Here is a 47,805-nt window from a genome sequence, read left to right on the forward strand (position 1 = left end):
GCCGGATTATTCATCAAAAAGGCGGTGAATTACACTGCCAAACTGAATCGACCCTCTGTCTGGAGACCTTTGATGATCAAGTCCCGTGCTGCCGTAGCCTTCGAAGCCAAGAAACCCCTGGAAATCGTCGAAGTCGACGTGGCCATGCCCAAGGCCGGTGAAGTGCTGCTGCGCGTGGTCGCCAGCGGTGTCTGCCACACCGACGCCTACACCCTGTCGGGCGCCGACCCGGAGGGCATCTTCCCGTCGATCCTCGGCCACGAAGGTGGCGCGATCGTCGAGGCGGTAGGCGAGGGCGTCACCTCGGTCGCCGTCGGTGACCACGTCATCCCGCTGTACACCCCGGAATGCGGCAAGTGCAAGTTCTGCCTCTCGGGCAAGACCAACCTGTGCCAGGCCATCCGCGCCACCCAGGGCAAGGGCCTGATGCCGGACGGCACCACGCGCTTCTCCTACAAAGGCCAGCAACTGTTCCACTACATGGGTACCTCGACCTTCTCCGAGTACACCGTGCTGCCGGAAATCTCCGTGGCCAAGATCCAGAAAGAAGCGCCGCTGGAAAAGGTCTGTCTGCTGGGTTGTGGCGTCACCACCGGTATCGGCGCGGTGCTCAACACCGCCAAGGTCAAGCCGGGTGACACCGTGGCCATCTTCGGCCTGGGCGGCATCGGCCTGTCGGCAGTGATCGGTGCGGTCAAGGCCAAGGCGTCGCGTATCATTGCCATCGACATCAACCCGGCCAAGTTCGAAATCGCCCGCCAGCTGGGTGCCACCGACTGCATCAACCCGAAAGACTACGACCGCCCGATCCAGGAAGTGATCGTCGACCTCACCGACGGCGGCGTGGACTTCTCCTTCGAGTGCATCGGCAACGTGCAGCTGATGCGTGCTGCGCTGGAATGCTGCCACAAGGGCTGGGGCGAGTCGGTGATCATCGGCGTGGCCGGTGCCGGTCAGGAAATCGCCACTCGTCCGTTCCAGCTGGTCACCGGCCGCGTATGGCGTGGTTCGGCGTTCGGTGGCGTACGTGGCCGCAGCGAGCTGCCAAGCTACGTGGAAATGTCCGAGAAGGGCGAGATCCCGCTGGATACCTTCATCACCCACACCATGGGCCTGGAAGACATCAACAAGGCCTTCGACCTGATGCACGAAGGCAAGAGCATTCGCAGCGTGATCCACTTCTGAGGTTTGCCATGAGCCTGGATAACATCTCCTGCCAGAAGAGCTTCGGCGGCTGGCACAAGCGTTACCGGCATCACTCCAAGGTGCTGGGCTGCGACATGGTGTTCGCCGTCTACCTGCCGCCGCAGGCCGAACAGGGCGAGAAGCTGCCGGTGCTGTACTGGCTCAGCGGCCTCACCTGCACCGACGAGAACTTCATGCAGAAGGCCGGCGCCCAGCGCTTGGCCGCGGAGCTTGGGTTGATCATCGTCGCCCCCGACACCAGCCCGCGTGGCGAGCAGGTGCCGGGCGACCCGGACGGTGCCTGGGACTTCGGCCTGGGTGCCGGCTTCTACCTCAATGCCACTCAGCAGCCCTGGGCCCAGCACTACCGCATGCACGACTATGTGGTGGAGGAGTTGCCCGCGTTGATCGAGGCGCACTTCCCGGCTTCGGGCGAGCGCAGCATCAGTGGCCACTCCATGGGTGGGCATGGCGCGCTGGTGTGCGCCTTGCGCAACCCGGGGCGCTACCGCTCGGTGTCGGCGTTCTCGCCGATCAGCAACCCGATGGATTGCCCGTGGGGCGAGAAAGCCTTCAGCCGCTACCTGGGTGAAGACCGTGCACGCTGGCGCGAGTGGGATGCCAGCGTGCTGCTGGCCGAGACCCCGGCCGGCGAATGCCCGCCGTTGCTGGTGGACCAGGGCGACCGCGACGACTTCCTCGAGAAGCAGCTCAAGCCTGAAGCCCTGGAGCAGGCGGCACGCAAAGGTGGGCATGAACTGAACTTGCGCCTGCAGCCTGGCTATGACCACAGCTACTACTTCATCGCCAGCTTCATCGAGGAGCACCTGCGTCATCATGCGGTGGCCTTGGGGCGGATGTAAGGCGTAGCTGTGGTGCTTGCTTCATCGCTGGCAAGCCAGCTCCCACCTCGACCGCATGGGCCTCGGGCCTGTGCCGTACCTGTGGGAGCTGGCTTGCCGGCGATGGGCTGCGAAGCAGCCCCAATGCCTCAAAAGCAGGTAGAATCACGCCCTGACTCATTCAGGGCGTTTTTCTATGCGTATTGGCCACGGCTACGATGTGCACCGTTTCTGCGACGGTGATTTCATTACCCTGGGCGGGGTGCGTATCCCCCACAAATACGGCCTCCTGGCCCACTCCGATGGCGACGTGCTGCTGCACGCCCTGAGCGATGCCTTGCTTGGCGCGGCGGCGCTGGGTGACATCGGCAAACACTTCCCCGACACCGATCCGCAGTTCAAGGGCGCCGACAGCCGGGTGTTGCTGCGCCATGTGGTCGGCATCGTCCAGGCCAAGGGCTGGAAGGTCGGCAACATCGACGCCACCATCGTCGCCCAGGCGCCGAAGATGGCCCCGCACATCGAGACCATGCGCAAGCTGATCGCCGAAGACCTGCAGGTCGAACTCGACCAGGTCAACGTCAAGGCTACCACCACCGAGAAGCTCGGCTTCACCGGCCGCGAGGAGGGCATCGCCGTGCATTCGGTAGCCCTGCTGCTGCCAGCATGACCGAACTGGAACTGTTGGGCCCGCGCGCATCGGGCGAACCACTGGGTACCGCTGTCCTCAAGGCGGTGGCCGAGGATTTCCAGGTCGACGAAGTGCTGGACATCCCCCTCTCGGGCCAGGGCGAACACCTGTGGCTGTGGGTCGAGAAGCGTGACCTGAACACCGAAGAGGCGGCCCGCCGCCTGGCCCGTGCCGCTGGGGTGCCGGTGCGCACGATCAGCTACGCCGGTCTCAAGGACCGCCAGGCCCTGACCCGCCAGTGGTTCAGCCTGCACCTGCCAGGCAAGGCCGACCCGGACCTGTCGCGTGCCGAGGATGCCAGCCTGCGTGTGCTCAAGCAGGTTCGCCACCAGCGCAAGCTGCAGCGCGGTGCGCATTCGGCCAACGGCTTCACGCTGCGCCTGACTGCCCTGGCTGCCGATCACCAGGCGGTGGATGCGCGCCTGGAACAGCTCAAGCAACACGGTGTGCCGAATTATTTCGGCACCCAGCGCTTCGGCCACGGTGGCGGCAACGTTCACGACGCTCTCGATTGGGCCGCACGCAAGGCCCTGCCTGAACAGCGCAACGTGCGTTCGCGGTTGCTCTCGGCCGGACGCAGCTACCTGTTCAACCAGGTGCTGGCAGCCCGTGTTGCCGACGGCAGCTGGGCGCGTGCGCAGGTGGGCGACCTGTTGGCGTTCACCACGAGTCGTAGCTTCTTTCCTGCTGGGGAGTCGGAATGTTCCGATCCTCGGCTGGCGATCCTTGACCTGCATCCGACCGGCCCGCTGTGGGGGGCAGGCGATTCGCCGGCAACGGGGAGTACTGCGCAACAAGAGGATGCGATCGCCGCACGGCAGCCGGCACTTTGCCAGTGGCTGGCCTTGGCGGGCATGGATCACGAACGACGCATTCTGCGGCTCCCTATTGGCGGTCTTACGTGGCATTATCCGGAGCCTGATATCCTGCAACTGGAATTCGTCCTTCCGGCCGGATGCTTCGCCACCGTGGTGGTGCGCGAAGTCGTGGATCTGGTGTCGGCGGGGCAGACGGACAGCTCATGCGTATTCTGATTTCGAACGACGACGGTGTTACCGCACCCGGCATCGCCGCGCTGCACGCTGCGCTGGCGGATTACGCCGAGTGCGTGGTTATTGCCCCGGATCAAGACAAGAGCGGCGCCAGCAGTTCGCTGACGCTGGACCGGCCACTGCATCCGCAGACCTTGGCCAATGGCTTCATCAGCCTCAACGGCACGCCGACCGACTGCGTGCACCTGGGGCTCAATGGGCTGTTGCCACAGGCGCCGGACATGGTCGTGTCGGGGATCAACCTCGGTGCCAACCTGGGCGACGACGTGCTCTATTCGGGCACGGTCGCGGCCGCGTTGGAAGGTCGTTTCCTTGGCGGTACCTCGCTGGCGTTTTCGCTGTTGTCGCGCCAGCCGGACAACCTGCCAACCGCGGCCCATATCGCCCGCCGCCTGGTCGAGGCGCAGTCGCGCCTGGCCTTGCCGCCGCGCACCGTGCTCAACGTCAACATCCCCAACCTGCCGCTGGAGCACATTCGTGGCATCCAGCTCACCCGCCTCGGTCACCGGGCGCGGGCGGCGGCGCCGACCAAGGTGGTCAACCCGCGCGGCAAGGAAGGCTACTGGATCGCCGTGGCCGGGGATGCCGAGGACGGTGGCCCGGGTACCGACTTCCACGCGGTGATGCAAGGCTATGTATCGATCACTCCGCTGCAGCTCGACCGCACCTTCAGTGATGCCTTCGAGCAGCTCGACGGTTGGCTGGAGGGCCTGCTCTGATGCGCGAGGACGATATGCTGCGGCGTGGCATCGGCATGACCTCCCAGCGTACCCGGGAGCGGCTGATCCAGCGCCTGTGCGAGGAGGGCGTTTCGAACACCAAGGTGCTCGACGTGATCCGTCGTACCCCGCGCCACCTGTTCGTCGACGAGGCGCTGGCGCATCGCGCCTACGAAGACACCGCGCTGCCGATCGGCCACAACCAGACCATCTCGCAACCGTTCATGGTTGCCCACATGAGCGAGCTGCTGCTCGAGGCCGGGCCGCTGGACAAGGTGCTGGAGATCGGTACCGGCTCGGGCTACCAGACGGCAATCCTGGCTCAGTTGGTCGAGCGTGTGTTCTCGGTGGAACGCATCAAGGTGTTGCAGGACCGGGCCAAGGAGCGCCTGGTGGAACTGAACCTGCGCAACGTGGTGTTCCGCTGGGGCGACGGTTGCGAAGGCTGGCCGGCGCTGGCGCCGTACAACGGCATCATCGTCACCGCCGTGGCGCCGGAAGTGCCGCAGGCATTGCTCGACCAGCTGGCGCCCGGTGGCCGTATGGTGATCCCGGTGGGGCCAGCCGGCGAAACCCAGCAGCTGATGCTGATCGTGCGCGAGGAGCATGGATTCTCCCGCCGCGTGCTGGGGGCAGTGCGCTTCGTACCGCTGCTCAACGGCCCGCTGGCCTGAACACTGCTGGTTCGAGCCGCGCGATATTTTTGCGCCAGCACCGAATTCTTGCAGCAACGCCCTGTCTATCTGGCGGGGTGAAGCGCTAGCGCACAGCGTGTGCCATGGCTTTGCAGCAGTCTTTCACCAACCCTGCCAATGCGGGCGGGCTTGGTTATAATTGCAATAATATTGCATTTCTTGTCTTCATATCGTTTTCGGCACCATGAGGGGAGCGCGGGTGGGTCACACAGTCATTCGGCAGCGCAAGGACGGGTCGGGTTTCACGCTTCTGGTGATTGCACTGGCCATGGGCACGCTACTGGTGGGTTGCTCGAGCACCAGCAGCAACAGCGCGCGGGTGGTCGACCGCAATAACACCGTGCCCAAGCGCCCGGCGGTAACCACCGGGCAGTACATCGTCAAGCCTGGCGATACGCTGTTCTCCATCGCCTTCCGTTATGGCTGGGACTACAAGGAACTGGCTGCGCGCAACGGCATCGCGGCGCCTTACACCATTCGCCCGGGGCAAGCGATTCGTTTCAGCAGCGGCTCTACGGGCAGCACCACGGTGGTGTCCAGCCCGTCGTCGTCGAGCAAGACCACGGTCATCCGGCGGCCTGTGGGAAGTACCAGCACACCGCCTGCCAGCACCAGCAAACCGGCCACGCCGGCAGCCTCCAGCAGCGCCCCGGTGGTCGCCACGGTGCCTGCCGCGGAGCGCGCGGTAGGCGGCTGGACCTGGCCTGCCAATGGCGTGCTGATTGGAAAATTCGCTTCAAACGGTAGTTTGAATAAAGGCATTGATATCGCCGGTGATTTGGGACAGCCTGTTTTTGCTGCGTCTGATGGTGCAGTGGTGTATGCCGGGAGTGGCTTGAGGGGCTACGGCGAACTGATCATCATCAAGCACAGCGATACCTACGTCAGTGCCTACGGCCATAACCGCAGGCTGTTGGTTCGGGAGGGGCAGCAGGTCAAGGCAGGGCAGTCGATTGCTGAAATGGGGTCCACGGGCACAGATCGGGTGAAGCTGCATTTCGAGATTCGCCGCCAGGGCAAACCCGTCGATCCGCTCCAGTTCCTGCCACGTCGTTGACCGTTGTACCCGGCCTGTTCCTGTGATGTAGAGGGGACAGGCTCCAGCGCTGCCAGGGAGATAGGTGCCGCTCGAGTCTGAGTTCGAACTCAGCAAAGGACTATAACAATGGCTCTCAGTAAAGAAGTGCCGGAGTTTGACATCGACGATGACCTGCTTCTGATGGAGACGGGTATCGTTTTGGAAACGGATGTGGTGTCAGACGAACCTGCTGTATCTTCGGTTCGGACGAGGGCCAAGTCGGGCTCTTCGCTCAAGCAACACAAGTATATCGATTACAGCCGGGCGCTCGATGCCACCCAGTTGTATCTCAACGAGATCGGATTCTCGCCTCTGCTTTCGCCGGAAGAGGAAGTGCATTTTGCGCGCCTGTCGCAAAAGGGCGACCCTGCCGGCCGCAAGCGCATGATCGAAAGCAACCTGCGCCTGGTTGTAAAAATTGCCCGTCGTTACGTGAACCGCGGCCTGTCGCTGCTCGACCTGATCGAGGAGGGCAACCTGGGGCTGATCCGTGCCGTCGAGAAGTTCGACCCGGAGCGTGGTTTCCGGTTCTCGACCTATGCGACCTGGTGGATTCGCCAGACCATAGAGCGGGCGATCATGAACCAGACCCGCACCATTCGCCTGCCGATCCACGTGGTCAAGGAACTGAACGTCTACCTGCGCGCTGCGCGCGAGCTGACCCAGAAACTGGACCACGAACCCTCGCCAGAAGAAATCGCCACGCTGCTGGAGAAACCGGTCGCCGAGGTCAAGCGCATGCTGGGCCTGAACGAGCGGGTGTCTTCGGTGGACGTGTCGCTCGGCCCGGACTCAGACAAGACCCTGCTCGATACCCTGACCGACGACCGCCCGACCGACCCGTGCGAACTGCTGCAGGATGACGATCTGTCGCAGAGCATCGACCAATGGCTGGGCGAGTTGACCGACAAGCAGCGTGAAGTGGTGGTGCGCCGCTTTGGCCTGCGCGGGCATGAAAGCAGTACGCTGGAAGATGTCGGCCTGGAGATTGGCCTGACCCGTGAGCGGGTGCGGCAGATCCAGGTCGAGGGGCTCAAGCGTTTGCGTGAGATCCTCGAGAAGAACGGCCTGTCCAGTGAGTCGTTGTTCCAGTAGCGGAAGCCTGCAATACAAAGCGCCCCGATGATTTCGGGGCGTTTTTGTATGTTTCGATCAGAGGTGCCCATTCAGAATTGCCGGGGGCGCTTTGCGCCCCTTTCGCGACACAAGGCCGCTCCCACAGGTATTTCATCGCCTTTGGATGCACCACTATCCTGTGGGAGCGGCCTTGTGTCGCGAAAGGGCTGCAAAGCAGCCCCAAGACATTATGTACTGCGCTACCCCAGTAACATCGCGTGTAAGCCTTTGCTTACTTGTTTTGTAAGCCTTCTATGTACGCTTCAGTAAATCATTGTCGTATCCAGATCCTGCGTTTTCCCAACTCATTGAAAAACCTGGCTTATTCAGCTGTGAGGAAATGTGTCACCTGCAACACCCTGTGAGGTTTAGCGGTTGCCCGCCCGGCTCAAGTCGCTAGTATTCGAACTGTGCACAGGGACATGCACAGGCTTTCAGGAGGAAAGCCAGGGACGTCGCAAGAGGCGATTTCATCAGGATGATGTTTGGGACAAGCAGGGACTACGGAAAAAATGTGGGCGGGTCAAACCGCCCCTTTTTTTTGCCCGCAGAAAACAAAAAAAGGCCCCAAGGGGCCTTTTTCGTGTCCGGACGCTATCAGCGCTCCAGGTCTGCAATCTTGCCAGTCTTGCCATCCCACTCTTCAGCGTCCGGCAGGGCGTCCTTACGCTCGGTGATGTTCGGCCAGATTTCCGCCAGTTCGGCGTTCAGCTCGATGAAGTTCTCCATGCCCGCAGGCACTTCGTCTTCCGAGAAGATGGCTTGCGCTGGGCATTCCGGCTCGCACAGGGCGCAGTCGATGCACTCGTCCGGGTGGATGACCAGGAAGTTCGGGCCTTCGTAGAAGCAGTCCACCGGGCAGACTTCCACGCAGTCGGTGTATTTGCATTTGATGCAGTTGTCGGTGACGACGAAGGTCATTTCTAATTCTCTCCTCAGGCGACGGCGGCGGCCCTTCCTCTCAGGGCCGCGCGGTTTGCGGGCATGTGGCTGCAGGCCAGGCTAATAACCTGCAGCACCAGCAAACCGCGGCGGATTCTACCAGCTTGTAGTGGGCGCCGTTATAACAGGTTCTTTAGTTGATATAGCATTTCGATAGCTTGACGCGGGGTCATGTCGTCCAGCTGCAGCTTGCCCAGCTTCTCGATGGCCGGGTGTGGCAGGCTGGCGAACAGGTCGCTCTGGTGCGGGACCTGTGGCACGTCCTTGGCCTTTTGGGCCGGGGGCTGTTCATGCGCCAGGCTGGTGGTTTCCAGCCTTGCCAGGTGTTCACGGGCACGCTGGATGACGGCCGTCGGCACGCCGGCCAGCTGCGCCACGGCCAGGCCGTAGCTCTGGCTGGCAGGGCCAGGCAGCACGTGGTGCAGGAACACGATGCGTTCGTTGTGCTCGGTGGCGTTCAGGTGCACGTTGGCCACCAGCGGCTCGCTTTCCGGCAGCACGGTGAGCTCGAAGTAGTGCGTGGCGAACAGCGTGTAGGCACGCAGCTGGGCCAGGCGCTCGGCGGCGGCCCAGGCCAGCGACAGGCCGTCGAAGGTACTGGTGCCACGGCCCACTTCGTCCATCAGCACCAGGCTGCGGTCGGTGGCGTTGTGCAGGATGTTGGCGGTTTCGCTCATCTCGACCATGAAGGTCGAGCGGCCGCCGGCCAGGTCGTCGCTGGAGCCGATGCGGGTGAAGATGCGGTCGACCAGCGACAGCTCGCAGCTGGCTGCCGGCACGAAGCTGCCGATATGCGCCAGCAGCACGATCAGGGCGGTCTGGCGCATGTAGGTGGACTTACCGCCCATGTTCGGGCCGGTGATGATCAGCATGCGTGTGCTGTTGTCCAGGCCCAGGTCGTTGGCCACGAACGGCGTGGTCAATACCTGTTCCACCACAGGGTGGCGGCCCTGCTCGATGCGCAGGCACGGCTCGTCGACGAAGCGCGGGCAGTTCAGGTCCAGGTTCAGTGCACGTTCGGCCAGGTTGCTGAGCACGTCCAGTTCGGCCAGGGCGGCGGCGCTGTCCTGCAGCGGTGCCAGGTGGCTGATCAAGGTTTCCAGCAGGGCGTCGTAGAGCATCTTTTCGCGGGCCAGGGCGCGGCTCTTGGCCGACAGGGCCTTGTCCTCGAACGCCTTCAGCTCCGGGGTGATGAAGCGCTCGGCGCCTTTCAGGGTCTGGCGGCGGATGTAGTCGCCCGGGGCCTGCTCGGCCTGCTTGGTCGGCAGCTCGATGAAGTAGCCATGCACCCGGTTGTAGCCGACCTTGAGGTTGGCCAGGCCGGTGCGGGCCTTTTCCCGGGCTTCCAGGTCGATCAGGAACTGGCCGGCGTTCTCGCTGATCGCCAGCAGCTCGTCCAGTTCGTTGTCATAACCGGCCTTGAGCACGCCGCCATCGCGGATCACCGCCGGCGGGTTGTCGATGATCGCCCGCTCCAGCAGGCTGGCCAGTTCGGGGTAGGTGCCGGTAATGGCGGCCAGGCGTGCCAGGTGCGGCGCCTCAAGCTCGGCCATGGCGTTCTGCAGCTCGGGCAGCGCGCCCAGGGCATCGCGCAGGCGAGCCAGGTCGCGTGGGCGGGCGTTGCGCAGGCCGATACGGGCGAGAATCCGCTCGATATCGCCGATTTCCTTGAGCTGCGGCTGCAGCTTCTCGAAGCGGTAGCCGTCGAGCAGGCAGCGGATCGAATCCTGGCGTGCCTGCAGCACCTTGAGGTCGCGCAACGGGCGGTTCAACCAGCGGCTCAGCAATCGGCTGGCCATGGCGGTCTGGCAGCGGTCGATCACCGACTGCAGGGTGTTGTCACGGCCGCCGGCCAGGTTGATGTCCAGCTCCAGGTTGCGGCGGCTGGCGCCGTCGAGGATGACCGTGTCGTCCAGGCGTTCGTGGCGCAGGCTGCGCAGGTGCGGCAGGGCGGTGCGCTGGGTTTCCTTGGCATAGATCAGCAGGCAACCGGCGGCGCCGATGGCCAGGGTCAGCTTGTCGCAGCCAAAGCCCTTGAGGTCCTTGGTCGCGAACTGCTGGCACAGGGCCTTGCGCGCCGAGTCGCGGTCGAAGTCCCATGGCGCACGGCGACGGGCGCCCGGGCGTTTCTCTGCAGGCAAGTCTCGCGGCCAGTCGTCGGGGATCAGCAGCTCGACCGGGTTCAGGCGCTCGAGCTCGGCCAGCAGGTTTTCCCAGCCCTTGATCTCCTGCACGCTGAAGTTGCCACTGGTGATGTCCAGTACGGCCAGGCCGAACAGGCGCTCGTCACCGAGCAGCGCGGCAATCAGGTTGTCGCGACGCTCGTCGAGCAGGGCTTCGTCACTGACCGTACCCGGGGTGATGATGCGCACCACCTGGCGTTCCACCGGGCCCTTGCTGGTGGCGGGGTCGCCAATCTGCTCGCAGATCACCACCGATTCGCCGAGCTTGACCAGCTTGGCCAGGTAGCCTTCCAGCGAATGGAACGGAATCCCGCACATGGGGATGGACTGGCCGGCCGACTGACCGCGCGCGGTCAGGGTGATGTCCAGCAGTTTTGCGGCTTTTTTCGCATCTTCGTAGAAGATCTCGTAGAAGTCGCCCATGCGGTAGAACATCAGCTGGTCCGGGTGCTGGTTCTTCAGCTTCCAGTACTGCTGCATCATCGGGGTGTGTGCGGAGAAATCGGAAATTGCTTTATTCATCAAGGGCTTAGAAAGTAGGTCTCAATATTTGTGGGGCAAATTGGGGCGTTCTGTGTTGCATGCGCGACGCCGAGACCCACCGGATTTTCAAGCCGCATAGGTTAACACGGCTACCCGGCAGGCTGTACCTGCGATATTCCGCCCGGCGCCGCTGCCGTGGCCGGTAGCGGCCTGGAACAAGTGATGTGCGAGACCGAAGCGGGCGCCCATCCCACCTCACCAAGATGCTAGGGTAGAAGCCTGCCTCCAAGGAGCCCGACATGGACCCGATCACCACACTTGCCACCCGCCTGGGTGAACACCTGCGCCGCTTCAACGCGCAGGTGACCACCGCCGAATCCTGCACCGGTGGCGGCATCGCCGAGGCCATCACCCGCGTGCCCGGCAGCTCGGCCTGGTTCGAGGCTGGGTACGTGACCTATTCCAACACCCAGAAAACCCGTCAACTGGGAGTGCCCGCGGCGTTGTTCGGCCAGGTTGGCGCGGTCAGCCAGGAAGTGGTCGAAGCGATGGTCCGCGGCGCCCAGGCCGCCAGCGGCGCGCGCTTTGCCGTGGCGGTGAGCGGCGTGGCCGGGCCGGACGGTGGTTCGCCGGCCAAACCGGTGGGCACCGTGTGGCTGGCCTGGGGCGACGGCAACCATGTGTTCAGCGAGCGGCGCCAGTTTGACGGCGACCGCGAGGCGGTGCGCCGACAGACGGTGATCGCCGCGTTAGACGGCTTGTTACAGCTTGGTGCCGAGTAAATCGACGACAGGGGTTTGCGCGGGCGCTTGCCTGTGGAATAATACTGGCTACTTATACAGGTATTCCGGCCGTCAGGGCCAAGTCGAACACGTGAGGATTTCAATGGACGACAACAAGAAGCGCGCCTTGGCTGCGGCCCTGGGTCAGATCGAACGCCAATTCGGCAAGGGCGCCGTCATGCGCATGGGCGACCACGAGCGCCAGGCTATCCCTGCCATCTCCACCGGCTCACTGGGCCTGGACATTGCCCTGGGCATCGGCGGCCTGCCAAAAGGCCGTATCGTCGAGATCTACGGCCCGGAATCGTCGGGTAAGACCACGCTGACCCTGTCGGTCATCGCCGAAGCCCAGAAAAACGGCGCCACCTGCGCCTTCGTCGATGCCGAACACGCCCTCGACCCCGAGTACGCCGGCAAGCTGGGCGTCAACGTCGACGACCTGCTGGTTTCGCAGCCTGACACCGGCGAACAGGCCCTGGAAATCACCGACATGCTGGTGCGTTCCAACGCTGTTGACGTGATCATCGTCGACTCCGTGGCTGCTCTGGTACCGAAGGCCGAGATCGAAGGCGAGATGGGCGACATGCACGTGGGCCTGCAGGCGCGCCTGATGTCCCAGGCGCTGCGCAAGATCACCGGTAACATCAAGAACGCCAACTGCCTGGTCATCTTCATCAACCAGATCCGTATGAAGATTGGCGTGATGTTCGGCAGCCCGGAAACCACCACCGGTGGTAACGCCCTGAAGTTCTACGCCTCGGTGCGTCTGGATATCCGCCGTACCGGCGCGGTCAAGGAAGGCGACGAGGTGGTCGGTAGCGAAACCCGCGTCAAGATCGTCAAGAACAAGGTTTCGCCGCCATTCCGTCAGGCCGAGTTCCAGATCCTCTACGGCAAGGGTATCTACCGTAACGGCGAGATCATTGACCTGGGTGTTTCCCAAGGCCTGGTCGAGAAGTCCGGTGCCTGGTACGCCTACCAGGGCAACAAGATCGGTCAAGGCAAGGCAAACGCTGCCAAGTACCTGGCTGAGAACCCGGCTATTGGTGCCGAGATCGAGAAGCAGATTCGCGAGAAGCTGCTGACCTCTGGTGCTGTTGCGGCTGCTGGTAAGGCTGCTGCTGCCGAAGCCGATGCCGATGACATGGCCGACGCTGACGCCGGTTATTGATTGCGCGGTAGATAGCCGAACATGTCCGCCGTACTCGACACCCCCGTCGCCATTCGGCGGACAGCCATGGACCTGCTCGCGCGACGTGAGCATGGTCGCGTCGAGCTGACGCGCAAGTTGCGTCAGCGCGGCGCTTCGGACGAGCTGATCGAGCCTGAACTCGACCGGCTCGCCGAAGAAGGGCTGCTTAGCGAAGCCCGTTACCTCGAAAGTTTCATCCGATACCGTTCCAGCTCCGGCTACGGCCCTGCGCGTATTCGCGAAGAGCTAGGCCAGCGCGGTTTGGCGCGTGCTGATATCGAGCAGGCGCTACGCGAGAGCGAGGTGGACTGGGGCGAGCGCATGCGTGACGTATGGCAGCGCAAGTTTGCTGGTCAGCGCCCGCAAGATCCCCGCAGCCGTGCCCAGCAGACCCGGTTTCTGGCTTACCGGGGTTTCCCCATGGACATGATCGGCCGCCTGCTCAGTGGGCGGGATATCGACGACTACTGAGGACTGGGGCCGCTTTGCGGCCCTTCGCGGGCTTGCCCGCTCCCACAGGTTTGGTGCAAGGTTCAGAAAATGCGCGGTCCCTGTGGGAGCGGGCAAGCCCGCGAAGGGCTGCAAAACAGCCCCAATCCAGCCGGCAAACGTTATCTGACCGGCATTAGAGTTTACCCGCGAGTACCGGCAACGCCGCTCCCACAGGTTGCGCGGCGCGCTTTGGAAACTTGTTCGACAATCAACTGACCTTCAACGCCTCCCTGGCCCGCTGCGTGGTATGCATGGGCTGCGGCTTGGCCCAGTTCTCCGGCAGGTTGATGAAGTCCACCAGCTCGCGCAGCCTGCCCTGGTCCCGGCCATTGAAGGCAAATGACAAACGGGTCAGGTGGCTGAAGTTGCCCACTTCGTGCTCGGCACTGCTGTCAGGTTGCTGGTGATACTTGCCACTCAGGCGCAAGTCGGCAAAGCCTTCCTGGATGTCATACAGCGCCGCCTCGCTGAGCGGGTGATGCATGCGTATCACGAACTGGCTCTTCAGCCAGCGGCTGGAGTGGTAGTTGCTGTAGAACTGGTTGATTTCTTCCACTGCCTCGTCAGCGCTGTGCACCAGGCGCAGCAGTTTCAGGTCGCTGGGCAGGATGTAGCGGTTTTCCTCCAGTTGGCGGCTGATGAAGTCCAGGCAGTCGCGCCAGAAGCTGCCACCTGGCGAATCCAGCAGCACCACCGGTACCAGCGGGCTCTTGCCGGTCTGGATCAGGGTCAGCACCTCCAGTGCTTCATCCAAAGTGCCGAAACCACCCGGGCACAGCACTAGGGCATCGGCCTCCTTGACGAAGAACAGCTTGCGGATGAAGAAGAAGTGGAACGGCAGCAGCTTGTCGGTGCCGTCCACCGTGGGGTTGGCGTGTTGTTCGAAGGGCAGGGTGATGTTGAACCCCAGGCTGTGGTCGCTGCCGGCGCCTTCGTGGGCAGCTGCCATGATGCCGCCGCCAGCACCGGTGATGACCATCAGGTCGGAGCGCGCCAGGGTTGCGCCCAGCTCGCGGGCCAGGGCGTACATGGGGTGCTCCAGCGGAGTGCGCGCCGAGCCGAACACGGTCACCTTGCGCCGGCCCTTGTAGCGTTCCAGGGTGCGGAACGAATGGTCCAGTTCGCGCAGGGCTTGCAGGGTGATCTTGGCGCTCCAGCGGTCGGTGTCGTCATGGGCCATGCGCAGGATGGTCAGCATCATGTCGCGGTACAGCGGCAGGTTGGGGCTGTTCGGTGCCACCAGTTGCAGTTGTGCGTCGATGTTGCTCAGGTCGATGTTGTTGTCGCGGAAGTGGCTGAACAGCAGTTCACTCGATTGGTAAGGCATGCAACGTCTCCTTCTGCACCAATACCTCTGACCTCAATCTAGACCCTTGCGCTCAATTGTGCCGGGGGTGTTCGGCACAGCCGCCCGTCGGCATGCAGCCACGGGGGATGCGGGTTTGGTTAACTGGGTAAAGCGAAACGTGTCGATGCAGGAGGTGGCGGTATGCATCGCTTGATCATCGAAGTGGACCGGCAGCTTTACCAGCAGCTGGAGAATGCGGCCCAGGTGCATCACCTGAGCCTGGAAGCCGAGTGCCGGCGCAGGCTGTCGGGGCTGGAATGCCAGTCACGCTACCTGCAGGCACTGCTGGCAGAGATGCGCGCCGATGCCGCTGAAGGGCGCTGGCGCGCCCGTGAAGACGAGAAGGCGTAGCGATCGGAGTGTTGGTTACTTCTTCTTGTTGCCGGCCACGCAGCTGGCATTGTCGAACGCCTGGTCCATGATCGGCTGGTTGGTCTTGTAGACCGTGAAGCGGTAGACCATGACCGCGCCTTTCGACATCAGGTTGCGGAAACCGCTGTTGCGGCAGACGCTGTCACCCAGCTGGCTACGTACCTGTTCGGGGTTGGCCTGCATGCGCTCGGCATGCTCCTGGCGCACGCTCAGGTGGTTGACCAGTGCCTTGCCTTCCACGGTGTAACCCTGGTCGAGGATGTCCTCGTTGATGGCTCGCGGGGTGCCGACACTGCTCTCTTTGGCAACCTTCTGCAGCGTGTTGTTCAGGTCGTATTCCTGCTTGGAAGCCGCCTGGGCTGCCAGGGGCAGGGCGAGCAACAGGCTCAGGGCGGGGACGATACGGCGCAGCATGAATCTCTCCTGGTTCGATGACTGGCGCTTTGACATGCGCGGGTCGACGGCGTTCCGTGAAAACCGCACGGTGGCTGCAATTGGGGCCGCAGTGCGGCCCATCGCCGGCAAGCCAGCTCCCACAGGGATTGCACATGGCCTTGTGCAATGCGGTCGAGGTGGGAGCTGGCTTGCCGGCGATGGGCTGCGCAGCAGCCCCAGAAGCGCGCAGGCGCGGCTGGGGGTACGGTAAAAACAGCGATTATAAGGATCGCGCCGCCACCTGCACAGCAATTGCCCCCTGTTCTGGTAGACTGGCGCCCTTAGTTTTTTCCGAGTCATCCTTGTGTTCATTCCCAACCTGTCCAGAGGCCTGCCGGCATGAGCCATGCGGTAGCGCGCCTGCGCGCCGAACGCCTGGCCCGCAGCAACAAGCCCTTCATCGCCCGTGGTTCGCGTGCCGAGCGCTGCCCCGATTGCCGGGTCATCGCCACTCATTGCCTGTGCGCCTGGAAGCCGCGGGTGCAGGCCGAGTCCGGCGTGTGCCTGCTGATGCATGACACCGAGCCGCTGAAGCCCACCAATACCGGCTGGCTGATCGCCGACCTGATCGAGGACACCTCGGCCTTCGGCTGGCTGCGTACTTCGGTTGACGAACGCTTGCTGGCGTTGCTGGGCGATCCGCATTGGCAGCCTTACATCGTCTTCCCCGGTGAATTCGTTGCCCAGGAGCGGGTGGTCAGCGAGGTAGTGCGCGAGCCGGGCAAGCGCCCGCTGTTCATCCTGCTGGATGCCACCTGGACCGAAGCGCGCAAGATGTTCCGCAAAAGCCCGTACCTTGACCGCTTCCCGGTGTTGAGCCTGCAGGCCGAGCAGATGTCCCGCTACCGCCTGCGCCGCTCCAAGCGCGACGATCACTTCTGCACCGCGGAAGTCGCCGCCATGTGCCTGGACCTGGCCGGCGATACCCAGGCCTCGCAGGCGCTGGACGCCTACCTGGATGTGTTCAGCCTGCATTACCTGAGCGGCAAGCGGCGCCTGCCGCTGGACGAGCAGGACGATACCCACCAGCGTTTGCATACCTTCCTATAGTCCAAGGGGCACAACCCCTGCTTTGGTTCATAATGACCCTTACCCGAGTGCCCGACACAGAACAGGATCCCCAGATCGATGGCCACTTACGAAATCCTGATTGCCGATGACCACCCGCTGTTCCGTGGCGCCTTGCGCCAGGCCGTTACCCTCGGCCTGGGCCCGGATGTACGCCTGGTTGAAGTCGCCAGCATTGCCGAACTGGAAACCCGTCTGAGCGAAAAAGCCGACTGGGACCTGGTGTTGCTGGACTTGAACATGCCGGGTGCCTACGGTTTTTCCGGGCTGGTGCTGTTGCGCGGGCAATACCCGCAGATCCCCGTGGTGATGGTATCGGCGCAGGAAGAGGCCGCAGTGGTGGTCAAGTCCCGCGAGTTTGGCGCCAGTGGCTTCATTCCCAAGTCCAGTACCCTGGAAGTGATCCAGGATGCGGTGCGCAAGGTGCTCGACGGCGAGGTCTGGTGGCCGCCGCAGGCGTTCGAAAAGGTCGATGTCTCGGCCGAGGCCAAGGCCGCCAGCGAAGGCCTTGCCAGCCTCACGCCGCAGCAGTTCCGCGTGCTGACCATGGTCTGCGAAGGCTTGCTGAACAAGCAGATCGCCTATGAGCTGAACGTGTCGGAAGCGACCATCAAGGCCCACGTGACTGCGATCTTCCGCAAGCTGGGTGTGCGTACCCGTACCCAGGCGGCGTTGTTGCTGCAACAACTTGAATCGGTTGCCAGCAGCTGAGTGCGCGTGGCTTCACGCTTTTTTGACCCGTGCCGGTCTAGTCTGCTGGCCTTTCCGTTGTGAAGTGACTCACATGACATCGCCATTCAAGGGCCAGACCGGCCTCAAACGTATCCTCAACGCCGCCGGCTATTCGCTGGACGGCCTGCGCGCCGCCTTCAAGGGCGAGGCCGCGTTCCGCCAGCTGGTGCTGCTCAACGTGCTGCTAGTCCCGATCGCCTTCTGGCTGCCGGTCAGCCGTGCGGAGCGGGCGATCATGATCGCCGTGTGCCTGTTGGGCTTGATCGTCGAACTGTTCAATTCGGCGGTGGAAGCAGCCATCGACCGCATTTCGCTGGAGCGCCACCCGCTGTCGAAAAACGCCAAGGACATGGGCAGCGCCGCGCAACTGGTGGCACTGACCATGGTGGCGCTGGTGTGGGGTGTGATCCTGCTTTAAGCGATCGGTGGCAACACGATCTCGTCACTGCGGGTGAAGCCCGCAGTGAAGTTGCGGCACAGTTCGAGAAATTCGCGCATGGCCGAGGTCTGGTACTTCTGTTTGTGCCAGATGAAGTAGAACTGGCGCATCAGGTCCAGCTCCGGGGTTTCTACCGCTACCAGGCTGCCGCGGCGGAAGGCGTCACGCAGGGCCAGGCGCGAGATGCAGCCGATGCCCAGGCCCGACTCCACCGCGCGCTTGATCGCTTCGGTGTGTTCCAGCTCCAGGCGGATGTTGAGGTTGGTGCGGTGGTGGCGCATGGCCTGGTCGAAGGTCAGGCGCGTGCCCGAGCCCTGTTCGCGCAGGATCCACGCTTCCTGGGACAAGGTCTGTACATCGGCGCGGCCCAGCTTGGCCAGCGGGTGCTGCGGCGCGCAGAACACCACCAGCTCGTCCTCGACCCAGGGCTGCACTTCCAGGTCCGGGTGGTTGCAATCGCCTTCGATCAGACCCAGATCAATTTCGTAATGCGCCACCTGTTGCACGATATGCGCAGTGTTCTGCACATGCAGCTTCACCTGGCTTTCCGGGTGCACCTGCATGAAGCTGCCGATCAGCAGGGTGGCCAGGTAGTTGCCGATGGTCAGCGTGGCGCCGACCGCCAGCGAGCCGAAACCGGACTTGCCGTTGAGCAGGTCTTCGATTTCCTTGGCCTGGTCGAGCAGGGCCACGGCCTGCGGCAACAGTTGCTGGCCCAGGGCGTTGAGGCTCAGGCGCTTGCCGGCGCGGTCGAACAGCTGGCAGCTGGACTGGCGCTCAAGCTCGGTGATCGAGGTGCTGGCGGCCGACTGCGACAGGGCCAGCACACTGGCGGCGCGCGAAACGCTCTGGTGCTGGGCCACGGCAACGAAGACTTGCAGCTGACGAAGTGTAAATCGCATATCGATATAACCGATAACACATATCTTGATAATCCAGTTAACAGATATTGTCGCTGCCCCTAAACTATCGCGCAACTGCGCGTCTTGCGCGCGCCGCGTCTTTCTTCAGGAGCCCCATTAAATGAGCAACATGAACCACGAACGTGTCCTCAGTGTGCACCACTGGAACGACACCCTGTTCAGCTTCAAGTGCACCCGCGACCCGGGCCTGCGCTTCGAGAACGGTCAGTTCGTGATGATCGGCCTGCAACAAGAAAGCGGCCGTCCGCTCATGCGCGCCTATTCCATCGCTTCGCCGAACTGGGAAGAGCACCTGGAGTTCTTCAGCATCAAGGTGCCGGACGGTCCGCTGACCTCGCAGCTGCAGCACCTGAAGGAAGGCGACGAGATCATCATCAGCAAGAAGCCTACCGGTACCCTGGTGCTCGACGACCTGAACCCGGGCAAGCACCTGTACTTGCTGAGCACCGGCACTGGCCTGGCACCGTTCATGAGTGTCATCCAGGACCCGGAAACCTACGAGCGCTTCGAGAAAGTGATCCTGGTGCACGGCGTGCGCTATGTGAACGAAGTGGCCTACCGCGAGTTCATCACCGAGCACCTGCCGCAGAACGAATTCTTCGGTGAGTCGGTTCGCGACAAGCTGATCTACTACCCGACCGTGACCCGTGAACCGTTCGAGAATCAGGGCCGCCTGACCGACCTGATGCGCAGCGGCAAGCTGTTCAGCGACATCGGCCTGCCACCGATCAACCCGCAGGACGACCGCGCGATGATCTGCGGCAGCCCGAGCATGCTCGACGAGACCAGCGAAGTGCTGGACAGCTTCGGCCTGAAGATCTCCCCGCGCATGCGCGAGCCGGGTGATTACCTGATCGAGCGTGCCTTCGTCGAGAAGTAAGGCGCAGGCTGATGCAAAGAAGGCGACCCTTGGGTCGCCTTTCTTGTGCCTGTGATTCATGTATCGCCTGTTCCGGCCCTATCGCCGGCAAGCCAGCTCCCACAGGAATCCCACAACATTTGAAACCTGTGCCGAACCTGTGGGAGCTGGCTTGCCGGCGATGAGGCCAGTGCAGGTAAACCCAATCTATTCCACGCGCGTCTCGCCGCTATACACCAATATCTCCCGACACCGCTTGCACAGGTAGCGCCGCCCCTGGCGCACCAGCTTGTGCCGCTGCGCGGTAAACGGGAAGTCGCTTTGCGGGCACGGGCAGCGGTAGATGTAGCGGGTCACCACGCGCCGTTGCACTTCGTAGTTGTGGCAACGGTTGGGCGGCAGTTCATACACCCCGCGCATGATCAGCTGCCACTCCTCGCCATGGGCCTGGATGCGGTCGCCGAACAGCTGGTGGGCCACCAGGTGCGCCACTTCATGGGCCACGGTCTGGCGCAGGAAGTCTTCCTGGTTTTCGCGGTAAAGCTGCAGGTTGAAGCGCAGCAGGTTCTCGTGCAGGTGGGCGACACCTGCTTTTTGCCCGCGCAGCTTGAAGCTGACTTCCGGGCGCGGGAAGGGGCGTTTGAAGAAGGTTTCAGCTTGCTGGTAACAGGTTTCGACGCGTTGTCTGAGCAGCTCGGGCATGGCGGGGTGGTTCTCCTGACCGGGCATTATGCCGCAACCCCGGGCAGCCTGCCGAGCCACCGGTCAGCGCACAGCCAGAGGCCGCCTTGCGGCGGCCTCAGGTTGATGCCCCAGTGTTGGTCGAGTCTGTTCTAGTTGGTGTAGACGGGCCCCACGCCCAGTCCCCAGATGATCACCGTGGCGGCCATGATCGCCACCAGTACCACAAGGCCCACCGCCAGCACCGAGCTGGAGAACAGGAAGCCTTCGTCGGACGGTATGTTCATGAACGTCGGCAAACCGACGTACAGCAGGTACACCGTGTAGCAGATGGCGGCGGTGCCAATCAGCATGCCCAGCCACAGGTGCGGGTACAGTGCCGCCAGGCCGCCGATGAACAACGGGGTGGCGGTGTAGGTGGCAAAGGCGATGCACTGTGCCATGGACGGGTTGGCATCGTAGGTGCGGGCCATCCAGTGGATGAACGCCCCCATTACCGCCACCCCGGCAAGCATCGCCAGGTACGACATGATGCTCATCCAGATGGCGCTTTCCATGGTCAGCATCACCGCTGGCCGGTCGCCGATCACCCAGCCGACCTGGGTGGTACCGATGAACGCCGAAATGGCGGGGATCGCAGCCAGGATCAGGGTGTGCGTCAGGTACATGTGGCTGATGGTTTCTTCTTCGCCACGAATTTCCCGCCATTCCTGGTCGGGATGGGTAAACAGCCCCACAACGTGATGAATCATGCCGATCACTCCTCTCAATGTTGCCAAACGCCCCCCAGATGGAGCGCAAGCGGCCCGAGGCCCGAACACCGAAGCAAGCGGTAATGTGGCCTTATGTCGCAGTATAGGAAGCCGTTACCCGCATAAACCGAGCTTTTTAGAGCAAATTGCGCTGTAAGGCGCGCTGTTGATTACAATGAAGTCTTTATCGGAATGCCTACAGCGCCGCCGCGTTTGTGCGTAAAATAGCCGGCTTTTGTCACACCTCGCGGATCCAAGCGCTATGGGCACCCTCTCGGTCAACCAGAACAAACTGCAAAAACGCCTGCGTCGTCTCGCCGGCGAAGCCATCACCGACTACAACATGATCGAGGATGGCGACAAGGTCATGGTCTGCCTGTCCGGCGGCAAGGACAGCTACACCATGCTCGACGTTCTGTTGCACCTGCAGAAGGTGGCACCGATCAAGTTCGAGATTGTCGCGGTGAACATGGACCAGAAGCAGCCGGGTTTCCCCGAGCATGTGCTGCCGGCCTACCTCAAGGAACTGGGTGTCGAGTACCACATCGTCGAGAAGGACACCTACTCGGTGGTCAAGGAGCTGGTCCCCGAGGGCAAGACCACCTGCTCGCTGTGCTCGCGCCTGCGCCGTGGCACCCTGTACACCTTCGCCGACGAAATCGGCGCGACCAAGATGGCGCTGGGGCACCACCGCGACGATATCGTCGAAACCTTCTTCCTCAACATGTTCTTCAACGGCGCGCTCAAAGGCATGCCGCCGAAGCTGCGCGCCGACGATGGCCGCAACGTGGTGATCCGCCCGCTGGCCTACTGCAGCGAGAAGGATATCCAGGCCTACTCGGACATGAAGGAATTCCCGATCATCCCGTGCAACCTGTGCGGTTCGCAGGAAAACCTGCAGCGCCAGGTGGTCAAGGACATGCTGGTGGAGTGGGAGCGCAAGCACCCGGGGCGTACCGAAAGCATCTTCCGCGCCCTGCAGAACGTGGCGCCGTCGCAGCTGGCTGACCGCAACCTGTTCGACTTCACCAGCCTGAAGATCGACGAAAACGCCACCCCGCGTTTCCTTGACGTGCTGAACATCTGAGCCCATGCGCGATTACCAGTGGTTGCACGAGTACTGCCTGAACCGCTTCGGCTCGGCCCAGGCCCTGGAGGCCTTCCTGCCGCAGCCGCGCACACCCGCACAACTGCGTGATATCAGCGACGACCGCTACCTGTCGACCTTGGCCCTGCGCGTGTTCCGCGCCGGGCTCAAGCACAGCCTGGTGGATGCCAAGTGGCCGGCGTTCGAGCAGGTGTTCTTCGGCTTCGACCCGGAGAAGGTGGTATTGATGGGCGCCGAGCACCTCGAGCGGCTGATGCACGACGAGCGCATCATCCGCCACCTGGGCAAGCTCAAGAGCGTGCCGCGCAATGCGCAGATGGTTCTTGACGTGGCCAAGGAGAAGGGCAGTTTCGGCGCCTTCATCGCCGACTGGCCGGTGACCGACATCGTCGGTTTGTGGAAGTACCTGGCCAAGCACGGCAACCAGCTGGGCGGGTTGTCGGCACCGCGTTTCTTGCGCATGGTCGGCAAGGATACGTTCATCCCTACCGATGACATGGCTGCGGCGTTGATTGCGCAGAAGGTGATCGACAAACCGCCGACCAGCCAGCGGGACCTGGCCTTGGTGCAGCAGGCGTTCAACCAGTGGCATGCCGAGAGTGGGCGGCCGCTGTGCCAGTTGTCGGTGATGCTGGCGCATACCGTCAACCATTGAGATTTTGGGGCTGCTTTGCAGCCCAATCGCCGGCAAGCCAGCTCCCACAGGTACAGCACAGGTCTCAAGCCTTGCGCTGTACTGTGGGAGCTGGCTTGCCGGCGATTGGGCCGCAAAGCGGCCCCCGGATATCAACTGCCTTCGCCGGCCATGCGCCGCTCGTGCTGGAACTTCCAGCGCACATACAGCAGCCCGGCAATGAACAGCCCCAGGCTCACCAGCACTTCTACCCAGCCAAATACCGCCCGCGCCGGGTCGAACGCCGCCAGCACGCCCTTGATGAAATAGATATTCACCACGAAGCAGGTCCAGGCATGTGCCCGGGCGCTGCCCGTCAGCATGCCCGGCAGCAACAGCAGCAACGGCACCAGTTCGATCGCCAGGATCACCTCGACTCGCGCCCCGTGCAGGTTGGCGAACCACAGGTTGTTCACCAGCAGCAGGGCAATCAGGCCGAAGAAGAACGCCAGGCTCAACGCCCGCGTCAGGCGCAGGCGCGGTGCCAGCCATTCCAGCGCCGGCAATACCTTGGGCTTCTTAGCCACGTGCGGCCTCCAGGGCCTTGGCGGTGGTCGCCAGGCGTTGGCCAAGGGCGCGGCACAGGGTTATCTCGTGCTGGTCGAGCTCGCGCTTGCCGTCGGCGCCAGCATGATGGCTGGCGCCATACGGGGTGCCGCCGCCGCGGGTCTCGAGCAGTGCCGATTCGCTGTACGGCAGGCCCATTACCAGCATGCCGTGGTGCATCAGTGGCAGCATCATCGACAGCAAAGTGGTTTCCTGCCCGCCATGCAGGCTGGCGGTTGAGGTGAACACGCCCGCCGGCTTGCCGACCAGTTCACCGCCCAGCCACAGGCTGCTGGTGCCATCCAGGAAGTACTTGAGCGGCGCTGCCATGTTGCCGAAGCGGGTCGGGCTGCCCAGTACCAGGCCGGCGCAGTGGCGCAGGTCGTCCAGGGTGGCGTACAGCGCGCCACTGGCCGGGATGTCCGGGGCCACTGCTTCGCACTCGGTGGAAATCGCCGGCACCGTGCGCAGGCGCGCTTCCATGCCGGCCAGTTCGATGCCGCGGGCGATGTGCCGGGCCATCTCGCTGGTCGAACCATGGCGGCTGTAATACAGCACCAGGATGTAGGGCTGGCTCACGGCAGGATCTCCAGTACTTTCTCGGGCGGTCGGCCGACCACGGCCTTGTCACCGGCGACCAGGATCGGCCGCTCGATCAGCTTGGGGTGCCGGGCCATGGCCTCGATCAGTTGTGCGTCGGTCAGCGCCGGGTCGGCCAGGTTCAGCTCCTTGTACTCGTCCTCGCCGGTACGCAGCAGCTGGCGCGGGGCGATGCCCAGCTTGCCGAGCAGGGCCTTCAGGGTGGCAGCGTCGGGCGGGGTCTCGAGGTAGCGCACGATGGTCGGCGCCAGGCCGCGAGCTTCGAGCAGTTCCAGGGCGCCGCGGGATTTCGAGCAGCGCGGGTTATGATAGAGCGTGAGGTCGGTCATGTCGGGTCGCATCCAGCAGGGTGTGGCGGCTATTCTAACCGCAGCGACTGACCAATTTGCTTTAAAACTCGAGAAGGATTGACCCATGGCAAGGCGTCTGGCAGCAGTACTGGCCATCACCGCGAGCCTGTTGCTCGGTGGTTGCGGTGCCGATTATGGCGTGGACCAACACGGTAATACGGTTAAGGCCGAACAGATCGACGGGCACTGGCTGGTGCTCAACTACTGGGCCGAATGGTGCGGGCCGTGCCGTACCGAAATCCCTGAACTGAACGCGGCAGCCAAGCAATGGGCGGCCGACGGTATCAAGGTGGTGGGGGTGAACTTCGATGGCTTGCAGGGGCAGGAGCTGAAGCAGGCTGCCGAAACCCTGGGCATCGCTTTCACCGTATTGGCGCAGGACCCGGCCGAGCGCTATGACCTGCCACGTAGCGAGGCATTGCCGGTGACCTACATCATCGATGACAAGGGCAAGGTGCGGGAACAGCTGATGGGTGAGCAGACCCTGGAAGGGCTGCAGGCCAAGATCAAGGCACTGAAGGGCGCCTGAAGTCAGCCTATACCGGCCCTATCGCCGGCAAGCCAGCTCCCACAGGTACTGCACAGCATATGAACCCTGTGCAGTACCTGTGGGAGCTGGCTTGCCGGCGATAGGGCCGGTACAGGCAATAGCGATTCAGCCTTCCTCAGGCCAGAAGCGCAGCGGCTTGCCTTCGGCCGGCCAGAAACGCATCTGCTCGATAGGCGACACATCCCAGCGCTGCACTGTTTCCAGCGCCTGCAGGAAGCGCTTTTCCTGCTCCATCAACGCCGGTGCGCAGAGCTTGCGGGTCTTGCCGACCTTGCCGAAGCTCAGGTGCTCGCCGTCCAGTGTGTACGGCGCAAACCAGTGGTTGCAGCCGCCGTTGCCATAGGCACGGCCATCGCTGGCCAAGGTCAGGGTCAGGTGGCTGTAGTCGATCAGCGGCCGTTCGCCAATCCACTCCAGCACGTAGCTGCGCTCCTGCTGCAGCTTGGAAGGTTCCGCGGCGCAGCCGAGCAGGCCGGTGGCAATCAGCACGCCGGTCAGCAGATTCTTCACTCGGCGCTCTCCTGGCAACGCGGGCACAGGTGTTTTTCGCCACGGCTGGCCCACCCCAGCTCGGCAACGCGCGCGCTGGCGGCAGGCTGGCGGGCTTTCTTGCCCAGCTTGGCGTCCACCGCGAACTCGAAGTCCAGCACGGCGTCGCAGCTGTCGCACGCAACCTGCCAGGTGAGGATTTCCAGCTCGTTGAACACCGGGCCGCTGGCCACGGCAACCCACTGGCCGCGTGGGTTGATCAGGTGGCGCACGCTCTCCACTGTCAGGCGCATGGACAAGTCCTTGCTGCCCTTGAGGGTGACCAGCAGGGTGTCGCCTTTGTGCATCGAACCGCCGTTGCCGGTGACCTGATAGCGGCCCGGCACCAGGGCGCGGCACTCGATCAGGGTGTGTTGCGGGTTGAAAAGGGTGTAGCGGAAATCGTGCTCGACCATGGGTCCTCCAGAAATGCCGCGTATCCTAGCACTAACCCATCACCAGATTCTGTGGATTGCCTGCCGCCCAGCGGTTGATGTTGTCCAGCGTGGTCGCGGCGATGGCATCCAGTGCCTCGCGGGTAAGGAACGCCTGGTGGGCAGTGATGATCACGTTGGGGAAGGTCAGCAGGCGGGCCAGTACGTCGTCCTGCAGCGGCAGGTCGGAGCGGTCTTCGAAGAACAGCTGGGCTTCTTCTTCGTAGACGTCCAGGCCCAGGTAGCCTAGCTGGCCGCTCTTCAGCGCGTCGATCAGCGCCGGGGTGTCGACCAACGCGCCGCGGCCGGTGTTGATCAGCATGGCGCCGGGCTGCAGCTGGGCCAGGCTTTGTGCATTGATAACGTGCCGGGTGTGCTCGGTCAGCGGGCAGTGCAGGCTGATGACGCGGGCTTCGCGCAGCAGCTCGGGCAATGGCAGGTAGCGCGCGCCCAAGGCCAGCAGGTCGGGGTTGGGGTAAGGGTCATAGGCCAGCAACTGGCAGCCGAAACCGGCCATGATGCGGGCAAAGGCGGTGCCGATCTGGCCGGTACCGACCACGCCGACGGTCTTGCCGTGCAGGTCGAAGCCGGTCAGCCCGTGCAGGGTGAAGTCACCCTCGCGGGTGCGGTTGTAGGCCCGGTGCAGGCGCCGGTTCAGGGCCAGGATCAGCGCCACGGCGTGTTCGGCCACGGCGTGCGGCGAGTAGGCCGGCACTCGCGCTACGGTCAGGCCCAGGCGCTGGGCGGCGGCCAGGTCGACATGGTTGTAGCCGGCCGAACGCAGGGCGACCAGGCGCGTGCCGCCTGCGGCCAGGCGTTGCAGCACCTGGGCGTCGAGCTCGTCATTGATGAAGGCGCAGACCACCTCGTAGCCATCGGCCAGGGCAGCGGTGTCGAGGGTCAGGCGGGCAGGCTGGAAGTGCAGGTCCAGGGTGGTGCCGCTGGCGGCACGGGTGAAGCTTTCCTGGTCGTAGTGCTGGCTGCTGAACAACAGGGCGCGCATGGTGGGGCTTCCTTTGCAATGGTCTGGGGATTGTAGCCAGCGGGTTGAAAGGGGTGTTGACCTGGACCGGCCCTATCGCCGGCAAGCCAGCTCCCACAGGTACAACACGGCCTTCAAGAGCAGTGATTTCCTGTGGGAGCTGGCTTGCCGACGATAGGGCGGGTGAGGTCAGGCGCTCAATCTGGCCTGCGCCGCCAAGCGGTTGATTGCCGCATCCAGTTCGTCCAGTGCCTGCTGTGCCAGCGGGTTTTCCTGCTTGAGCAAGGTCTCGCTGCGCTGGCAGGCGGCCCGCAACTGCGGCACGCCGCAATAACGCGAGGCGCCGTTCAGGCGGTGCACCTGTTCGATCAGGCCGTTGCGGTCGTCGGCCTCGCGGGCAGCGCGTATGGCTTCGCGGTCGGCTTCCAGCGAGGTCAGCAGCATGCTCAGCATATCCGCCGCCAGGTCCGCCTTGCCGGCGGCCAGGCGCAGGCCTTCCTCGGGGTCCAGCACCTTCAGGTCATCACCGTTGGCCAGTTGCTCGGCCAGGCGTTCCTGCTGTGGCGCGCCCAGGCTCAGGCCGGTCCATTTCATCACCACCTGGGCCAGCTGCCGTTCGCTGATCGGCTTGGTCAGGTAGTCGTCCATGCCACCGTGCAGCAACGCGCGCTTCTCGTTGGCCATGGCGTGGGCGGTGAGGGCGACGATCGGCAGCGGGTTGCCGCTTTGGGTGTTTTCCCACAAGCGAATCTGCTCGGTACAGGCGCGGCCGTCCATGCCGGGCATCTGCACGTCCATCAGCACCAGGTCGAACGGCTCGTCCTGCACCGCCTGCACCGCCGCATAGCCGTTGTCGACAGCCAGCACCTCGGCGCCCAGGTCTTCGAGCAGGGTCTGCACCAGCAGCAGGTTGGCGGGGTTGTCGTCGACGCAGAGGATCTTCGGCTGGCGCTGGCCGTTGACGCTGTTCACCTCGCCCTGCGGGCGGCGCGGTTGCATCAGTTCCAGCAACAGGCGGCGCAGTTTGCGTGTGCAGGTCGGCTTGGACAGCAACTGGCCATGGCCGTTGGGCAGGTACGGATGGTACAGCGCCTGCTCGGTGGTCGGGCACAGCACCACGCACTGGCAATGGTAGCGCTCGAGCTGCTGGTGGTAATGGCCCAGCTGCTCGGGCGACAGGTTGCCAAGGTTGGCCCCGAGCACGGCGAACTCGAACGGCAGGCCAGCCTGGCTGGCGGCCTGCACACCCTGCAGCAGCTGGTCGTAGGAGGCGAACAGGCTGACGCTGAGGCCGCAGTCTTCCAACTGGTGTTCCAACGCCTGGCGCGCCAGCTCGTGGCCGTCGACGATGGCTGCGCGGCGGCCCAGCAGCGGTTGCAGCGGCAACTCCTCGACACCATCGTGAGCCTTGGGCAGGTTGAGGCTGATCCAGAACTGCGAACCCTCGCCCGGGGTGCTGTCGACGCCGATCTCGCCGCCCATCTGCTCGATCAGGCGTTTGGAAATCACCAGCCCCAGGCCGGTGCCGCCGGGCTGGCGGGCCAGCGAGTTGTCGGCCTGGCTGAAGGCCTGGAACAGCGTACGTACATCCTGCGGCGACAGGCCGATGCCGGTGTCCTGCACGCTGATGCGCAGCTGCGCACTGTCTTCGTGTTCGTCTTCGAGCATGGCGCGCACGACGATGGTGCCTTCGCGGGTGAACTTGATGGCGTTGCTGACCAGGTTGGTCAGGATCTGCTTGAGCCGCAACGGGTCGCCGATCAGCGACGACGGGGTATCGCGGTAGATCAGGCTGAGCAGCTCCAGCTGCTTGGCGTGGGCGGCCGGGGCGAGGATGGTCAGGGTGTCCTGGATCAGGTCGCGCAGGTTGAAGGGGATGCTGTCGAGCACCAGCTTGCCGGCCTCGATCTTGGAGAAGTCGAGGATCTCGTTGATGATCCCCAGCAGGTTGTCGGCGGACTTCTCGATGGTGCTCAGGTAGTCCAGCTGGCGCGGTGTCAGCTCGCTTTTCTGCAGCAGGTGGGTGAAACCGAGGATGCCGTTGAGCGGGGTGCGGATTTCGTGGCTCATGTTGGCCAGGAATTCCGACTTGATGCGGCTGGCCTCCAGGGCTTCCTTGCGCGCCATGTCCAGCTCGATGTTCTGGATCTCGATAGTTTCCAGGTTCTGGCGCACGTCCTCGGTGGCCTGGTCGATGCTGTGCTGCAGCTCTTCGTGGGCGTTGTGCAGGGTTTCGGCCATGCGGTTGATGCCGCGCGCCAGCTCGTCCAGCTCATGGCTGCCCATGGCCGGCAGGCGTTCCTCGAGGTGGCCGTCCTTGAGCTGGTTGACCGCGTGCTTGATGCGCTTGATCGGGTCGTTGATGGTGCGGCTCATGCGCAGTGCCAGCAGGCCGCTGAGCACCAGGCAGGCGAGGATCAGCAGCAGGCTGGTGAACAGGTTGCGGTAGCCGCGCAGCAGGGTGCCGTCGTGGGACAGCTCGATCTCGACCCAGCCCAGCAGGCGTTCGGATTCGGCCGGCACGGCATCGGTGGCCAAGTCGCGATGGTGGCCGAACACCGGCATCAGGTAGCGTGTGGCGTCATTGCCGCTGCGCTGTAGCAGCTGGGTGCCGGTGCCGCCGCTGGGTGGCTGGTTGAGCATGCTCGGGCCGGCGTGGGCCAGGCGCGTGCGGTCCGGGGCCAGGAAGGCGACCGCACGCACATCGGCCTGCTCCAGGGTTTGCGCGGCAATGCGCTCAAGTTGCGCCGGTGCCAGCTTGGCCATGGCGGGCGCGGCCAGTGGCGCCAGTTGCTCGGCGATCATCTTGCCGCGTTGCAGCAACTGGGTGCGCAGGTCGTTCTGTTGCAGCCAGGTGAAGTAACTACCCAGCACCAGGGCCATCAGGCCGGCCGGCAGCAGGGCCAGCAGCAGGACCCGGCTGCGGATTCCCAAGCGATCGAGCACACTCGCCTCCTGTCATGTGCCTGGACGCCGTCAAGCGATGACGGCCAAGCCGGGAAGTTACTCCGCCTGCCGCGCTATTGCACCTCTTTAGTACGTGTTTTGCGCCCTTGCAGGGGCATTGGTCGCAGGGCGGTTGCCTGGCAGGCGCTGGATACTCAATAATTGCGCAATTGAGAATGCATGGCAGTTGCCAATGAATCCTGTAGCTATTCACAACTCCAATATCCTCGCCATCGAGGATGACCCGGTCCTCGGTGCCTACCTGCACGAAGAGCTGCAGCGCGGCGGCTTCCAGGTGACCTGGTGCCGCAATGGCCTGGAGGGCCTGGAAACGGCGGGGCGCCAGGCTTTCGACGTGGTGCTCATGGACATCCTGCTGCCCGGGCTCAACGGTCTGGATGCCCTCGCGCAGTTGCGCAAGCGCAGCGCCACACCGGTGATCCTGATGTCGGCGCTGGGCGCCGAGGCCGACCGCATCAGCGGTTTCCAGCGCGGTGCCGACGACTACCTGCCCAAGCCGTTCAGCATGGCCGAGCTGCAGGTACGCATCGAGGCCATCCTGCGCCGCGTCGCCCTCGAGCGGCGCCATCAAGCCCCGCAGGCGCGTGCCGGCAGCGGCGAACTGCAATACGACGAGGCACTGTGCGACGTGCGCCTGGAGGGTCGCCTGGCCGGCCTGACTCCCAGCGAATACCGCCTGCTCGACATCCTCAACCGCAACCTCGACGAAGTGCTGAGCAAGCCGTTCCTCTACCAGCAAGTGCTGCAGCGAGGCTATTCGCGGCATGACCGCAGCCTGGACATGCACGTCAGCCAGATCCGTCGCAAGCTCAAGGGCATCGGCTATCACGAACGGCAGATCCGCACCGTGTGGGGCAAAGGCTACGTACTCAGCGCCAGCGAGGCGGAGTGACCCATGCTCGACCGCCACTCGCTGTTCTGGAAGCTGACGATCCTGCTGGTGGGCTTCTGCCTGCTGATGATCGGCCTCAGCTACACCTGGGGTCGGCACATGGAAACCCAGAACGCCTTCCTCTCGGAACCGGCGCGGCAGGCCTTGCGTGGCTATGCTGCCGAGGCCGAGCAGGCCTGGCGCAGTGGTGGGCGGGCAGGGCTGGACCGTTGGGTGGCGGCGATGCACCAGCGCGAACGCGGCTGGGTTGGCGTGCTCGACCTCAACCTGCGGCCGCTGGACAGCGCCAGCCTCGACCCGCAGATCATGCAGCGGCTGACCCGCCTGCGCGGTGTCGACTGGCCGATGAGCCGGCGCAGCGTCGAGCAGCCGTGGCTGCGCATACCGTTCCCGGGGGCTCCGGAGCAGGGCCTGCTGGTGATCGAACTGCCGCAGCGCTTCAACCCCGGGCAGTATCGGATGCTGTGGCGCATCGTCACCAACGGCATCATCCCCGGCCTGTTCACCCTGCTGTTGTGCGTGGGCCTTTACCGCATGCTGATCGTGCCGTTGAACCAGTTGCGCGAGCAGGCCAATGCCTGGCGCGCCGACCAGTTGTCGGCTCGCCTCGACCCACGCACCATCGCCCGGCATGACGAGTTGGGCGAACTGGCCCGAGCCTTCGACCAGATGGCCGAGCGGCTGCAGGGCACGGTAGCCATGCAGCAGCAGTTGCTGCGTGACCTGTCCCACGAAATGCGTACGCCACTCAGCCGGCTGCGGGTGGCCTGCGATGGCGAAACCGACCTGCAGCGCCTGCGTGAACGCCTGACGCGGGAGGTGGACTGCATGCAGCAGCTGGTCGAGGACACCCTGCAACTGGCCTGGCAGGACGCCGAGCGTGCGCCGATGAACCTGGAGCCGATCGAGGTGCAGGCGCTGTGGGAGCTGCTGGCCGAGAATGCCAGCTATGAAAGCGGCTGGTCGCTGGCGCGGCTGCGCTGCGAAGTGCCGGCCGACTGCTGGGTGCAGGGCAACCTGAACCACCTGGCCCAGGCGCTGGAGAACCTGTTGCGCAATGCCATTCGTCATTCGCCGGCCGATGGTGTGGTGCGCCTCGGTGGGCAGCGTGAAGGCGGGTATTGGTGGTTGTGGCTGGAAGACGAAGGCGGAGGCGTGGCTGAAGAAGACCTGGAGCGGATCTTTGCACCGTTCTCGCGGCTGGACGGTTCGCGGCCCGGGGATGGCGGTTTCGGCCTGGGGCTGAGCATTGCCCGCAGTGCCATCCAGCGCCAGGGTGGTACCTTGTGGGCGCAGAATGGCAAACGCGGGCTGCGGTTGTGGATGAGATTGCCGTTACATGTGCCGGCCCCTTCGCGGGCACGCCCGCGAAGAGGCCGGCACAGGTCACACCGATATAGCTTGTAGCTATATTCACCACAGATTGCGTGATATGGCCGGGAAGGGTTTGCCGGTATGATAGGCACCCCTGCCGTCCGGATTGTGAAATACGCCATGACCTTGCAGTACCCAACCATCGCCGATTGCGTCGGCAATACGCCCCTGGTTCGCCTGCAGCGTATCGCTGGCGAAACCAGCAACACCCTCCTGCTCAAGCTCGAAGGTAACAATCCCGCCGGCTCGGTGAAGGACCGCCCGGCACTGTCGATGATCACCCGCGCCGAACTGCGTGGCCAGATCAAGCCCGGCGACACCCTGATCGAGGCCACCTCCGGCAACACCGGCATCGCCCTGGCGATGGCTGCGGCGATCAAGGGCTACAAGATGATCCTGATCATGCCCGACAACTCTACCGCCGAGCGCAAGGCCGCCATGACCGCCTACGGCGCCGAGCTGATCCTGGTGACCAAGGAAGAGGGCATGGAAGGCGCCCGTGACCTGGCCGAGAAGCTGCAGGCCGAAGGCCGCGGCCTGGTGCTGGACCAGTTCGCCAACGGCGACAACCCCATCGCCCACTACAACAGCACCGGCCCCGAGATCTGGCAGCAGACCCAAGGTACCATCACTCATTTCATCAGCTCCATGGGTACCACCGGCACCATCATGGGCTGCTCGCAGTACCTCAAGGAACAGAACCCGGCGGTGCAGATCGTCGGCCTGCAACCAATGGAAGGCTCGGCCATTCCGGGCATCCGCCGCTGGCCCGAGGAATACCTGCCGAAAATCTTCGACGCCAGCCGCGTCGACCGCGTGGTCGACATGTCGCAGCAGGAAGCCGAGGAAACCACCCGCCGCCTTGCCCGTGAAGAGGGCATTTTCTGCGGCGTGTCTTCCGGTGGTGCAGTCGCGGCCATGCTGCGCCTGTCCCGTGAGGTGGAAAATGCCACGATGGTCGCGATCATCTGCGACCGCGGCGACCGTTACCTGTCCACCGGCCTGTTCGACCCGAGCTAAATGTCCAAGAAGAAAAGCAACAGCGGCCTGCGCTTCCAGCCGGCCGGCGGCAACCGCAGCCCCCAGGTCCCGGTGGGCAAGAAGCAGCGCCTGGAAATCGAGCGCCTGGCCGGTGACGGCCGGGGCATTGCCTTCCACGAAGGGCGCACCTGGTTCGTCAGTGGCGCCCTGACCGGCGAGGCCGTTGAGGCGCGGGTGCTCAATGCCCGTGGCAAAGTGGTCGAGGCACGCCTTGAGCGCCTGCTGCAGGCCAGCCCTGAGCGCCGTCAGGCACCATGCCGGTATTACGAGCGCTGCGGTGGCTGCAACCTGCAGCACCTGCCGCACGAAGCACAGCTGGCGCTCAAGCAGCGCACCCTGGCCGAGCAGCTGCAGCGGGTGGCCGGCGTGCAGCCCGAGGAATGGGCCGCACCGCTGAGCGGGCCGGAGTTCGGTTACCGGCGCCGCGCCCGCGTGGCAGTGCGCTGGGACGCCAAGGCGCGCCAGCTGGAGGTCGGCTTCCGCGCCGAAGCCAGCCAGGACATCATCGCCATCGACGATTGCGCGGTGCTGGTACAGCCCTTGCAATCGATTCTGCGCCACTTGCCGACCGTGCTGCGCTCGCTGAGCAAGCCGCAGGCGCTGGGCCATGTGGAACTGTTCAGCGGCACTGCCGAGGCGCTGCTGGTGCGCCATGTCGCGCCGTTGCCGGCTGAAGACCTGGCCAGGTTGCAGGCATTCTGCGAGCAGGCCAATGCCCAGTTGTGGCTGCAGGGCGAAGGTGAGCCGGCGCCAGTGGACCCGGCCGCGCAACTGGGCTTTGCCTTGGCGCCCTGGCAGCTGGAACTGGCCTGGCGCCCGGGTGACTTCGTGCAGGTGAATGCCCAGGTCAACACGGCGATGATCGAGCAGGCCCTGGCCTGGCTGGCACCCCAGGCCGACGAGCGCGTGCTGGACCTGTTCTGCGGTCTGGGCAACTTCGCTCTGCCGCTGGCCCGCCAGGCGCGCGAGTTGGTTGCTGTGGAAGGTGTGCAGGCCATGGTCGATCGGGCCGCGGCCAATGCCCGGAACAACAATGTGCATAACGCACGGTTTTTTCAGGCCGATTTATCGCAGCCTTTGGCGGGCGCCGGATGGGCCGCCGAGGGCTTTTCTGCGGTACTCTTGGATCCACCGCGCGACGGTGCTTTCGAGGTGGTGCAAGGCATCGCCCGCCTCAAGGCCAGAAGGCTGGTCTATGTATCGTGCAACCCGGCCACGCTGGCGCGAGACGCCCAGGTGCTGGTCGGCCAGGGGTACCGGTTAAAAAGGGCCGGGATTCTCGACATGTTTCCTCAGACGGCGCATGTCGAGGCCATGGCGTTATTCGAAGCGGGCTAGCTGACTGGCCCCTTGGTGCGGCTTGCACGGAAGGGTGGCCGCACGGTGATCGCCAGCGCACCCGCGTGGTGCGCTGTATGGAAAGGTAAAACAAAGATGGTACAGGTGAGAGTGCACCAGCCGGTCAACACCGACGGCAGTATCAATCTCGAAGCATGGTTGGACCATGTGGTAAGCGTCGATTCGGCACTGGATCGCGCAGCGCTGAAAGAGGCCTGCGAGTTTGCCCATGAGGTCGAGAAAAAGGGCAACCCGGCCAAGCATTCCTGGGCGGACGGTACGTCCAGCTTCCAGGCAGGCCTGGAGATTGCCGAAATCCTCGCCGACCTCAAGCTCGACCAGGATTCCCTGGTGGCGGCGGTCATCTACCGCTCGGTACGCGAGGGCAAGGTGACTCTGGCCGAGGTCAGCCAGCGCTTTGGCCCGGTGGTGTCCAAGCTGATCGACGGTGTGCTGCGCATGGCCGCCATCAGCGCCAGCCTCAGCCCGCGCCAATCGCTGGTACTGGGTTCGCAGGCGCAGGTCGAGAACCTGCGCAAGATGCTCGTGGCCATGGTCGACGACGTGCGCGTGGCGCTGATCAAGCTGGCCGAGCGTACCTGCGCGATCCGAGCGGTCAAGGCCGCCGACGACGAGAAACGCCTGCGTGTCGCGCGCGAGGTGTTCGACATCTATGCGCCGCTGGCGCACCGCCTGGGTATCGGCCACATCAAGTGGGAGCTGGAAGACCTGTCCTTCCGCTACCTCGAACCCGACCAGTACAAACAGATTGCCAAGCTGCTGCACGAGCGCCGGCTGGACCGCGAGCGCTTCATCAGCGAGGTGATGAACCAGCTGCAGAACGAGCTGCTGGCCACTGGCGTCAAGGCCGACATCAGCGGCCGGGCGAAACATATCTATTCGATCTGGCGCAAGATGCAGCGCAAAGGCCTGGAGTTCAGCCAGATCTACGATGTGCGCGCGGTCCGCGTGCTGGTGCCGGAAATCCGCGACTGCTACACCGCGCTGGGCATCGTGCACACCCTGTGGCGGCATATCCCCAAGGAGTTCGACGACTACATCGCCAACCCCAAGGAGAACGGCTATCGCTCGCTGCACACCGCGGTGATCGGCCCCGAGGGCAAGGTGCTGGAAGTGCAGATCCGTACCCACGGCATGCACGAGGAGGCCGAGCTTGGGGTTTGCGCCCACTGGCGCTACAAGGGCACCGACGTCAAGTCCAGTTCCAACCATTACGAAGAGAAGATCTCCTGGCTGCGCCAGGTGCTGGAGTGGCACGAAGAGCTGGGCGACATCGGTGGCCTGGCCGAGCAGCTGCGGGTCGACATCGAGCCGGACCGGGTCTACGTGTTCACCCCGGACGGCCACGCCATCGACTTGCCAAAGGGTGCCACGCCGCTGGACTTCGCCTACCGCGTGCACACCGAAATCGGCCACAACTGCCGCGGCGCCAAGATCAACGGGCGCATCGTGCCGCTCAACTACAGCCTGCAGACCGGCGAGCAGGTCGAGATCATCACCAGCAAGCATGGCAACCCCAGCCGTGACTGGTTGAACTCCAACCTGGGCTACGTCACCACCTCGCGGGCGCGGGCCAAGATCGTGCACTGGTTCAAGCTGCAGGCGCGCGACCAGAACGTCGCGGCTGGCAAGACCTTGCTCGAACGCGAGCTCAGCCGCCTGGGCCTGCCGCAGGTGGATTTCGAGCGCCTGGCCGAGAAGACCAACGTCAAGACCGCCGAGGACATGTTCGCCTCGCTCGGTGCTGGTGACCTGCGCCTGGCGCACCTGGTCAACGCCGCCCAGCAGCTGCTGGAGCCCGAGCGCATCGAGCAGATCGAACTGGTACCGCGCAAACCTACCGGGCCGCGTACCGGCAAGCGTGGCGACATCCAGATCCAGGGCGTCGGCAACCTGCTGACGCAGATGGCTGGCTGCTGCCAGCCGCTGCCGGGTGACGCCATCGTTGGCTACATCACCCAGGGCCGCGGCGTGAGCATCCACCGCCAGGACTGCGCCTCGGTGCTGCAGTTGGCGGGCAAGGAGCCGGAGCGCATGATCCAGGTCAGCTGGGGGCCGATCCCGGTGCAGACCTACCCGGTCGACATCGTCATCCGTGCCTACGACCGCCCGGGCTTGCTGCGCGATGTATCGCAAGTGCTGCTGAACGAGAAGATCAACGTGCTGGCGGTGAACACCCGCTCGAACAAGGAAGACAACACCGCGCTGATGTCGCTGACCATCGAGATTCCAGGCCTGGATGCGCTGGGGCGCCTGCTGGGGCGGATCTCGCAGTTGCCGAATATCATCGAGACGCGGCGTAATCGTACCCCTTGATAATCTGGATTGGGGCCGCTGTGCGGCCCATCGCCGGCAAGCCAGCTCCCACAGGTACTCCGCAGGCCTCAAGCTCTGTGCAATACCTGTGGGAGCTGGCTTGCCGGCGATCGGGGGCAAAGCCCCCGCCGAGGAATAGCTGACCATGACCTACACCCTCGAAGACCTGCTGCACCTCATGGCCCGCCTGCGCGACCCGCAGTACGGCTGCCCGTGGGACCTGAAGCAGAACTACGCGAGCATCGTCCCGCACACCATCGAAGAGGCCTACGAGGTTGCCGACACCATCGAGCGTGGCGACTTCGAGCACCTGCAAGGTGAGCTGGGCGACCTGCTGTTCCAGGTGGTCTACTACAGCCAGCTGGCCCGCGAGGAAGGGCGTTTCGAGTTCGACGGCGTGGTCGACAGCATCACCCGCAAGCTCATTCGCCGTCACCCGCATGTATTCCCCACCGGCGAGCTGTACGCGCCGGTGGACACCCCCAGCCTGAGCGAGGCCCAGGTCAAGTCACGCTGGGAAGAAATCAAGGCTGAAGAGCGGGCGGAAAAGAGCCAGCCCGAACAGCTGTCGCTGCTCGACGACGTACCAGCGGCATTGCCGGCATTGTCGCGCGCAGCCAAACTGCAAAAGCGCGCGGCCACGGTCGGTTTCGACTGGCCTGCGGCATTGCCGGTGCTGGACAAGGTCCGCGAAGAGCTGGATGAAGTGTTGCAGGCCATGGCCGACGGCGATGCCGATGCGCTCGAGGATGAAATCGGCGACCTGCTGTTTGCCGCCGTCAACCTGGCCCGCCACCTCAAGCATGACCCGGAACACGCCCTGCGCCGTGCCAATCGCAAGTTCGAGCGGCGTTTCCGCTTCATCGAACAGGCATTGCGCGACAGTGGCCGACCCATCGAAGATTGTAACCTTGACGAACTGGATGCCCTTTGGGGTGAAGCCAAACGTCAGGAAAAGAACCTGCCCAGCTGCGGCTGAGCTGTTGCATAAGTGAGTGAACATTCATGAGCCTTTCCCTTCGCGACCAACTGCTCAAAGCCGGTCTGGTCAACCAGAAACAGGTTTCCCAGGCCAACAAGGCCGAGAAGAAACAGAAACGCCTGGAGCACAAAGGCCAGGTCGAGGTGGACGACAGCCAGCAGCGCTTGGCCAAGGAAGCCATGGCCGAGAAAGCCAAGCGTGACCAGGAACTGAACCGCCAGCAGCAGGAAAAAGCCGAGCAGAAGGCCCGCGCCGCGCAGATCAAGCAGTTGATCGAAGCGACTCGCCTGCCGAAGCTGAGCACCGAGGACTACTACAACTTCGTCGACGACAAGAAGGTCAAGCGCATTGCCGTCAATGCCCTGATGCGGACCAAGCTGAGCAATGGCGCGCTGGCCGTGGTGTCGTTTGCCGGCGGTTACGAGGTGATCCCTCGTGAGGCAGCGGTGAAGATCCAGGAGCGTGACCCCAACCGTATCCTGTTGCTGAATACCCATGTCGAGGAAGCGGACGAGGACGACCCGTACGCGGCCTACAAGATCCCTGATGATCTGATGTGGTAACCACGAAAAACCCCGCCTTGGCGGGGTTTTTCATTTGAAGATGGGTCATTGCGTTGCGCGCTGGTTTTCCAGGTTTTCCAGCTCTGTACGGTACTGGTGTGCTTCATGTTCGTTGTGGAACATCCCCACCAGCTGGCCCTGTTGGTGCACATCCCAGATCCGCACACCAGCGGCCAGGCCTTCGTGGGACATTTTCGATTCGTCGCGTTCGGTTACTTGGACTGTCATCGTTAAACTCCACTGCTTCAGTTGGCTGCGACACTGTGTCGCACAACCTCTTTATAGAGTTTGTTAGCAGGCTAAGTAAATAAAACCGGCATGAAACAAGTTTCATGGAAGCTGAAAGGTGTATTGCCTGGGCTGGCCCTATCGCCGGCAAGCCAGCTCCCACAGGTACTGCACAAGGGCCCAGGCTCTGAGGTCCCTGTGGGAGCTGGCTTGCCGGCGATAGGGCCGGTACAGACAGGCCAGAAACGTCAGGCAGAAAAAAGCCCCGCACAAGGCGGGGCTTCGGGTGCTGCCGGCAGCGCTGGCTCAGTTGCCCTTCACCGGCTTGCCATCGACCGTGCCATCCTGCAGCACGATCACGTATTCCTTGCCATCGGTCTCGACCTGGCGCAGTTGCACCAGCAGGTAGTCCCAGTTCTTGGCGAACCACAGCTCGGTGATGCGCTTGCTCTGGCTTGGGTCGCGCACGCGCTCGACCTTCACCGCATCGACCTGGCCGGTCTTGGTAGTGACCTTTTCGGTGCCCAGCACGCGGAAGTCGTAGGTGTCGATCTCGTCACCGTCGACTACCTGGTAGGTCATGCTCTTCTTGCCGGCGGCCACGTCATGCTGCAGGGCCAGCTGGTAGGACGACTTGTCCAGCACGCCACGGTTCAGCGGCAGGCTGATGGCATCGCCACGGTCGCTGCCGGTGACCTTCTTGCTGTTCCAGTCGAAGGTCAGGTCGACCTTCTTGGCCTTGCCCAGGCCGCCACGCTCGAAGTGGTACTTCTGCGGCAGCAGGGTGTCGTTGTCCAGGCGCAGGGTGCTTTGCTCGGTCAGGCTGGCGATCATCATGGAAGCCTTGAAGTTAAGGTCCCAGGTACCGTTGGCATTCTTGACCAGGCTGCGCTCGGCGGTGCCGCTCATGGGCAGTTGCTTCCAGTCTGCGGTGTAGCTGGCCGAGAAAGGCTTCAGATCAGCTGCCTGGAGGGGCAGGGCGAGCACGGCGAGAGCCAAGAGCAGGGCGCGACGCATAAATTCTCCTAGGATCGAATCAAGTGACCGCTGGCCGCCAGGGGCTGGCCATCCAGTAATGCACCCTGTTCGCCAAGGCGCAAGCGCCCTTCGGCGAACCAGCGCACCGCCAGCGGGTAGATCAGGTGTTCCTGGCGGTGTACCCGCTGGGCCAGGCTTTCGACGGTGTCGTCAGACGCCACCGGTACCACAGCCTGTACGACCAGTGGGCCGCCATCGAGTTCCTCAGTCACGAAGTGTACGCTGCAGCCGTGCTCGGCGTCGCCTGCCTCCAGCGCCCGGCGGTGGGTATGCAGGCCCTTGTACTTGGGCAGCAGCGACGGGTGGATGTTGAGCAGGCGGCCCTGGTAGTGGCGCACGAAGTCGCCACTGAGGATGCGCATGAAACCGGCCAGCACCACCAGGTCCGGGGCGAAAGCGTCGATACGCGCCATCAGCGCGGCATCGAAGGCTTCACGGCCGTCGAACTGGGTGTGCTCGAGCACGACGCTGTCGATGCCGGCCGCCGCGGCGCGTTGCAGGCCGTAGGCATCGGTGCGGTTGGAAACCACCGCACGGATGCGCACCGGGCTGTCCTGGCCTTGGCAGCTGTCGATCAGGGCTTGCAGGTTGCTGCCGGAGCCCGACAGCAGTACCACTACATTGCAGGTCTTGCTTGGCATCAGTGTGCCTTGAGGTTCTGCAGCTCGACCTGGGCAGCGCCCTCGGCGGCTTCGGCGATGTGGCCGATCACCCATGGCTGCTCGCCAGCGGCGCGCAGTTCGTTCAGGGCAGCTTCTACCTGATCCTGAGCCACGCAGATGACCATGCCGACGCCGCAGTTCAGCACGCGGTGCATTTCATGCTCGTCGACGTTGCCTTTTGCCTGCAGGAAGTCGAACACCGCCGGGCGCTGCCAGCTGGCCACGTCGATGACCGCCTGGGCGTTGGCCGGCAGTACGCGCGGGATGTTGTCCAGCAGGCCGCCACCGGTGATGTGGGCCATGGCCTTGACCGCGCCGGTGTTCTTGATCAGTTGCAGCAGCGGCTTGACGTAGATGCGGGTCGGCGCCATCAGCAGGTCGGTCAGCGGCTTGCCGTCCAGCTGGGTGTTCTCGATGTCGGTGGCGGACACTTCGAGGATCTTGCGGATCAGCGAGTAGCCGTTGGAGTGCGGGCCCGAGGACGGCAGGGCGATCAGTGCGTCGCCGGTGGCAACCTTGGAGCCGTCGATGATCTCGGCCTTTTCCACCACGCCGACGCAGAAGCCGGCCAGGTCGTAGTCTTCGCCTTCGTACATGCCAGGCATTTCGGCGGTTTCACCACCGACCAGCGAGCAGCCGGCCAGTTCGCAACCGGCACCGATGCCGGTGACCACGGTGGCGGCCACGTCGACGTTCAGTTTGCCGGTGGCATAGTAGTCGAGGAAGAACAGCGGCTCGGCGCCGCACACTACCAGGTCGTTGACGCACATGGCGACCAAGTCCTGGCCGATGCTGTCGTGCTTGTTCAGGTTCAGTGCCAGGCGCAGCTTGGTGCCGACGCCGTCGGTGCCGGAGACCAGCACCGGCTGCTTGTAGCCGGCCGGGATCTCGCAGAGGGCGCCGAAGCCGCCCAGGCCACCCATGACTTCAGGGCGTGCGGTGCGTTTTGCCACGCCCTTGATGCGTTCGACCAGTGCTTCGCCGGCGTCGATGTCTACACCGGCGTCCTTGTAGCTCAGGGAGGGTTGCTTGCTCATTGATCCAGGCCTTTAGGAGGGAGGGATTCTTAAAAACGACCATGACGGCCAAGGCCGGCTGGTAAGCGGCGGCTGCCTGAAACGTCAGTGGTCTGTGAAGGCGCGCGATTTTATCAGGGTTGCCGGGCAGCGGCCATCCTCAGGCCGACGGGCAGGTGCCGAAAGCATTAAAAAACATCCTTTCACGGGCCGCGACTGGTTGCCGCGCGGGTGGCTGTATAAGGTATAGGAAAGGTGGCAGGCAGAAATGCCCGGTGCCACGGAGCATTTCTTGCCCGTGGCGGTCACAGCCTGCAGGCAGCGCCCCGTCGCTCCATGTGTTCTGGACAGGAATCCTCCATGCGTCTCTTCAATATTCTGGCAGTCGGTTGCCTGGCCCTGATCTCGGCCACTGCCCAGGCTGAAAGTGTCTCCGGCCTGTACCAGGTGCGCGAACCGGTATCCGGGCAGGGCGCCGAAGCCCGTGCCGCGGCTACCGCCCAGGCCCTCGATACCCTGGTAACGCGCCTGACCGGCGACCCCAAGGCAGCGCAAAGCCCGGCATTGGCCGGGCTGCGCAAGGACCCGCAGCAAATCATCAACCAGGTCGCCAGCGAAGCCGGGCCACCCGAGTCGGTGCTGGTCGAGTTCGACCCTGGCAGTACCGAACGGGCCTTGCGCAAGGCCGGCCTGGCCTTGTGGGGCAGCAACCGCCCCTCGATCCTCGGCTGGTGGCTGAACGACAGTGCCGAAGGCAGCAACCTGGTCGGTGATGGCCAGGCCAGCGCCCAACCCCTGCGCCGTGCCGCCCAGCACCGTGGCCTGCCGTTGCGCCTGCCGCTGGCCGATCTGCAGGAGCAACTGGTGGCCAATGCCGAGCAGATCGAAGGCAGTGACCCTGCGGCGCTGCGCGAAGCCTCAGGGCGCTACGGCGCCGATGCCTTGCTGGCGGTGCATGCCCGGGAAGCCGACGGCAAGTGGCAGGGCAAATGGCAGCTGTGGCTGGGCGACCAGCGTGAACAAGGCACTGCCGAAGGTGCCGACCCGGCAGCACTGGCCGACGCCGTGATGCTGGCGCTCAGCAGCCGCCTGGCGCCGCGCTACGTCACCCGCCCGGGCGCCAGCAGCCAGTTGCAGGTGCAAGTGCAGGGGATGAACCTACAGCGCTACGCCGAGCTGGCCCGCGTGCTCGAACCCTTTGGCCCGCGCCTGCAGATGGCCGAAGGCAGCACCCTGACCTACGGTGTGACCGCCAACCGCGAACAGCTGCGCGCCCAGCTTGGCCTGGCCAAGCTGCAGGAAGTGCCGGTAGAGCAGGCGCCCGCTGTGCAGCCCCCTCCAGCTCCGGCAGACGCTGGGCAACCAGTGCCGGCCCAGCCAGCACCCAAGCCGTTCGACGGTTTGCGTTTTCGCTGGTAAGGGGAGCACACCGTGACCGACGTACGTCGTTGGATCTGGCTGGGCGTTGCCCTGCTGGTCGCCGTGCTGCTTTACAGCCTGCACAACATTCTTACCCCGTTCCTGGTCGGCATCCTGCTGGCCTACCTGGCCGACCCGCTGGTCGACCGCCTGGAGCGCCTGGGGCTGTCGCGCACCTGGGGCGTGGTGGTGGTTTTCGGCCTGTTCACCTTGCTGTTGCTGGCCTTGCTGCTGGTATTGGTGCCGCTGCTGGCCAAGCAGCTGGTGCGCCTGTACGAACTGGCGCCGCAGATGCTCGACTGGCTCGAGCACGTGGCGTTGCCCTGGGTGCAGAGCCGCCTGGGCCTGGCTGACGGCTTCTGGAAGTTCGACAAGATCAAGGCCGCCATCGGCACGCACATGGGCCAGACCACCGATATCGTCGGTGTGCTGCTGTCCCATGCCACCGCATCGAGCCTGGCGCTGATGGCCTGGCTGGCCAACATGGTGCTGATCCCGGTGGTGGGTTTCTATCTGCTGCGTGACTGGGACCTGATGATGGCCAAGCTGCGTGGCCTGTTGCCGCGCCATCGTGAGCCGCAAGTGATGGGCCTGGCGGGCGAATGCCATGAAGTGCTGGGGGCGTTCGTGCGCGGGCAATTGATGGTGATGGTGGCCCTGGGCATCATCTATTCGGCCGGGCTGATGCTGGTGGGGCTGGAACTGGGGCTGCTGATCGGCATGCTCGCCGGGCTGGCTGCCATTGTGCCGTACATGGGCTTCATCATAGGTATCGGCGCGGCCTTGGTGGCTGGCCTGTTCCAGTTCGGTGGCGACCTGTACCCGATGCTGGGCATCGTCGCGGTGTTCATGGTCGGGCAGGCGCTGGAAGGCATGGTGCTGACCCCGCTGCTGGTCGGTGACCGTATCGGCCTGCACCCGGTGGCGGTGATTTTCGCGATCCTGGCCGGCGGTGAGCTGTTCGGCTTTACCGGGGTGTTGCTGGCGTTGCCGGTGGCGGCGGTGATCATGGTGCTGCTGCGGCATGTACATGACCTGTACAAGGAATCGGACATGTATGCCGGGGATATCGACCCGGAGTTGTGATCCCGGGGCCGCCTTGATGCCGGCCAGTTAAGAAAATTGGGGCCGCGTTGCGGCCCTTCGCGGGCTTGCCCGCTCCCACAGGTGTGTCGCTGAGGCCATGATTTACGCGCCCCCTGTGGAAGCGGGCAAGCCCGCGAAGGGCTGCAAAGCAGCCCCAAAACAGCCAAAAAAAGCGCAACTCGTTGATTTTACTTGTACTATCCGCTGCCGTGATTGTGCGCCCCGCGTTGCGGGTATAGACTTTGCACATTGTTCACCAAAGGCCCCCTGCGGTCCTGTCGACCGCCCGCGAGCATGAAACCACCGATCCAGTTGCCCCTGGGTGTGCGCCTGCGCGATGACGCCACCTTCATCAACTACTATCCGGGCGCCAATGCTGCGGCATTGGGCTACGTCGAGCGGCTATGCGAAGCCGACGCCGGCTGGACCGAGAGCCTTATCTACCTGTGGGGCAAGCAAGGTGTTGGCCGTACCCACCTGCTACAGGCCGCCACCCACCGCTTCCAGCAACGCGGCGAGCCAGCCGTCTACCTGCCACTGGCGCAATTGCTCGATCGTGGCGTAGAGCTGCTCGACTACCTGGCTCAGTACGAACTGGTGTGCATCGACGACCTGCACGTGATCGCCGGCAAGGCTGACTGGGAAGAGGCCATGTTCCACCTGTTCAACCGCCTGCGCGACAGCGGCCGGCGCCTGCTGCTGGCTGCCTCGGCATCGCCGCGCGAACTGCCGATCAAGCTGCCGGACCTGAAGTCGCGGCTGACCCTGGCCCTGGTGTTCCAGATGCGTGGCCTGTCCGACGAAGACAAGCTGCGTGCCCTGCAACTGCGTGCTTCGCGCCGTGGCCTGCACCTTACCGACGAAGTCGGTCACTTCATCCTCACCCGCGGCGCACGCAGCATGAGTGCGTTGTTCGACCTGCTCGAACGTCTCGACCAGGCCTCGTTGCAGGCACAACGCAAGCTCACCATCCCGTTCCTCAAGGAAACCCTGGGTTGGTAACCCCGAAAACGCTGGGCCAGAGCGGCAAAACAAAAAAGTCACATCTTTTTCGATAAAATTTGCAAATGGCCATGATAGAGGGCATAGTTTCACCCTTCTAAAGGATTACAGACACGGTCGTGCCCATGCTGAAGCGCTTCGCACCCCTCGTGCCACTCGCACTCGTGACCCTGCTTTTTGGCTGCGCGGCCCAAGGCCCAGCTTCTCATTCAGAGTTGCAGCCCCAGGATCACTCCCCGATCGCCGCACAATCGGCGTTCAAGGCCAAAGCCTCGTCCTCGTCGGTATTCGGCGAGCCGGAAGAGCTGGCCACCGAAGATGACCTGGAGGCTTTCTCCAGCAGCAAGCCTTACCAGTTGCCAGCTCTGGCTGACAGCATTCTCGAGCGCGGCATGTCGCTGATCGGCACCCGCTACCGCTTCGGTGGTACCTCGGAGAAGTCCGGCTTCGACTGCAGTGGTTTCATCGGCTACCTGTTCCGCGAAGAGGCGGGCGTGACCCTGCCGCGTTCCACGCGTGAAATGATCAACGTCGATGCCCCGAAAGTGGCCCGCAACAAGCTCAAGCCAGGTGACCTGCTGTTCTTCAGCACCAATGGTCGCGGCCGCGTCAGCCATGCCGGCATCTACCTGGGTGACAACCAGTTCATCCACTCCAGCAGCCGCCGCAGTGGTGGCGTGCGCATCGACAGCCTCGGTGACCGCTACTGGAGCAAGACCTTCATCGAAGCCAAGCGTGCCTTGGCCATGGCGCCGACCACCAATATTGCGCGCAACTGATAGCAAAATGATATATCCTGCCGCGGCGGCGATGCTTTGAAAAAAGCTCGCCGCCGTGCGCATTTATAGAAAGCGTCTAATCTAAATTCTCAATTCTTTTCGGCTGCGGCCCAGCGGACTCAGACAGGATGTTCTGGCCATGGTAAAGATGGCGCGCTTCGCATTTCTCTCCTTGGCAGCCTTGCTGGCTGCCTGCTCCAGCCGTGCGCCTGCGCCGGCCCCTGTGGTACAGCCGCAGGTAACCTATAGCCAGCCCAGCCCTTCGCCGATTGCCGATGACGTGCTGATGCGTGCTATCGGCCTGGTGGGCACGCCTTATCGCTGGGGCGGCAACACACCGGACTCCGGTTTCGATTGCAGTGGCCTGATCAAGTACGTCTACCGTGATGCTGCCGGCATCAGCCTGCCGCGTTCGACGCGTGAGATGATCGTCATGCGCGCGCCAACCGTGGATGCCAAGTCGCTGCAGTCCGGTGACCTGGTGTTCTTCGCCACCAGTGGCGGCTCGCAGGTCAGCCATGCTGGCATTTATGTGGGGGAAGGGCGCTTCGTGCATGCACCCTCCAGCGGCGGCACGGTGCGCCTTGACTACCTGTCCAACAGCTACTGGGCCAAGGCTTACCTCCAGGCCAAGCGCGTCATTCCGCAAGGGCATCTGGCGCAGAACCCTTGAGGACAGGCGGGGCTTTGCTCACCCGCCAGACCACATTGCCGACATCATCGGCTACCAGCACGCCGCCACGCCCGTCGGTGATTATGCCGACCGGGCGCCCTTGGGCCTTGCCATGCTCATCCAGAAAACCGGTAAGCAGGTCCACTGGCTTGCCCGAAGGTTTTCCTGACGGGTCGAACGGCACGAAAATCACCTTGTAGCCACTGTGCGGCTTGCGGTTCCAAGACCCGTGCTGGCCCACGAATGCCCCTTGTTCGAAGGGCGGTGGTAGCCCATTCGGTTCGGCGAATGCCAGCCCCAGCGATGCCGTGTGTGGGCCCACGGCGTAGTCGGGCACCAGCGCCTGGGCTACTTTTTCAGGCGCTGGCGGTTGCACGCGCTCGTCCACGTGGCGGCCGTAGTAGCTATAGGGCCAGCCATAGAAACCGCCGTCCTTCACGGAAGTGATGTAGTCCGGTACCAGATCGCTACCGATCTCGTCACGCTCGTTGACTGCCGTCCACAACGTACTGCTGTGCGGCTCCCAGGCCAGGCCGTTAGGGTTGCGCAGGCCGGTGGCGAACAGGCGGGGCTGGCCACTGGCGGGGTCCACTTCCCAGATTGCGGCGCGCCCCTGTTCCTTGTCCATACCGTTTTCGCCTACGTTGCTGTTGGAGCCGACCGTCACGAAAAGCTTCTTGCCATCGGGGCTGGCGATGACGTTCTTGGTCCAGTGGTGGTTGAGCGGCCCGCCTGGCAACTCGACTACCGGCTGGCCTTCATTGCGAATTTGCATGGCACCGGGCTCGTAGTGAAAGCGCAGCAGCCTGTCGGTGTTGGCGACGTAGAGGTCCTTGCCGACCAGGGCCATGCCGAACGGTGAGTTGAGCTCTTCGATGAAGGTCGTGCGGATTTCAGCTACGCCGTCGTGGTCGGCATCACGTAGCAGGGTAATGCGGTTGGCGCTGGGCACACCTGCACCTGCCCGCTTCATCACCTTCTTCATGACCCAACCGCGCAGGCCCTTGCCATCTTCGGGTTTGGGCGGGGCATTGGTTTCAGCTACCAGCACGTCGCCGTTGGGCAGCAGGTATAGCCAGCGAGGGTGGTCGAGCCCGGTGGCGAACGCTTTCACCTGAGTGCCTGGTGCTGCTTCGGGCTTGGCGTCCTGCGGCCAGCCCACTGCCGGGGCGATATTCACGGTGGGGAGGGTGGTCTTGACCGGAGCAGGCAGCTGGGGGGTTGGCCCACTGCCGTCGAGTACATTCAGCAGGGCGGTTTCGCCGCAGGCAGTCAGGCTGGCAGCCAATAACCAAGGCATCAGGTGTTTCATGGGCGGGCATCCTCCTAAGAAGGCCTATGGAACTGAGAGGTCGGCGACGTTCGCCGGGTTCCCGGGAACCATCCAACTGCCGTTGCCGTTGCCGTTGCTTTTGCTTCTAAGCGCGCGATAGTTCAGGCGCCGCCGATTGCGACTTCAGGAGGCCGAGCGAAGGGACTGCGGAGGGAGGTGACGGGCATGGATGCCCGTCAAGCGCTGAGGCCCCATGGATGGGGCCTGCAGCGCGTACTCCCGGGAGCAGGCCCGTAGCGAGGG

Annotated in this window: 50 protein-coding genes; 31 read left to right on the forward strand and 19 right to left on the reverse strand. The window is 63.8% G+C overall.

Annotated features, from left to right (window positions below):
* Nucleotides 1–72 precede the first annotated feature (72 nt).
* The 8 genes from CAG22_RS09380 (at nucleotide 73) to rpoS (ending at nucleotide 7,357) form a co-directional block, all read left to right on the forward strand.
* Nucleotides 73–1,185, forward strand: coding sequence for an S-(hydroxymethyl)glutathione dehydrogenase/class III alcohol dehydrogenase (locus tag CAG22_RS09380; protein ID WP_016712915.1), 1,113 nt, complete (start codon nucleotides 73–75; stop codon nucleotides 1,183–1,185).
* Between the two features lie 8 nt (nucleotides 1,186–1,193).
* Nucleotides 1,194–2,048, forward strand: coding sequence for an S-formylglutathione hydrolase (fghA, locus tag CAG22_RS09385; RefSeq protein ID WP_085593280.1), 855 nt, complete (start codon nucleotides 1,194–1,196; stop codon nucleotides 2,046–2,048).
* Nucleotides 2,049–2,223: 175 nt separating this feature from the next.
* Nucleotides 2,224–2,697 (forward strand): 2-C-methyl-D-erythritol 2,4-cyclodiphosphate synthase, encoded by a 474-nt coding sequence (gene ispF / locus CAG22_RS09390; protein ID WP_015269207.1) that lies wholly within the window; start codon nucleotides 2,224–2,226, stop codon nucleotides 2,695–2,697.
* Complete coding sequence (gene truD / locus CAG22_RS09395; RefSeq protein WP_085593278.1) at nucleotides 2,694–3,752, forward strand: tRNA pseudouridine(13) synthase TruD; 1,059 nt, start codon at nucleotides 2,694–2,696, stop codon at nucleotides 3,750–3,752. Before ispF ends, truD begins: the two co-directional genes overlap by 4 nt.
* A complete protein-coding gene (gene surE / locus CAG22_RS09400; protein WP_025337991.1) occupies nucleotides 3,740–4,489 on the forward strand; it encodes a 5'/3'-nucleotidase SurE in 750 nt (249 codons plus the stop codon). Before truD ends, surE begins: the two co-directional genes overlap by 13 nt.
* Before the next feature lie 35 nt (nucleotides 4,490–4,524).
* Nucleotides 4,525–5,163 (forward strand): protein-L-isoaspartate(D-aspartate) O-methyltransferase, encoded by a 639-nt coding sequence (locus tag CAG22_RS09405; RefSeq protein WP_015269209.1) that lies wholly within the window; start codon nucleotides 4,525–4,527, stop codon nucleotides 5,161–5,163.
* A gap of 220 nt (nucleotides 5,164–5,383) precedes the next feature.
* A complete protein-coding gene (locus tag CAG22_RS09410; RefSeq protein ID WP_084785063.1) occupies nucleotides 5,384–6,241 on the forward strand; it encodes a peptidoglycan DD-metalloendopeptidase family protein in 858 nt (285 codons plus the stop codon).
* A 108-nt stretch (nucleotides 6,242–6,349) separates the two neighbouring features.
* Nucleotides 6,350–7,357, forward strand: coding sequence for an RNA polymerase sigma factor RpoS (rpoS, locus tag CAG22_RS09415; RefSeq protein WP_013971277.1), 1,008 nt, complete (start codon nucleotides 6,350–6,352; stop codon nucleotides 7,355–7,357).
* A gap of 618 nt (nucleotides 7,358–7,975) precedes the next feature.
* Here rpoS and fdxA read toward each other — a convergent pair.
* Both fdxA and mutS read right to left on the reverse strand, forming a co-directional pair.
* Complete coding sequence (fdxA, locus tag CAG22_RS09420) at nucleotides 7,976–8,299, reverse strand: ferredoxin FdxA (RefSeq protein WP_004375459.1); 324 nt, start codon at nucleotides 8,297–8,299, stop codon at nucleotides 7,976–7,978.
* A gap of 140 nt (nucleotides 8,300–8,439) precedes the next feature.
* Nucleotides 8,440–11,013 carry a DNA mismatch repair protein MutS gene (mutS, locus tag CAG22_RS09425; protein ID WP_166674221.1) on the reverse strand — a complete coding sequence of 858 codons (2,574 nt, stop codon included), beginning with the start codon at nucleotides 11,011–11,013 and terminating at the stop codon, nucleotides 8,440–8,442.
* Nucleotides 11,014–11,285: 272 nt separating this feature from the next.
* Here mutS and CAG22_RS09430 point away from each other — a divergent pair, with 272 nt between their 5' ends.
* From CAG22_RS09430 to recX, 3 genes are all read left to right on the forward strand, one after another.
* Nucleotides 11,286–11,768 (forward strand): CinA family protein, encoded by a 483-nt coding sequence (locus tag CAG22_RS09430; protein WP_025337995.1) that lies wholly within the window; start codon nucleotides 11,286–11,288, stop codon nucleotides 11,766–11,768.
* Between the two features lie 103 nt (nucleotides 11,769–11,871).
* Nucleotides 11,872–12,939, forward strand: coding sequence for a recombinase RecA (recA, locus tag CAG22_RS09435; protein WP_015269214.1), 1,068 nt, complete (start codon nucleotides 11,872–11,874; stop codon nucleotides 12,937–12,939).
* A gap of 21 nt (nucleotides 12,940–12,960) precedes the next feature.
* A complete protein-coding gene (gene recX / locus CAG22_RS09440) occupies nucleotides 12,961–13,431 on the forward strand; it encodes a recombination regulator RecX (RefSeq protein WP_085619270.1) in 471 nt (156 codons plus the stop codon).
* Between the two features lie 229 nt (nucleotides 13,432–13,660).
* Here recX and CAG22_RS09445 read toward each other — a convergent pair whose 3' ends face one another.
* Nucleotides 13,661–14,779 carry an LOG family protein gene (locus CAG22_RS09445; protein WP_025337997.1) on the reverse strand — a complete coding sequence of 373 codons (1,119 nt, stop codon included), beginning with the start codon at nucleotides 14,777–14,779 and terminating at the stop codon, nucleotides 13,661–13,663.
* Between the two features lie 162 nt (nucleotides 14,780–14,941).
* Between CAG22_RS09445 and CAG22_RS09450 the strand changes: the two genes are divergently transcribed.
* The gene (locus CAG22_RS09450) at nucleotides 14,942–15,151 is read left to right on the forward strand and encodes a hypothetical protein (RefSeq protein WP_025337998.1); all 210 of its coding nucleotides are present in this window, start codon (nucleotides 14,942–14,944) and stop codon (nucleotides 15,149–15,151) included.
* A 15-nt stretch (nucleotides 15,152–15,166) separates the two neighbouring features.
* Here CAG22_RS09450 and CAG22_RS09455 read toward each other — a convergent pair whose 3' ends face one another.
* Nucleotides 15,167–15,586, reverse strand: a complete 420-nt coding sequence (locus CAG22_RS09455; protein ID WP_075043996.1) for a quorum-sensing-regulated virulence factor family protein — start codon at nucleotides 15,584–15,586, stop codon at nucleotides 15,167–15,169.
* 360 nt (nucleotides 15,587–15,946) lie between these two features.
* Here CAG22_RS09455 and CAG22_RS09460 point away from each other — a divergent pair, with 360 nt between their 5' ends.
* The 3 genes from CAG22_RS09460 to CAG22_RS09470 all read left to right on the forward strand — a co-directional run bounded on the left by CAG22_RS09460 (nucleotide 15,947) and on the right by CAG22_RS09470 (nucleotide 17,825).
* Entirely contained in the window at nucleotides 15,947–16,657 is a 711-nt protein-coding gene (locus CAG22_RS09460) for a tRNA-uridine aminocarboxypropyltransferase (protein WP_075043997.1), read from the forward strand.
* A gap of 78 nt (nucleotides 16,658–16,735) precedes the next feature.
* Complete coding sequence (erdR, locus tag CAG22_RS09465; RefSeq protein ID WP_025338000.1) at nucleotides 16,736–17,386, forward strand: response regulator transcription factor ErdR; 651 nt, start codon at nucleotides 16,736–16,738, stop codon at nucleotides 17,384–17,386.
* A 73-nt stretch (nucleotides 17,387–17,459) separates the two neighbouring features.
* The gene (locus CAG22_RS09470) at nucleotides 17,460–17,825 is read left to right on the forward strand and encodes a diacylglycerol kinase (protein WP_015269218.1); all 366 of its coding nucleotides are present in this window, start codon (nucleotides 17,460–17,462) and stop codon (nucleotides 17,823–17,825) included.
* Here CAG22_RS09470 and finR read toward each other — a convergent pair.
* Nucleotides 17,822–18,748 carry a LysR family transcriptional regulator FinR gene (finR, locus tag CAG22_RS09475; RefSeq protein ID WP_004375481.1) on the reverse strand — a complete coding sequence of 309 codons (927 nt, stop codon included), beginning with the start codon at nucleotides 18,746–18,748 and terminating at the stop codon, nucleotides 17,822–17,824. The two genes, CAG22_RS09470 and finR, sit on opposite strands and share 4 nt — an antisense overlap.
* 121 nt (nucleotides 18,749–18,869) lie before the next feature.
* Between finR and fpr the strand changes: the two genes are divergently transcribed.
* Entirely contained in the window at nucleotides 18,870–19,649 is a 780-nt protein-coding gene (fpr, locus tag CAG22_RS09480) for a ferredoxin-NADP reductase (protein WP_004375483.1), read from the forward strand.
* Nucleotides 19,650–19,835: 186 nt separating this feature from the next.
* Here fpr and CAG22_RS09485 read toward each other — a convergent pair whose 3' ends face one another.
* Together CAG22_RS09485 and CAG22_RS09490 are read right to left on the reverse strand one after the other, a co-directional pair.
* Nucleotides 19,836–20,330: a SprT family zinc-dependent metalloprotease gene (locus tag CAG22_RS09485; protein WP_025338002.1), complete on the reverse strand. Its 495-nt coding sequence runs from the start codon at nucleotides 20,328–20,330 to the stop codon at nucleotides 19,836–19,838.
* A 131-nt stretch (nucleotides 20,331–20,461) separates the two neighbouring features.
* The gene (locus CAG22_RS09490) at nucleotides 20,462–21,061 is read right to left on the reverse strand and encodes a Yip1 family protein (protein ID WP_012270925.1); all 600 of its coding nucleotides are present in this window, start codon (nucleotides 21,059–21,061) and stop codon (nucleotides 20,462–20,464) included.
* Between the two features lie 262 nt (nucleotides 21,062–21,323).
* On the opposite strand from CAG22_RS09490, the gene ttcA reads away from it, so the two are divergent.
* Both ttcA and CAG22_RS09500 read left to right on the forward strand, forming a co-directional pair.
* Nucleotides 21,324–22,148 carry a tRNA 2-thiocytidine(32) synthetase TtcA gene (gene ttcA / locus CAG22_RS09495; protein ID WP_012270926.1) on the forward strand — a complete coding sequence of 275 codons (825 nt, stop codon included), beginning with the start codon at nucleotides 21,324–21,326 and terminating at the stop codon, nucleotides 22,146–22,148.
* Between the two features lie 4 nt (nucleotides 22,149–22,152).
* Nucleotides 22,153–22,824: a DNA-3-methyladenine glycosylase I gene (locus CAG22_RS09500; protein ID WP_054573186.1), complete on the forward strand. Its 672-nt coding sequence runs from the start codon at nucleotides 22,153–22,155 to the stop codon at nucleotides 22,822–22,824.
* 131 nt (nucleotides 22,825–22,955) lie between these two features.
* Here CAG22_RS09500 and CAG22_RS09505 read toward each other — a convergent pair whose 3' ends face one another.
* From CAG22_RS09505 to arsC, 3 genes are read right to left on the reverse strand one after another with little or no spacing between them, the layout of a single operon-like run.
* Nucleotides 22,956–23,369 carry a DUF2069 domain-containing protein gene (locus tag CAG22_RS09505; RefSeq protein ID WP_085593200.1) on the reverse strand — a complete coding sequence of 138 codons (414 nt, stop codon included), beginning with the start codon at nucleotides 23,367–23,369 and terminating at the stop codon, nucleotides 22,956–22,958.
* The gene (wrbA, locus tag CAG22_RS09510; RefSeq protein ID WP_085593198.1) at nucleotides 23,362–23,967 is read right to left on the reverse strand and encodes an NAD(P)H:quinone oxidoreductase; all 606 of its coding nucleotides are present in this window, start codon (nucleotides 23,965–23,967) and stop codon (nucleotides 23,362–23,364) included. The genes CAG22_RS09505 and wrbA overlap by 8 nt, the downstream gene beginning before the upstream one ends.
* Nucleotides 23,964–24,317, reverse strand: a complete 354-nt coding sequence (gene arsC / locus CAG22_RS09515) for an arsenate reductase (glutaredoxin) (RefSeq protein WP_061551299.1) — start codon at nucleotides 24,315–24,317, stop codon at nucleotides 23,964–23,966. The genes wrbA and arsC overlap by 4 nt, the downstream gene beginning before the upstream one ends.
* A gap of 85 nt (nucleotides 24,318–24,402) precedes the next feature.
* Here arsC and CAG22_RS09520 point away from each other — a divergent pair, with 85 nt between their 5' ends.
* A complete protein-coding gene (locus CAG22_RS09520) occupies nucleotides 24,403–24,867 on the forward strand; it encodes a TlpA disulfide reductase family protein (protein WP_015269224.1) in 465 nt (154 codons plus the stop codon).
* Nucleotides 24,868–24,993: 126 nt separating this feature from the next.
* On the opposite strand, the gene CAG22_RS09525 is transcribed toward CAG22_RS09520, so the two are convergent.
* The 4 genes from CAG22_RS09525 to CAG22_RS09540 all read right to left on the reverse strand — a co-directional run bounded on the left by CAG22_RS09525 (nucleotide 24,994) and on the right by CAG22_RS09540 (nucleotide 29,778).
* A complete protein-coding gene (locus CAG22_RS09525) occupies nucleotides 24,994–25,398 on the reverse strand; it encodes an META domain-containing protein (RefSeq protein ID WP_004375489.1) in 405 nt (134 codons plus the stop codon).
* Complete coding sequence (locus tag CAG22_RS09530) at nucleotides 25,395–25,832, reverse strand: hypothetical protein (RefSeq protein ID WP_004375491.1); 438 nt, start codon at nucleotides 25,830–25,832, stop codon at nucleotides 25,395–25,397. Before CAG22_RS09530 ends, CAG22_RS09525 begins: the two co-directional genes overlap by 4 nt.
* A gap of 31 nt (nucleotides 25,833–25,863) precedes the next feature.
* On the reverse strand, nucleotides 25,864–26,853 hold the full coding sequence (locus CAG22_RS09535; RefSeq protein ID WP_085593194.1) for a 2-hydroxyacid dehydrogenase: 990 nt from the start codon (nucleotides 26,851–26,853) through the stop codon (nucleotides 25,864–25,866).
* Between the two features lie 168 nt (nucleotides 26,854–27,021).
* The gene (locus CAG22_RS09540; protein ID WP_085705354.1) at nucleotides 27,022–29,778 is read right to left on the reverse strand and encodes a response regulator; all 2,757 of its coding nucleotides are present in this window, start codon (nucleotides 29,776–29,778) and stop codon (nucleotides 27,022–27,024) included.
* Nucleotides 29,779–29,971: 193 nt separating this feature from the next.
* Between CAG22_RS09540 and CAG22_RS09545 the strand changes: the two genes are divergently transcribed.
* The 7 genes from CAG22_RS09545 (at nucleotide 29,972) to CAG22_RS09580 (ending at nucleotide 38,326) form a co-directional block, all read left to right on the forward strand.
* Nucleotides 29,972–30,691, forward strand: coding sequence for a response regulator transcription factor (locus CAG22_RS09545; protein ID WP_025338009.1), 720 nt, complete (start codon nucleotides 29,972–29,974; stop codon nucleotides 30,689–30,691).
* 3 nt (nucleotides 30,692–30,694) lie between these two features.
* A complete protein-coding gene (locus tag CAG22_RS09550) occupies nucleotides 30,695–32,098 on the forward strand; it encodes a sensor histidine kinase (protein ID WP_085705356.1) in 1,404 nt (467 codons plus the stop codon).
* An 87-nt stretch (nucleotides 32,099–32,185) separates the two neighbouring features.
* A complete protein-coding gene (cysM, locus tag CAG22_RS09555) occupies nucleotides 32,186–33,085 on the forward strand; it encodes a cysteine synthase CysM (RefSeq protein WP_025338011.1) in 900 nt (299 codons plus the stop codon).
* Nucleotides 33,086–34,444 carry a 23S rRNA (uracil(1939)-C(5))-methyltransferase RlmD gene (gene rlmD, locus CAG22_RS09560; RefSeq protein ID WP_085705358.1) on the forward strand — a complete coding sequence of 453 codons (1,359 nt, stop codon included), beginning with the start codon at nucleotides 33,086–33,088 and terminating at the stop codon, nucleotides 34,442–34,444.
* Nucleotides 34,445–34,540: 96 nt separating this feature from the next.
* Entirely contained in the window at nucleotides 34,541–36,781 is a 2,241-nt protein-coding gene (gene relA / locus CAG22_RS09565) for a GTP diphosphokinase (protein ID WP_015269231.1), read from the forward strand.
* A gap of 145 nt (nucleotides 36,782–36,926) precedes the next feature.
* Nucleotides 36,927–37,760 (forward strand): nucleoside triphosphate pyrophosphohydrolase, encoded by an 834-nt coding sequence (gene mazG, locus CAG22_RS09575; protein ID WP_025338013.1) that lies wholly within the window; start codon nucleotides 36,927–36,929, stop codon nucleotides 37,758–37,760.
* Nucleotides 37,761–37,786: 26 nt separating this feature from the next.
* Nucleotides 37,787–38,326: a DUF2058 domain-containing protein gene (locus tag CAG22_RS09580; protein ID WP_025338014.1), complete on the forward strand. Its 540-nt coding sequence runs from the start codon at nucleotides 37,787–37,789 to the stop codon at nucleotides 38,324–38,326.
* Between the two features lie 45 nt (nucleotides 38,327–38,371).
* Here CAG22_RS09580 and CAG22_RS09585 read toward each other — a convergent pair whose 3' ends face one another.
* From CAG22_RS09585 to purM, 4 genes are all read right to left on the reverse strand, one after another.
* A complete protein-coding gene (locus tag CAG22_RS09585) occupies nucleotides 38,372–38,554 on the reverse strand; it encodes a hypothetical protein (RefSeq protein WP_003257734.1) in 183 nt (60 codons plus the stop codon).
* Between the two features lie 306 nt (nucleotides 38,555–38,860).
* Complete coding sequence (locus tag CAG22_RS09590; RefSeq protein WP_025338015.1) at nucleotides 38,861–39,571, reverse strand: DUF3108 domain-containing protein; 711 nt, start codon at nucleotides 39,569–39,571, stop codon at nucleotides 38,861–38,863.
* An 8-nt stretch (nucleotides 39,572–39,579) separates the two neighbouring features.
* Complete coding sequence (purN, locus tag CAG22_RS09595) at nucleotides 39,580–40,233, reverse strand: phosphoribosylglycinamide formyltransferase (protein ID WP_085705360.1); 654 nt, start codon at nucleotides 40,231–40,233, stop codon at nucleotides 39,580–39,582.
* Nucleotides 40,233–41,291, reverse strand: coding sequence for a phosphoribosylformylglycinamidine cyclo-ligase (gene purM, locus CAG22_RS09600; protein WP_085593182.1), 1,059 nt, complete (start codon nucleotides 41,289–41,291; stop codon nucleotides 40,233–40,235). Before purM ends, purN begins: the two co-directional genes overlap by 1 nt.
* A gap of 339 nt (nucleotides 41,292–41,630) precedes the next feature.
* Here purM and CAG22_RS09605 point away from each other — a divergent pair, with 339 nt between their 5' ends.
* From CAG22_RS09605 to CAG22_RS09625, 5 genes are all read left to right on the forward strand, one after another.
* Nucleotides 41,631–42,689 (forward strand): DUF2066 domain-containing protein, encoded by a 1,059-nt coding sequence (locus CAG22_RS09605; protein WP_085705363.1) that lies wholly within the window; start codon nucleotides 41,631–41,633, stop codon nucleotides 42,687–42,689.
* Between the two features lie 12 nt (nucleotides 42,690–42,701).
* Nucleotides 42,702–43,775 carry an AI-2E family transporter gene (locus tag CAG22_RS09610; RefSeq protein ID WP_025338019.1) on the forward strand — a complete coding sequence of 358 codons (1,074 nt, stop codon included), beginning with the start codon at nucleotides 42,702–42,704 and terminating at the stop codon, nucleotides 43,773–43,775.
* A gap of 294 nt (nucleotides 43,776–44,069) precedes the next feature.
* Nucleotides 44,070–44,777 carry a DnaA regulatory inactivator Hda gene (gene hda, locus CAG22_RS09615; protein WP_015269238.1) on the forward strand — a complete coding sequence of 236 codons (708 nt, stop codon included), beginning with the start codon at nucleotides 44,070–44,072 and terminating at the stop codon, nucleotides 44,775–44,777.
* A gap of 125 nt (nucleotides 44,778–44,902) precedes the next feature.
* Nucleotides 44,903–45,556 carry a C40 family peptidase gene (locus CAG22_RS09620; RefSeq protein ID WP_085692871.1) on the forward strand — a complete coding sequence of 218 codons (654 nt, stop codon included), beginning with the start codon at nucleotides 44,903–44,905 and terminating at the stop codon, nucleotides 45,554–45,556.
* 139 nt (nucleotides 45,557–45,695) lie between these two features.
* A complete protein-coding gene (locus CAG22_RS09625; RefSeq protein WP_013971371.1) occupies nucleotides 45,696–46,229 on the forward strand; it encodes a C40 family peptidase in 534 nt (177 codons plus the stop codon).
* Here CAG22_RS09625 and CAG22_RS09630 read toward each other — a convergent pair.
* Nucleotides 46,195–47,541, reverse strand: coding sequence for a sorbosone dehydrogenase family protein (locus tag CAG22_RS09630; RefSeq protein WP_085705365.1), 1,347 nt, complete (start codon nucleotides 47,539–47,541; stop codon nucleotides 46,195–46,197). The genes CAG22_RS09625 and CAG22_RS09630 overlap by 35 nt on opposite strands.
* Nucleotides 47,542–47,805: the final 264 nt, after the last annotated feature.

The sequence above is a fragment of the Pseudomonas sp. B8(2017) genome (assembly GCF_002113575.1).
Classification (GTDB): Bacteria; Pseudomonadota; Gammaproteobacteria; order Pseudomonadales; family Pseudomonadaceae; genus Aquipseudomonas; species Aquipseudomonas putida_Z.

Excerpts from the sequence above, each read along its gene's own strand:
- CAG22_RS09380 (WP_016712915.1), top strand. The coding sequence starts at position 73 with ATGATCAAGTCCCGTGCTGCCGTAGCCTTCGAAGCCAAGAAACCCCTG.
- fghA (WP_085593280.1), top strand. The coding sequence starts at position 1,194 with ATGAGCCTGGATAACATCTCCTGCCAGAAGAGCTTCGGCGGCTGGCAC.
- ispF (WP_015269207.1), top strand. The coding sequence starts at position 2,224 with ATGCGTATTGGCCACGGCTACGATGTGCACCGTTTCTGCGACGGTGAT.
- truD (WP_085593278.1), top strand. The coding sequence starts at position 2,694 with ATGACCGAACTGGAACTGTTGGGCCCGCGCGCATCGGGCGAACCACTG.
- surE (WP_025337991.1), top strand. The coding sequence starts at position 3,740 with ATGCGTATTCTGATTTCGAACGACGACGGTGTTACCGCACCCGGCATC.
- CAG22_RS09405 (WP_015269209.1), top strand. The coding sequence starts at position 4,525 with ATGACCTCCCAGCGTACCCGGGAGCGGCTGATCCAGCGCCTGTGCGAG.
- rpoS (WP_013971277.1), top strand. The coding sequence starts at position 6,350 with ATGGCTCTCAGTAAAGAAGTGCCGGAGTTTGACATCGACGATGACCTG.
- fdxA (WP_004375459.1), bottom strand. The coding sequence starts at position 8,299 with ATGACCTTCGTCGTCACCGACAACTGCATCAAATGCAAATACACCGAC.
- CAG22_RS09430 (WP_025337995.1), top strand. The coding sequence starts at position 11,286 with ATGGACCCGATCACCACACTTGCCACCCGCCTGGGTGAACACCTGCGC.
- recA (WP_015269214.1), top strand. The coding sequence starts at position 11,872 with ATGGACGACAACAAGAAGCGCGCCTTGGCTGCGGCCCTGGGTCAGATC.
- recX (WP_085619270.1), top strand. The coding sequence starts at position 12,961 with ATGTCCGCCGTACTCGACACCCCCGTCGCCATTCGGCGGACAGCCATG.
- CAG22_RS09445 (WP_025337997.1), bottom strand. The coding sequence starts at position 14,779 with ATGCCTTACCAATCGAGTGAACTGCTGTTCAGCCACTTCCGCGACAAC.
- CAG22_RS09450 (WP_025337998.1), top strand. The coding sequence starts at position 14,942 with ATGCATCGCTTGATCATCGAAGTGGACCGGCAGCTTTACCAGCAGCTG.
- CAG22_RS09455 (WP_075043996.1), bottom strand. The coding sequence starts at position 15,586 with ATGCTGCGCCGTATCGTCCCCGCCCTGAGCCTGTTGCTCGCCCTGCCC.
- CAG22_RS09460 (WP_075043997.1), top strand. The coding sequence starts at position 15,947 with ATGAGCCATGCGGTAGCGCGCCTGCGCGCCGAACGCCTGGCCCGCAGC.
- erdR (WP_025338000.1), top strand. The coding sequence starts at position 16,736 with ATGGCCACTTACGAAATCCTGATTGCCGATGACCACCCGCTGTTCCGT.
- CAG22_RS09470 (WP_015269218.1), top strand. The coding sequence starts at position 17,460 with ATGACATCGCCATTCAAGGGCCAGACCGGCCTCAAACGTATCCTCAAC.
- finR (WP_004375481.1), bottom strand. The coding sequence starts at position 18,748 with ATGCGATTTACACTTCGTCAGCTGCAAGTCTTCGTTGCCGTGGCCCAG.
- fpr (WP_004375483.1), top strand. The coding sequence starts at position 18,870 with ATGAGCAACATGAACCACGAACGTGTCCTCAGTGTGCACCACTGGAAC.
- CAG22_RS09485 (WP_025338002.1), bottom strand. The coding sequence starts at position 20,330 with ATGCCCGAGCTGCTCAGACAACGCGTCGAAACCTGTTACCAGCAAGCT.
- CAG22_RS09490 (WP_012270925.1), bottom strand. The coding sequence starts at position 21,061 with ATGATTCATCACGTTGTGGGGCTGTTTACCCATCCCGACCAGGAATGG.
- ttcA (WP_012270926.1), top strand. The coding sequence starts at position 21,324 with ATGGGCACCCTCTCGGTCAACCAGAACAAACTGCAAAAACGCCTGCGT.
- CAG22_RS09500 (WP_054573186.1), top strand. The coding sequence starts at position 22,153 with ATGCGCGATTACCAGTGGTTGCACGAGTACTGCCTGAACCGCTTCGGC.
- arsC (WP_061551299.1), bottom strand. The coding sequence starts at position 24,317 with ATGACCGACCTCACGCTCTATCATAACCCGCGCTGCTCGAAATCCCGC.
- CAG22_RS09520 (WP_015269224.1), top strand. The coding sequence starts at position 24,403 with ATGGCAAGGCGTCTGGCAGCAGTACTGGCCATCACCGCGAGCCTGTTG.
- CAG22_RS09530 (WP_004375491.1), bottom strand. The coding sequence starts at position 25,832 with ATGGTCGAGCACGATTTCCGCTACACCCTTTTCAACCCGCAACACACC.
- CAG22_RS09535 (WP_085593194.1), bottom strand. The coding sequence starts at position 26,853 with ATGCGCGCCCTGTTGTTCAGCAGCCAGCACTACGACCAGGAAAGCTTC.
- CAG22_RS09545 (WP_025338009.1), top strand. The coding sequence starts at position 29,972 with ATGAATCCTGTAGCTATTCACAACTCCAATATCCTCGCCATCGAGGAT.
- CAG22_RS09550 (WP_085705356.1), top strand. The coding sequence starts at position 30,695 with ATGCTCGACCGCCACTCGCTGTTCTGGAAGCTGACGATCCTGCTGGTG.
- cysM (WP_025338011.1), top strand. The coding sequence starts at position 32,186 with ATGACCTTGCAGTACCCAACCATCGCCGATTGCGTCGGCAATACGCCC.
- rlmD (WP_085705358.1), top strand. The coding sequence starts at position 33,086 with ATGTCCAAGAAGAAAAGCAACAGCGGCCTGCGCTTCCAGCCGGCCGGC.
- relA (WP_015269231.1), top strand. The coding sequence starts at position 34,541 with ATGGTACAGGTGAGAGTGCACCAGCCGGTCAACACCGACGGCAGTATC.
- mazG (WP_025338013.1), top strand. The coding sequence starts at position 36,927 with ATGACCTACACCCTCGAAGACCTGCTGCACCTCATGGCCCGCCTGCGC.
- CAG22_RS09580 (WP_025338014.1), top strand. The coding sequence starts at position 37,787 with ATGAGCCTTTCCCTTCGCGACCAACTGCTCAAAGCCGGTCTGGTCAAC.
- CAG22_RS09585 (WP_003257734.1), bottom strand. The coding sequence starts at position 38,554 with ATGACAGTCCAAGTAACCGAACGCGACGAATCGAAAATGTCCCACGAA.
- CAG22_RS09590 (WP_025338015.1), bottom strand. The coding sequence starts at position 39,571 with ATGCGTCGCGCCCTGCTCTTGGCTCTCGCCGTGCTCGCCCTGCCCCTC.
- purN (WP_085705360.1), bottom strand. The coding sequence starts at position 40,233 with ATGCCAAGCAAGACCTGCAATGTAGTGGTACTGCTGTCGGGCTCCGGC.
- purM (WP_085593182.1), bottom strand. The coding sequence starts at position 41,291 with ATGAGCAAGCAACCCTCCCTGAGCTACAAGGACGCCGGTGTAGACATC.
- CAG22_RS09605 (WP_085705363.1), top strand. The coding sequence starts at position 41,631 with ATGCGTCTCTTCAATATTCTGGCAGTCGGTTGCCTGGCCCTGATCTCG.
- hda (WP_015269238.1), top strand. The coding sequence starts at position 44,070 with ATGAAACCACCGATCCAGTTGCCCCTGGGTGTGCGCCTGCGCGATGAC.
- CAG22_RS09620 (WP_085692871.1), top strand. The coding sequence starts at position 44,903 with ATGCTGAAGCGCTTCGCACCCCTCGTGCCACTCGCACTCGTGACCCTG.
- CAG22_RS09625 (WP_013971371.1), top strand. The coding sequence starts at position 45,696 with ATGGTAAAGATGGCGCGCTTCGCATTTCTCTCCTTGGCAGCCTTGCTG.
- CAG22_RS09630 (WP_085705365.1), bottom strand. The coding sequence starts at position 47,541 with ATGAAACACCTGATGCCTTGGTTATTGGCTGCCAGCCTGACTGCCTGC.